This is a genomic window from Paenarthrobacter sp. NPDC089988 (assembly GCF_044748465.1).
Lineage (GTDB): Bacteria > Actinomycetota > Actinomycetes > Actinomycetales > Micrococcaceae > Arthrobacter.
This window is the reverse complement of sequence record NZ_JBIVGD010000015.1, coordinates 1-55459: the sequence shown is the minus strand read 5'-3', so window position 1 is coordinate 55459 and position 55459 is coordinate 1. Positions and strand designations below refer to the sequence as shown.

General features: G+C 64.2%; 53 protein-coding genes. 19 read left to right on the top strand and 34 right to left on the bottom strand.

The annotated features are described in order from the left end of the window. Positions 1 to 71 precede the first annotated feature (71 nt). Together ACIPV6_RS17225 and ACIPV6_RS17220 are read right to left on the bottom strand one after the other, a co-directional pair. On the bottom strand, positions 72 to 1109 hold the full coding sequence (locus ACIPV6_RS17225) for a glycosyl hydrolase family 28-related protein (protein ID WP_400272039.1): 1038 nt from the start codon (positions 1107 to 1109) through the stop codon (positions 72 to 74). 807 nt (positions 1110 to 1916) lie between these two features. After that, positions 1917 to 2729, bottom strand: coding sequence for a glycosyltransferase (locus ACIPV6_RS17220; RefSeq protein WP_397325491.1), 813 nt, complete (start codon positions 2727 to 2729; stop codon positions 1917 to 1919). Positions 2730 to 2921: 192 nt separating this feature from the next. Here ACIPV6_RS17220 and ACIPV6_RS17215 point away from each other — a divergent pair, with 192 nt between their 5' ends. After that, a complete protein-coding gene (locus ACIPV6_RS17215) occupies positions 2922 to 5141 on the top strand; it encodes a S9 family peptidase (protein WP_400272038.1) in 2220 nt (739 codons plus the stop codon). Between the two features lie 79 nt (positions 5142 to 5220). Here ACIPV6_RS17215 and ACIPV6_RS17210 read toward each other — a convergent pair whose 3' ends face one another. Both ACIPV6_RS17210 and ACIPV6_RS17205 read right to left on the bottom strand, forming a co-directional pair. Beyond that, positions 5221 to 6024, bottom strand: a complete 804-nt coding sequence (locus tag ACIPV6_RS17210; RefSeq protein WP_400272037.1) for a methyltransferase domain-containing protein — start codon at positions 6022 to 6024, stop codon at positions 5221 to 5223. 37 nt (positions 6025 to 6061) lie between these two features. After that, positions 6062 to 6445, bottom strand: a complete 384-nt coding sequence (locus ACIPV6_RS17205) for an STAS/SEC14 domain-containing protein (RefSeq protein WP_400272036.1) — start codon at positions 6443 to 6445, stop codon at positions 6062 to 6064. Positions 6446 to 6639: 194 nt separating this feature from the next. Here ACIPV6_RS17205 and ACIPV6_RS17200 point away from each other — a divergent pair, with 194 nt between their 5' ends. After that, positions 6640 to 8283, top strand: coding sequence for an ATP-binding protein (locus ACIPV6_RS17200; protein ID WP_400272035.1), 1644 nt, complete (start codon positions 6640 to 6642; stop codon positions 8281 to 8283). 145 nt (positions 8284 to 8428) lie between these two features. On the opposite strand, the gene ACIPV6_RS17195 is transcribed toward ACIPV6_RS17200, so the two are convergent. Beyond that, positions 8429 to 8596 (bottom strand): hypothetical protein, encoded by a 168-nt coding sequence (locus ACIPV6_RS17195; protein WP_021473873.1) that lies wholly within the window; start codon positions 8594 to 8596, stop codon positions 8429 to 8431. Positions 8597 to 8703: 107 nt separating this feature from the next. Here ACIPV6_RS17195 and ACIPV6_RS17190 point away from each other — a divergent pair, with 107 nt between their 5' ends. Together ACIPV6_RS17190 and ACIPV6_RS17185 are read left to right on the top strand one after the other, a co-directional pair. Beyond that, entirely contained in the window at positions 8704 to 9765 is a 1062-nt protein-coding gene (locus tag ACIPV6_RS17190) for a hypothetical protein (protein ID WP_400272034.1), read from the top strand. 2 nt (positions 9766 to 9767) lie between these two features. Next, positions 9768 to 11324, top strand: a complete 1557-nt coding sequence (locus tag ACIPV6_RS17185) for a putative bifunctional diguanylate cyclase/phosphodiesterase (RefSeq protein WP_400272033.1) — start codon at positions 9768 to 9770, stop codon at positions 11322 to 11324. 137 nt (positions 11325 to 11461) lie between these two features. Here ACIPV6_RS17185 and ACIPV6_RS17180 read toward each other — a convergent pair whose 3' ends face one another. After that, positions 11462 to 12049, bottom strand: coding sequence for a GNAT family N-acetyltransferase (locus tag ACIPV6_RS17180; protein ID WP_400272032.1), 588 nt, complete (start codon positions 12047 to 12049; stop codon positions 11462 to 11464). A 199-nt stretch (positions 12050 to 12248) separates the two neighbouring features. On the opposite strand from ACIPV6_RS17180, the gene ACIPV6_RS17175 reads away from it, so the two are divergent. The 4 genes from ACIPV6_RS17175 to ACIPV6_RS17160 all read left to right on the top strand — a co-directional run bounded on the left by ACIPV6_RS17175 (position 12249) and on the right by ACIPV6_RS17160 (position 15396). After that, positions 12249 to 12710 (top strand): hotdog fold thioesterase, encoded by a 462-nt coding sequence (locus tag ACIPV6_RS17175; protein ID WP_400272031.1) that lies wholly within the window; start codon positions 12249 to 12251, stop codon positions 12708 to 12710. Positions 12711 to 12717: 7 nt separating this feature from the next. After that, complete coding sequence (gene paaK, locus ACIPV6_RS17170; RefSeq protein ID WP_400272030.1) at positions 12718 to 14058, top strand: phenylacetate--CoA ligase PaaK; 1341 nt, start codon at positions 12718 to 12720, stop codon at positions 14056 to 14058. A gap of 83 nt (positions 14059 to 14141) precedes the next feature. Further along, positions 14142 to 14744 (top strand): TetR/AcrR family transcriptional regulator, encoded by a 603-nt coding sequence (locus ACIPV6_RS17165; RefSeq protein ID WP_397325481.1) that lies wholly within the window; start codon positions 14142 to 14144, stop codon positions 14742 to 14744. 244 nt (positions 14745 to 14988) lie between these two features. Next, positions 14989 to 15396, top strand: coding sequence for a VOC family protein (locus tag ACIPV6_RS17160; protein ID WP_400272102.1), 408 nt, complete (start codon positions 14989 to 14991; stop codon positions 15394 to 15396). 282 nt (positions 15397 to 15678) lie between these two features. Here ACIPV6_RS17160 and paaZ read toward each other — a convergent pair whose 3' ends face one another. From paaZ to ACIPV6_RS17110, 10 genes are all read right to left on the bottom strand, one after another. Beyond that, a complete protein-coding gene (gene paaZ / locus ACIPV6_RS17155; RefSeq protein ID WP_400272029.1) occupies positions 15679 to 17778 on the bottom strand; it encodes a phenylacetic acid degradation bifunctional protein PaaZ in 2100 nt (699 codons plus the stop codon). 140 nt (positions 17779 to 17918) lie between these two features. Continuing rightward, positions 17919 to 18632, bottom strand: coding sequence for a tyrosine-protein phosphatase (locus ACIPV6_RS17150; RefSeq protein ID WP_400272028.1), 714 nt, complete (start codon positions 18630 to 18632; stop codon positions 17919 to 17921). A gap of 77 nt (positions 18633 to 18709) precedes the next feature. Next, a complete protein-coding gene (locus ACIPV6_RS17145; RefSeq protein WP_400272027.1) occupies positions 18710 to 19321 on the bottom strand; it encodes a GNAT family N-acetyltransferase in 612 nt (203 codons plus the stop codon). Between the two features lie 9 nt (positions 19322 to 19330). After that, a complete protein-coding gene (locus tag ACIPV6_RS17140) occupies positions 19331 to 20194 on the bottom strand; it encodes a 3-hydroxyacyl-CoA dehydrogenase family protein (protein ID WP_400272026.1) in 864 nt (287 codons plus the stop codon). Then, positions 20191 to 20991 (bottom strand): enoyl-CoA hydratase/isomerase family protein, encoded by an 801-nt coding sequence (locus ACIPV6_RS17135; protein WP_400272025.1) that lies wholly within the window; start codon positions 20989 to 20991, stop codon positions 20191 to 20193. Before ACIPV6_RS17135 ends, ACIPV6_RS17140 begins: the two co-directional genes overlap by 4 nt. Beyond that, a complete protein-coding gene (locus ACIPV6_RS17130; RefSeq protein WP_400272024.1) occupies positions 20991 to 22217 on the bottom strand; it encodes a thiolase family protein in 1227 nt (408 codons plus the stop codon). The genes ACIPV6_RS17135 and ACIPV6_RS17130 overlap by 1 nt, the downstream gene beginning before the upstream one ends. A 133-nt stretch (positions 22218 to 22350) precedes the next feature. Further along, positions 22351 to 23007 (bottom strand): pentapeptide repeat-containing protein, encoded by a 657-nt coding sequence (locus ACIPV6_RS17125; RefSeq protein ID WP_400272023.1) that lies wholly within the window; start codon positions 23005 to 23007, stop codon positions 22351 to 22353. After that, on the bottom strand, positions 23007 to 23465 hold the full coding sequence (locus ACIPV6_RS17120; RefSeq protein WP_400272022.1) for an SRPBCC family protein: 459 nt from the start codon (positions 23463 to 23465) through the stop codon (positions 23007 to 23009). Before ACIPV6_RS17120 ends, ACIPV6_RS17125 begins: the two co-directional genes overlap by 1 nt. Before the next feature lie 50 nt (positions 23466 to 23515). Then, positions 23516 to 24979: an amino acid permease gene (locus ACIPV6_RS17115; protein ID WP_400272021.1), complete on the bottom strand. Its 1464-nt coding sequence runs from the start codon at positions 24977 to 24979 to the stop codon at positions 23516 to 23518. Positions 24980 to 25257: 278 nt separating this feature from the next. Beyond that, positions 25258 to 26892: an ABC-F family ATP-binding cassette domain-containing protein gene (locus ACIPV6_RS17110; protein ID WP_400272020.1), complete on the bottom strand. Its 1635-nt coding sequence runs from the start codon at positions 26890 to 26892 to the stop codon at positions 25258 to 25260. Between the two features lie 204 nt (positions 26893 to 27096). On the opposite strand from ACIPV6_RS17110, the gene ACIPV6_RS17105 reads away from it, so the two are divergent. Further along, on the top strand, positions 27097 to 27600 hold the full coding sequence (locus ACIPV6_RS17105) for a histidine kinase (protein WP_400272019.1): 504 nt from the start codon (positions 27097 to 27099) through the stop codon (positions 27598 to 27600). Next, on the top strand, positions 27600 to 28463 hold the full coding sequence (locus ACIPV6_RS17100; protein WP_400272018.1) for a DUF4097 family beta strand repeat-containing protein: 864 nt from the start codon (positions 27600 to 27602) through the stop codon (positions 28461 to 28463). The genes ACIPV6_RS17105 and ACIPV6_RS17100 overlap by 1 nt, the downstream gene beginning before the upstream one ends. A gap of 6 nt (positions 28464 to 28469) precedes the next feature. Here ACIPV6_RS17100 and ACIPV6_RS17095 read toward each other — a convergent pair whose 3' ends face one another. Genes ACIPV6_RS17095 through ACIPV6_RS17085 form a run of 3 tightly spaced genes read right to left on the bottom strand, consistent with a single transcriptional unit; the run spans position 28470 to position 31014 of the window. Next, positions 28470 to 29333 carry a metal ABC transporter permease gene (locus tag ACIPV6_RS17095; RefSeq protein ID WP_400272017.1) on the bottom strand — a complete coding sequence of 288 codons (864 nt, stop codon included), beginning with the start codon at positions 29331 to 29333 and terminating at the stop codon, positions 28470 to 28472. A 5-nt stretch (positions 29334 to 29338) separates the two neighbouring features. Continuing rightward, complete coding sequence (locus ACIPV6_RS17090) at positions 29339 to 30073, bottom strand: metal ABC transporter ATP-binding protein (protein WP_400272016.1); 735 nt, start codon at positions 30071 to 30073, stop codon at positions 29339 to 29341. Next, a complete protein-coding gene (locus ACIPV6_RS17085) occupies positions 30070 to 31014 on the bottom strand; it encodes a metal ABC transporter substrate-binding protein (protein ID WP_400272015.1) in 945 nt (314 codons plus the stop codon). Before ACIPV6_RS17085 ends, ACIPV6_RS17090 begins: the two co-directional genes overlap by 4 nt. A 52-nt stretch (positions 31015 to 31066) precedes the next feature. On the opposite strand from ACIPV6_RS17085, the gene ACIPV6_RS17080 reads away from it, so the two are divergent. From ACIPV6_RS17080 to ACIPV6_RS17065, 4 genes are all read left to right on the top strand, one after another. Continuing rightward, a complete protein-coding gene (locus ACIPV6_RS17080) occupies positions 31067 to 31795 on the top strand; it encodes a lysostaphin resistance A-like protein (protein ID WP_400272014.1) in 729 nt (242 codons plus the stop codon). A 112-nt stretch (positions 31796 to 31907) separates the two neighbouring features. Beyond that, positions 31908 to 32867, top strand: a complete 960-nt coding sequence (locus ACIPV6_RS17075; RefSeq protein WP_400272013.1) for a 1,4-dihydroxy-2-naphthoyl-CoA synthase — start codon at positions 31908 to 31910, stop codon at positions 32865 to 32867. Positions 32868 to 32875: 8 nt separating this feature from the next. Continuing rightward, entirely contained in the window at positions 32876 to 34006 is a 1131-nt protein-coding gene (locus ACIPV6_RS17070; RefSeq protein WP_400272012.1) for an AMP-binding protein, read from the top strand. 60 nt (positions 34007 to 34066) lie between these two features. Continuing rightward, complete coding sequence (locus ACIPV6_RS17065; protein ID WP_400272011.1) at positions 34067 to 34945, top strand: 1,4-dihydroxy-2-naphthoate polyprenyltransferase; 879 nt, start codon at positions 34067 to 34069, stop codon at positions 34943 to 34945. Between the two features lie 67 nt (positions 34946 to 35012). Here the strand turns inward: ACIPV6_RS17065 and ACIPV6_RS17060 are convergent, their stop codons facing one another. Further along, the gene (locus ACIPV6_RS17060) at positions 35013 to 35324 is read right to left on the bottom strand and encodes a DUF4229 domain-containing protein (RefSeq protein ID WP_400272010.1); all 312 of its coding nucleotides are present in this window, start codon (positions 35322 to 35324) and stop codon (positions 35013 to 35015) included. Positions 35325 to 35411: 87 nt separating this feature from the next. Between ACIPV6_RS17060 and ACIPV6_RS17055 the strand changes: the two genes are divergently transcribed. Beyond that, positions 35412 to 35783, top strand: a complete 372-nt coding sequence (locus ACIPV6_RS17055; protein WP_400272009.1) for a PLD nuclease N-terminal domain-containing protein — start codon at positions 35412 to 35414, stop codon at positions 35781 to 35783. 5 nt (positions 35784 to 35788) lie between these two features. Then, positions 35789 to 36430, top strand: a complete 642-nt coding sequence (locus ACIPV6_RS17050) for a hypothetical protein (protein WP_400272008.1) — start codon at positions 35789 to 35791, stop codon at positions 36428 to 36430. 10 nt (positions 36431 to 36440) lie between these two features. Here ACIPV6_RS17050 and ACIPV6_RS17045 read toward each other — a convergent pair whose 3' ends face one another. From ACIPV6_RS17045 to ACIPV6_RS17000, 10 genes are all read right to left on the bottom strand, one after another. After that, positions 36441 to 37916 (bottom strand): dynamin family protein, encoded by a 1476-nt coding sequence (locus tag ACIPV6_RS17045; RefSeq protein WP_400272101.1) that lies wholly within the window; start codon positions 37914 to 37916, stop codon positions 36441 to 36443. 5 nt (positions 37917 to 37921) lie between these two features. Further along, positions 37922 to 39814 (bottom strand): dynamin family protein, encoded by a 1893-nt coding sequence (locus tag ACIPV6_RS17040; RefSeq protein WP_400272007.1) that lies wholly within the window; start codon positions 39812 to 39814, stop codon positions 37922 to 37924. Positions 39815 to 39943: 129 nt separating this feature from the next. Further along, positions 39944 to 41197: an IniB N-terminal domain-containing protein gene (locus ACIPV6_RS17035; RefSeq protein WP_400272006.1), complete on the bottom strand. Its 1254-nt coding sequence runs from the start codon at positions 41195 to 41197 to the stop codon at positions 39944 to 39946. Positions 41198 to 41365: 168 nt separating this feature from the next. Next, positions 41366 to 43363, bottom strand: coding sequence for a LuxR C-terminal-related transcriptional regulator (locus tag ACIPV6_RS17030; protein WP_400272005.1), 1998 nt, complete (start codon positions 43361 to 43363; stop codon positions 41366 to 41368). A gap of 2 nt (positions 43364 to 43365) precedes the next feature. Beyond that, entirely contained in the window at positions 43366 to 45477 is a 2112-nt protein-coding gene (locus tag ACIPV6_RS17025) for an Hsp70 family protein (protein WP_400272004.1), read from the bottom strand. Between the two features lie 141 nt (positions 45478 to 45618). Further along, entirely contained in the window at positions 45619 to 46680 is a 1062-nt protein-coding gene (gene ccsB, locus ACIPV6_RS17020; RefSeq protein ID WP_400272003.1) for a c-type cytochrome biogenesis protein CcsB, read from the bottom strand. Beyond that, positions 46680 to 48386, bottom strand: coding sequence for a cytochrome c biogenesis protein ResB (locus tag ACIPV6_RS17015; RefSeq protein ID WP_400272002.1), 1707 nt, complete (start codon positions 48384 to 48386; stop codon positions 46680 to 46682). The genes ccsB and ACIPV6_RS17015 overlap by 1 nt, the downstream gene beginning before the upstream one ends. Continuing rightward, the gene (locus ACIPV6_RS17010; RefSeq protein ID WP_400272001.1) at positions 48386 to 49141 is read right to left on the bottom strand and encodes a cytochrome c biogenesis CcdA family protein; all 756 of its coding nucleotides are present in this window, start codon (positions 49139 to 49141) and stop codon (positions 48386 to 48388) included. The genes ACIPV6_RS17015 and ACIPV6_RS17010 overlap by 1 nt, the downstream gene beginning before the upstream one ends. Positions 49142 to 49146: 5 nt before the next feature. Beyond that, entirely contained in the window at positions 49147 to 49686 is a 540-nt protein-coding gene (locus tag ACIPV6_RS17005) for a TlpA family protein disulfide reductase (RefSeq protein WP_400272100.1), read from the bottom strand. A 78-nt stretch (positions 49687 to 49764) separates the two neighbouring features. Next, positions 49765 to 50430, bottom strand: a complete 666-nt coding sequence (locus ACIPV6_RS17000; RefSeq protein ID WP_400272000.1) for a histidine phosphatase family protein — start codon at positions 50428 to 50430, stop codon at positions 49765 to 49767. Between the two features lie 216 nt (positions 50431 to 50646). Here ACIPV6_RS17000 and ACIPV6_RS16995 point away from each other — a divergent pair, with 216 nt between their 5' ends. Together ACIPV6_RS16995 and ACIPV6_RS16990 are read left to right on the top strand one after the other, a co-directional pair. Further along, positions 50647 to 51195 (top strand): YceI family protein, encoded by a 549-nt coding sequence (locus tag ACIPV6_RS16995; protein ID WP_400272099.1) that lies wholly within the window; start codon positions 50647 to 50649, stop codon positions 51193 to 51195. Positions 51196 to 51367: 172 nt separating this feature from the next. Continuing rightward, positions 51368 to 52102: a hypothetical protein gene (locus ACIPV6_RS16990; RefSeq protein WP_400271999.1), complete on the top strand. Its 735-nt coding sequence runs from the start codon at positions 51368 to 51370 to the stop codon at positions 52100 to 52102. A gap of 302 nt (positions 52103 to 52404) precedes the next feature. Here ACIPV6_RS16990 and ACIPV6_RS16985 read toward each other — a convergent pair whose 3' ends face one another. From ACIPV6_RS16985 to ACIPV6_RS16970, 4 genes are all read right to left on the bottom strand, one after another. Continuing rightward, complete coding sequence (locus ACIPV6_RS16985; protein WP_400271998.1) at positions 52405 to 52602, bottom strand: hypothetical protein; 198 nt, start codon at positions 52600 to 52602, stop codon at positions 52405 to 52407. A 35-nt stretch (positions 52603 to 52637) separates the two neighbouring features. After that, a complete protein-coding gene (locus ACIPV6_RS16980; RefSeq protein WP_400271997.1) occupies positions 52638 to 52907 on the bottom strand; it encodes a hypothetical protein in 270 nt (89 codons plus the stop codon). 305 nt (positions 52908 to 53212) lie between these two features. Continuing rightward, entirely contained in the window at positions 53213 to 53920 is a 708-nt protein-coding gene (locus tag ACIPV6_RS16975; RefSeq protein ID WP_397325588.1) for a redox-sensing transcriptional repressor Rex, read from the bottom strand. A gap of 75 nt (positions 53921 to 53995) precedes the next feature. After that, the gene (locus ACIPV6_RS16970) at positions 53996 to 54250 is read right to left on the bottom strand and encodes a glutaredoxin family protein (protein WP_400271996.1); all 255 of its coding nucleotides are present in this window, start codon (positions 54248 to 54250) and stop codon (positions 53996 to 53998) included. Positions 54251 to 54344: 94 nt separating this feature from the next. Between ACIPV6_RS16970 and ACIPV6_RS16965 the strand changes: the two genes are divergently transcribed. Beyond that, on the top strand, positions 54345 to 55160 hold the full coding sequence (locus ACIPV6_RS16965; RefSeq protein ID WP_400271995.1) for an HAD family hydrolase: 816 nt from the start codon (positions 54345 to 54347) through the stop codon (positions 55158 to 55160). Positions 55161 to 55459: the final 299 nt, after the last annotated feature.

Genomic DNA, 55459 nt, shown 5'->3' with positions numbered 1-55459 from the left:
GAACTCGCTACGCTGGTCGCCGCACTTCCCGGCATTGATTGGTGGACCTCTTCAATCCACCGCATGCCGATTCAGCACGCAGCGCTCTGACTGTTGCGCAGGCCTACGTTTCCCGTACCAGCAGGAAGTCGATAGCCGCCTGAGTTGCACGCCGTGTTGTCCGTCATCGTCGCGTAGGTGACCGGGCGCTCAAAGTCCACAGCCCCGCCGGTGGTCTTGACGTCGTTGTCCTTGAAGGCGTTGCCTACCACTTTGATGTGGTGGATCTGTTTGGTCCCGTCGTAATAGGCGTCCTCCAAACCGCGTGGAGAACCCCAGACAGTGTTGCCCACCAGATCGATGTTGTAGATCGCTCCGGATCCACCAGCCAGGTCAATACCTGCGCCATGCCTGCCCCCGCGCACAGAATTGTTGGCGACCCGGATATCGTGGACGTCCTCGGCACCGTATGTGTGAATGGCGATGCCGTCGTCCCCATCGGTTCCCTTTCGCTGGTCAACGACATTTCCGACAATATCGCCGCGGCTCGTGTTCATGGCATGGATACCATCCAATTCCACGTACTTCCCGTTGGTTGCGGATTGTGTGCTGCTCGCCCTGACGCACCACTTTGAACCACCCACGAATGCGATCGAGTAGGTGAACGGGTTCTTAGTGTGCACGCCTTGGACCAGAGAATTGATCGAGTCGCGTACATCTACCACGTACTCATTCAGACGGCCCGTGACGTTGCCATTCAACGTGTCACCTGATTGGTCCGCCGTGAAGTTCGACAATGTGGTGTTGTCTGCCCCGGCTGTTGTCACTATGGGGTATCCGCCGGCCGGGCCTTTATTGCCCATGAACGAGGGACCGGCCTTCAATATGGTTGCGGGCCCCACACCTTCCAGCTTCACGTTGCTCGCCATGCGGAGCTTGCCGTTAATGACGAACGTACCTGCAGGCAGTTTTACAATCCCGCCGCCGGCACTCCCTGCGGCGTTGATTTTTCCTTGGATACCGGACGTGTCGTCGATGGCGTCGTTCGGGGTCGCCGTGACGGGGTACTGGGTGGTGGCACTGCTGCCAGTTGCACCGCTGAGATCACATCCGGCTCCAGCAGGAGTCACTGCGTACGCAACGGAAGCCGATGTTGTCGCAGAGTTAGCGCCCGGCGCCAATGTGCTCACCATCAGCAACGCTGCGCCCGAAGCGACCAGTAGCCTATACGCTCGAAGCCCGGGCCTTCTCCCGCTTGAGATCGTGGAGCCCGGGGAACCACTCATCAGAGAAAACACCTGGCATGCTTTGGCCTTACGTTGGTTGTTCACAGAAGCGTCTCCAATCGGACTTTCAAGCTTGGGGGGAATGAGACTCCTTTATTGCCTCGCGGACTTCTGATGAAATCGTCTGCGCGGCTCTGAGGCAGTCATATGATCAGTGCGTACAGCCGCGAGAACGTGACGGGACTATTTGAGGGCCCGCAGTTTACTCATCGCATCGCCGTAGTCTTCAAGAGTCACCCCGTTGCGATCGTTGAAGAGGTCGTCTTCAAAGCCGAACAGGAACATGGTCATCCCGCATTCCGCAGCGTAGACAGGAGCCCTCCGCAATTGATCCGACAGACTGTCCGACAGTGCCGAACCGCCGGTGAACGGCGAATCCGGGGGGCCAGGGTTCCCGCCTACCAGCCCGAGTCCGGCACGTCGTGCCAAAGAGCATGCGGATACCGTCGATGACGTCCTCAGCCGCTTGGCCGTCGTCGCGCCCTGTAAACCAGGTGACCCGGACCCCGCTCTGCACCCACCTGCGTGAGATCTCGTGCATGTATTGCTCGGCACCCCCGGCCTGCGAATGCCTGATGTCGCGCCAGTTGAGGACCAGGACCTGCTTTCCGGCGAGCCGCTCGGGGGAGTTGAAATCGGGTAGGGAGTTAGTCACAGCATTGCTTTCTGGAGCTGGATCACCGAGGCGAAGCTGGAAACCCCGTCGCGAATGGGGCGGAACGTGGACCCGGCACCGTCTGTCCACGACACTGGCAGTTCGATGATGCTGGAGTGGTTGTGCTGGAGCCGCAGAAGCAGTTCCACGTCGAAGGCGAACCCAGTGCTGCGGCACTGCACCATGGCTGCGGTGAGTGCTTCGCGTTCGAAGAACTTGAAGCCGCATTGGGTATCGCGGATGCCCTTGACCTTGGATCTGGTCAAGACGCGGAAGGCCGTTCCCCCTACCCTGCGCACGGGGTGTTGCGGTTGTACGAACCTGGAGCCGGGTGCGTGGCGGGATGCTATGACGGCGGCCGCGCCGTCGGAGAGGTGCGTCATGACTTCTACCAGCGTCTCCAAAGGCGTGGCCAGGTCCGCGTCAAAGAAGCCGGTGAACCGGGATGTGCCGCTGAGAAGGCCACGACGGACCGCGGCTCCTTTCCCGCGGCGGGAGCATCCCACTACGGAGATCGGCACTTCGTGCTGGGTTTCATGCGAAATCCTGCGGACAACCGCTGCAGTCTCGTCCACGCTGCCGTTGTCCACCACCACGATCCGGGACGACCATGGCTGGCCGGCCAGGAAGTCGACGGTCTGCCTCAAGGTGCCAGGAATCCGGGCGGCCTCATTGTAGGCGGGGATGACAACCTCGAGGTCTACATAGGAGCGCCGCATCGTCCCTGTCATGGGGCTCGACTCGAAGTGTCGGAACGACTGAAGACCCACGCTGCCAACGTGGGTGACGTGCTGCTGATGCAAGACCATGGGAGCCTCCGATTTATCCGGGAACGGTGCGAATCTGTGCTCGCAATATAGGTAGTGGCGGATAACGCCGGTCATGACGACACTTCGGGTCCGTACGTCCAAGTCGCAGGAATCCACCTCTGCCTGCGGGCTTCCCGGCGCTCTCAGCGAAATTGCTGGCTCGCTGTCAGAGCCCGTCGATAAAGTGACCACATGAGCCACATCTCCCCCGCACCTGCCGCTGCCACGGAACCGGCAGTTCAGCCTCCTGTCGCCAAGAAGGTCCCTGTCCACCGCGAACACCACGGCGATGTCTTCGTGGACAACTACGAGTGGTTGCGGGACAAGGAGTCACCCGAGGTAGTGGAGCACCTCAATGCTGAGAACAGCTACCAGGAGGCCGTCACCGCACACCAGGAGCCCCTCCGCGAGGCCATGTTCCAGGAGATCAAGGGCCGCACCCAGGAAACCGACCTTTCCGTGCCCAGCCGCAAGGACGGTTGGTGGTACTACAGCCGCTCGGTGGAGGGCAAGGAATACAGCATCCAGTGCCGCGTCCGGGCTGAAGACACCGGAGACCGCGTGGCCGATTGGACGCCGCCATCCGTGGAGCCGGGTGTGTCGGTCCCGGGCGAGGAGATCCTCCTGGACGGCAACGTGGAAGCCGAGGGCCAGCCGTTCTTCAGCATCGGCGGGGCCGCCGTAACCATCGACGGCAACCTCTACGCCTACGCCGTGGACAACGCCGGCGACGAACGTTTCACCCTGCGCATCAAGGACCTCCGCACCGGTGAGCTCCTGCCTGACGTCATCGAGAACATTTTCTACGGGGTTGCTTTCTCCCCCGACGGCACACGCCTCTTCTACACCGTGGTGGACGATTCCTGGCGGCCGTACCAGGTGAAGGCCCACGTCCTGGGCACGCCCGTTACCGAGGACGAGGTGCTGTACCAGGAGGACGACGTCGCCATGTGGTTGGGCTTCGAACTCGCTTCCGACCGCCGCCACCTGGTGCTCAGCATCGGCTGCTCCGAGTTCAGCGAAACGCGCCTGCTCCGCTTCGACGACTACGAAGCCGGCCTCAGCACTGTCATTTCCCGCGACGAGCACATCCTCTACGAGGCCGAGCCGTTCCTCCTGGACGGTCGCGAAACGCTCCTCCTGACCCACAACAAGGACGCCATCAATTCCATGGTGAGCCTGGTGGATCCGGAAGAACTGGCCAAGCCGCTGGCCGCGCAGCACTGGCGTACCGTCGTCGGGCATTCCGACCAGGTACGCGTCAACGGTGCCGGCGTGACCGCCACCCATCTGGTGCTGTCCATCCGCAAGGACACGATCGAGCGCGTCCAGGTGCTGCCACTCGAGGGCCTGGGGACTGCCGCGCAGGGCTCACCGGTTGAGCCCTCCTTCGACGAGGAGCTGTACACCGCGGGCGTTTCCGGCTCCGACTACAACGCCCCGGTGATCCGCATGGGCTACACGTCCTACTTCACGCCATCGCGGGTCTACGACTTCGTGCTGCCCACTGCTTCACAGCCGGCCGGCGAGTTACTGCTGCGCAAAGAGAGCCCAGTGCTGGGCGGCTACTCCCCCACCAATTACGTGGCGACGCGCGAATGGGCAACGGCCGACGACGGCACCCGGGTTCCGCTCTCGGTGTTGCGGCACGCTTCGGTACAGCAGGACGGCACGGCGGCGGGCTTGGTCTACGGATATGGCTCATACGAAATGAGCATGGACCCCGGCTTTGGCGTGGCCCGCCTGTCCCTGCTGGACCGTGGCATCGTCATGGTGATCGCGCACATCCGCGGCGGCGGCGAGCTGGGCAGGCACTGGTACGAGGACGGCAAGAAGCTCACCAAGAAGAACACCTTCACGGACTTCATCGCGGCGACGGACTGGCTGGCCTCCTCCGGGTGGGTTTCTCCGGGGCGGATTGCGGCCATGGGTGGTTCCGCTGGCGGGTTGCTCATGGGTGCCATCGCCAACCTGGCACCGGAAAAATACGCGGCCGTGGTGGCTCAGGTGCCGTTCGTGGACGCTTTGACCACCATCCTGGACCCGGACCTTCCGCTGTCCGCGCTGGAATGGGAAGAGTGGGGCAACCCGATCCTGGACCCCGAGGCCTACGCGTACATGAAGTCCTACACTCCGTACGAGAATGTGCGTTCTGTGGCCTACCCGAAGATCGCGGCCGTGACGTCCTTCAATGACACCCGCGTGTTGTACGTGGAGCCGGCCAAGTGGGTCCAGGCGCTGCGTTCGGCGTCCACGGGGTCCCAGCCGATCGTCATGAAGATCGAAATGGACGGCGGCCATGGGGGTGCTTCGGGACGCTATGTGCAGTGGCGGGAACGGGCCTGGGATTACGCATTCGTGGCTGACTCCCTCGGCGCGACCGAACTCCTCCCCGGCGCCGGCCTCAAGTAGCGCTCGGTACACCCAACTGGGGGACAGCAAACGTCGCTACGGGACCTCAGTGGGACGTTTGCTGTCCCCCAGTTGGGTGCTAGCGGGCTCGCAGGATCGCGTAGTAGCCCGGGATCACGTCCGGCTTGGACGGGTTGCTCAGGGGTCGGGTCTCGATGTTCGTCTCGCCCTCCTCGACGAGCTCCCAATCCGCCGCCGGGAAAGCCTTTCGGCGCTGCGCGGCACCAAAGCGGCCCGGCATCGGCAGGCCGCGGATGGCCCATTCGAGCGGTGCCGGAATGGAGTCCTTCGTCGCGCCCAAATGGGTCACGTAGTCCACTGGCGTGCCTGGGAAGTTGGTCTCGGCGAGGAACACCATGCCGCGTTTTCCGACGACGGGCAGCAGGTTGGCTGCCAAGGCGGCACGGCCCTTGCGGTCCAGTACGTGGAGCACGCCCCGGATGAACACGTTCGCATCGCCGGCGTACCCCGCCCGGCCCCAGGCCGTCGCCACGGTTCGCGCGGCGTCGGGTGCCGTCATATCGCAGACCCCGTAGCTCGCCGTCGTACTCCCGTCCGATTCCAGCCGTGCCCGGTCCACCGCGTTTTCCGCATAATCCAAGCCAAGGGCGTGCGGGAAATGCTTCGCCAGTGAGCGTGTGAAACTGCCATTCCCACAACCGACGTCCACGATCGGAAGCGACTGATCGAGCAGGGAGAATTTGGGAAGGTAGCCCTCGAGCTCGTGGTCGCTTCCCGAATCCCAGAGGACGTCACCCGCTGCCCCGGTGGAACGGACATTGCCCCAGTACGTGTCCCACGCCGTCAGCGGATCTTTGGGCGCACCAGAGGAAAGCCTGATCAGGCGTGGAATCAGCAGGTATTTCCGGAAAGCGGACAGCATTCTCCCAATATAGGGGCCACACCGCCCTCACCTGCACTTATTCCTCAACCAACCACTCCAGGGCTTCCGTTTGGTCCGTGAAAAAACGGGTTGGGCACGGTGGCTTCATGATTCCCAGGAAGAAGTTTGCGATGACCCGGTCCACCGGGGACGAACCCCACAGGGCGATCCGGTTGGCCTGGCACGGCTTGGCGAAAACCGAGCGGGCTCCGCGGGTCACATCGTCCGTGGTGGCCATGTCCACAATCATCGGATACCGGTCTGCTCCGCAGAGCTCGTTGACCCGGTCCATGGCGCGCTGGGCGTCCGTTTCCTTGATCCTGGCTCCGCGCGGCCACGTCAGCCGCAGGATGCCCTGCTCCTCCAGTTCCAGTTGGAAGGTGACCGGTTGAAGGTCTTCCGAAGCTTTTGGGTGCTCCACGTTGCTCCTTGGCGTTTGGTCGGGGCGGGCAGCCCCAACAGGCACTTTAAGGCCGGCGACCCCCCGGGGCAAGGATTGGGTCCGAACCCTCCGACGCATTCTGCGCCGCTGGTCCGCAGCCGGGGCATGCGCTGATAGGGTGTTGCCAAATCTGGTATTTGCCGTGAAACGAACGTTGTATCGGAGGGGGCTCAGTGGTTTCGGACAGGGCCGATGTCCAGCAGGTCTCACTCACCGCCCTGGTGGCGGACTCCGACATCGAACGGCTGACGGTGACCTCTGCTGCGCTGACTGCCGCGGGGTTCCAGGTGTTTCCTGCCTCCAACGCCGCATCCCTGGCCATCAGCCTGGAACACAACAGCCATTCAGTGGTGGTGCTGGACAACTCGCTGGCGCACGGCCTCCGCAGCCCCGGCGTCCCCGTCCTGTTGCTGCTCGACACCGGTGACCCGGTGGACCATGAAGAAGTCGAAGCGTGGCGCGTGGTGGACTATGTCCTCAATCCGGTCCGTCCCGAGGAACTGGTTTACCGCGTCAACACGCTTATCGGCCGGTCCAAGGAACGGTCCCGTGCCCGCGGCGAAGTGGAAACCCTGCGTGAGAGCCTCCGCAACGTCTCGTCCGCCATCCGGGAAACCAACGATCCCCAACTCATTGCGGACCTCGTGGTGCGTGGCTTCGGCGAAGCCCTGAATGTTGACCATGTGTGGTTCGCGACGTTCCGCGACGAACGGGTCCCCTCCATCCGTGCCCAATGGAACCGCCCCGGCGTGGCCCAACTGCCCGCGAAGCTCGGCGACATGGAGAGCGTGATCGTGGGCCTCGCCAACAAGCTGTGGACCCAGGCGGATGTCCGGGCCATTCTGGATCACCGTAAGGAACCCGGGTCGCGTATCACCGCGGCGCTGCGTGCATGGTCGCCCGAGCTCAATCCAGTGTCCTCGGCGATCCTGCCCGTAGGCGAAGGTGCTTCCGCCTTGGGCGTTATCCTCCTGGCCACAGAAAAGACCACCCACGAGTGGACGCGCCCGGAAATCAACCTCATGCAGCACGTTGCCGGGAACGTGGCACACGGCCTTATCCAGGGCCACCTGATAAGCGCCCAGCAGCGGGTTCTCCATCAACTACGGCAACTCGACAAAGCCAAGACGGACTTCCTGGCCACAGTGAACCACGAGTTGCGTACTCCCCTGACGTCCATCACCGCCTACCTGGACATGATCCGCGACGGCTCGGGCGGTCCCGTGCCGGACGGCATCAAAAAGATGCTGGAAGTCATCGCCAGGAATTCGGACAGGCTGCGCCGGCTCATCGAAGACATGCTCACGGTGTCCATGCAGGACGGCAGCAACCTGGACCTCAAACCCGTGGACATCGCCAAGCTGCTGCAGGTGGTGGTTGCCACGCTGCGTCCGCTTGCGGAGTCGCGGCACGTGGCCATCTCCTATGTGGAGGCCTCTGAAGACATCGAGGTAACTGCGGACGAGGCCAAGCTGGAACAGGTGTTCACCAACATCGTGGCCAACGCCATCAAGTTCACGCCCGAGGGTGGCCGGGTGGGCATCACGAGTGTTCTGGCGGCCACCGAGGATGGCGGCCAAGCGGCCGTCGTCCAAATCGAGGACACCGGCCTGGGCATTCCCGAGCACGATCTCCCGCACATCTTCACGCGCTTCTACCGGGCCTCCAACGCGACGGCGGCAGCCGTCCCCGGAAGCGGCCTGGGACTGGCCATCGCCCAGGACATCGTCAGCAGGCACATGGGCCGCCTGGACCTGGACTCGACGCTTGGTGCCGGGACCACAGTGTCCGTGGAACTGCCCATCGGGGGACCCTAGCTTGTGACAAGACTGTCAACCATGGCAGCCTGCCCTGACGCGGATCGTCACTAATCCGCGACACATGCCGAAACAAAACTGATGCCCCGGGTGGTAACCCGGGGCATCAATTTGCGTCATGGGGCCTTTGCAGGCGTCCCCCCAATTAGTTCGGCCACCAACCGATGCTGGTGGTGTTGGTCTTGGTGGTGACGCTGTTCGGCCACCAGCCGATTGCCGTGCTGTCCTGCGAAGGCTCGGCGTTGGCCGGAGCAGCAAAGCCTGTGACCGCCAAGACTGCTGCCATGAGCAGTGTTGCCGCAAATTTCTTCATTCGCTGTGCCCTTTCGTTCTGATGCGAATTTCTTGTCCGTGACTTGAATAAAGTCACGGGGCAAACTATACGAGCTTTTCTTCAGCAATAACATGGATAATAGCCTCATGCAGAGTCCCCAACTAACGCCAGTGGTCGTAGCCGGACTCAACGCACGTGCCAAGTGGAAGGAACGCGACTTCGACGAAGCCTTCCGGCTGGCCGGCGAAGCCGCCGAATTGGCCACATCTGCCGGTGACGATGACGCCTGGTGGAACATGCTCTACCTGCAGGCCGAGTGCCGCCGCGACCAAGGACGGATCGAGGAATACCTCAAACTTGCAACAGCCCTCAATGATCATCCCCTGACCGCGTCCTCTGCCGAACGCGGCGCCATGGCGGGAACCATGGTGGCTGTTGCCCTGCAGGGACTCGGACGCCTGGCCGAGGCGGCTGCCATGGCATCCGACGCCGCGAAACTTGCCGCCGGGGACCCGGACCTGCTGTATGTGCAGATCCTGGCCCAGCGTGCCCTGATCGCCTCCCTCGCAGAAAGCAGGATGCTGGAGGACGCGTGGCGCGAGTGCCTGGAACTGGAAAACCTGCTTGCCGACGTGGATGAAGATACCGCCGGCAAGGGCTATTGGGTGATCGGCAACGTCGCCTTCCTCGCGGACAGGGTTTCCGACGGCGGCCTCTACCACGATCTCGCGGCCGAAAGACTGTCCCCCTCCAAGGACGTTGACCTGTGGGCACGGTTCAACCGGGCATCGGCCGAAATGCGCCTCCAGGCCAAGCTGAGCGACGCCGCTACCCTGCGCTGCATCGAACGGGCCGAGCTGGCCACGGACATCGTTGGCGGCTCGGAACGGGACCACTTGGAAATGTCACTGGTCCGGGCGCGCTGGAACTATCTCAACCAAGACATGCCCGCCGCCCTGGCCATCCTGGAGCCGCTGTGCAACCGTTCCTCCGTCCTGGCCACCCAGACAGCAGCCGAGGCGCATTTCCTCCTGGGCCGGACCCTGCTGGCCCTGGGACGGCAGCAAGAGGCGCAGGCAACCTTCGACGAATCGGCCGCGTTGTTCGAGCAGGCAGCCCTCCCGGAACGCAGCTCTGCCGTTCACGAGTATCTCCGCGATAATGTTGGGCGTACCGCAGATGAGAGAGGCGGACCGCACGGGGGGTGAGCATGTCCGAGGAGAAGTCTGGCGCCGGCAACGATCCGCGTCTGGGGTTGCTCCTGGAAGGCATCATCAAACTGGCCGCCGGGGACCTCGACGCCCGGATTGAAGTCTCCGACGCCCGTGACGAGATCGATGCCGTCATCATGGGCACCAACCTCCTGGCCGAGGACCTCCAGATCATCTACGCCGAGCTTGAGGAGCGCGTAGCGGCCAGGACCAAGCAGCTGCACGAGGCACACCGCGAGATGCAGCACATGGCCATGACGGACTCCCTCACCGGGCTCAACAACCGCTCGGCCTTCACCTCCGCTTTGACCGATGCCCAGGAACGCGCCCGCAACGGCGGGCAACGGCCCGCCATCCTCCTCCTGGACATGAACGGCTTCAAGGGCATCAACGACTCCCTCGGCCACACCATCGGTGACCAGGTGCTGGAAATCGTGGCCCAGCGGATCAGCGGTGCGGTCCGGGAAGAGGACATGGTGGCCCGCATGGGTGGCGATGAGTTCGCCGTCCTGCTGCGCGACGTTACCCCGGCGATCGCCAATTCCATCGGCAACCGGGTGCTTGCCGCCGTCGACGGCACCATGGAAATCGAGGGGCACCACCTCCGCTGCGGCGCCAGCATGGGCCTCCGGATGGCGCAGCCGGAGCAGACGGCCCAGGTGCTCATGATGGAAGCCGACATCGCCATGTACGAGTCCAAGGCCGAGGGCCGGGGGCGCTTGAAGGTGTTCAAACCGGAGATGCTGCACGCCCGCCAGCTCCGCAACCAACTGGTCAGGGAACTCAAGGAAGCCATCACCGGCTCACAACTGGTGCTGTTCTACCAGCCAATCATCCGGCTGGACACGCGCGGGATCGAAGGGGTGGAGGCCCTGGTCCGGTGGAACCACCCCACCCGCGGCATGGTGATGCCGGACGAGTTCATCCCCATCGCCGAGGAAACGGGGATCATTTCCGAGCTGGGCACCTGGGTGCTGCGCACCGCCGTCGAGCAGTTGCAGCAGTGGCGCAGCGACCCCCTCACAGCCCACCACGATTTCAACATGCGCATCAACGTTTCCGCGGCGGACCTCCAGCGACTGGAGTTCGTGGAGGACGTCCGGGAGGCGTTGAACTCGGCGGGCCTGGACCCCTCCCAGTTGGTCCTGGAGTTGACCGAATCAGCCGTGATCCAGGGCAACGACCTCGACCGGTACACGCTCAAAGCCCTGGAGCGCTTGGGCGTCGGCATGGAGATCGACGATTTCGGTACCGGCTACTCCTCCATCGACTACCTCCGGCGACTGCCCGTGCATGCGGTCAAGGTGGACCGTTCCCTGCTCTCGGCCCTCGGCAGCGACCCCTCGCAACCGGCACTGCTTGCCGCGGTGTTGCAGCTCATCCGGGCGTGCGGCCTGGGTGCCGTGTGGGAAGGCATCGAAACCGAGGACCAGGCCGAGTACTTGCTCAGCATTGGCTGCACCAGCGGCCAGGGCTACTACTTCAGCCGGCCCTTGCCTGAGGCGCAGCTCACCGAACAGCTCAGACACCATAAGGCGTGGCCGGTCCGGGATTGAGCCTGCGGCCTGTTGCCGCACGACGGCGGCGGGCCGGGTTGGTGCGCTGCCGCACGACGGCGGCGGGCCAGGTTGGTGCCCTGCCGCACGACGGCGGCGGGCCGGGTTCGTGCGCTGCGGGCGTGCCTGTGGTTCGGCTAGTTCGGCGCGACGGCGTCCTGGCTGTTCGCGATCCTGCGCGCCCGCCATTCGGAGTCCAGGATCGCGTAGATGTTTTCCGAGGCCCATTGGCCCTTGTAGTGCCAGATATCCACGAGCGTCGCTTCAAGGCGCATACCGATCCGCCGGCAAATTCCCGCTGAGCCGGCGTTGAGCGAGTCAAGCTTGGCATCCACCCGGTGGAAGGCCAGGAGTCCGAAGGCCAGGTCCAGCACGGCCTCGGCCGCTTCGGTGGCAATCCCTTGGCCCCTCGCGTCCGGGTGCAGGATCCAACCGATCTCCGCCTGGCCCGGGCCTTCCAACCATTTCAGCACTACTTCGCCCAGGAGCCCCGGTTTGTCCTGCCGCTCGATGGCCAGGCACACCCAGTCCCCTTCCTGCTTGAACTCGAAGTTGGCGTAGCGCCCCAGGACTTCCATGGATTTGGTCTTGCTCAGCTCGGGGCGAAGCAGGAACCGCGCGGTCTCGGGGAGGGATTGGTAACCGTGGAAGCGCTCAAGGTCTTCGGCTTCGAAGCGCCTGAGGATGAGTCGTTCAGTGAGGATGGGAAGCTCAGTGTCGGGCATGCCTCCGAGGCTACAGTGTCCGCCCGAAGCGGTGTCCAATCGCTGGCATCCGGGCACGGACCCGCCTCGCATCCCAGTCCCATTCCTGGTCATTTTTCCGGCCTGCCTCCGCGCCCGAATCGCCGTCCAGTCTTGACAGTTCGCCCGATCTGGGATTACCTAATGAACATTCGGTAAATAAAGCTGGAGGCAATGACGCATGGTTGAAACAACCCTCTCCGGTGCTTCGCACCACATCCTGACCAACGACTACGCGTCCGAATGGATGGGCATCGAGGTCCTCAAGCTCGACGACGGCCACGCCACCATCCGCATGAAGCTCCGCCAGGAAATGCTCAACGGCTTCGGCATGGCCCACGGCGGAATGATCTTCGCCTTCGGTGACACCGCCTTCGCACTGGCCTGCAACCCAGCCAACCCAACGCCCGAGGAAGCCGCCAACATCACGGTGGCCTCCGGCGTCGACATCAACTTCATGAAGCCGGCCTTCGAAGGCCAGGTGATTACCGCCGTCGCGAACCGCCGCGCGAGTACTGGCCGCAGCGGACTGTATGACATCCAGCTCTACGCCGCTGACCCGGCGGACTCCCCCTCCACAGACGCGCCCGGCGAACTCATCGCCGAGTTCCGTGGCCGCAGCCGCACCATCTCCAAGAAGTAGGAAGCCCATGACACAGAACACCGTCGCCGCACCGACTGCGTCCACGTCCGACGCCGTCCTGGACCGCGAGGAAACCATCTCCCGCGACGAACTGGAGGCCCTGCAACTCACCCGCCTCCAGCACACCGTCGCCTATGCCTACGACCGCGTGCCACTGTACAAGCGCAAGTTCGATGAGGCCGGCGTGCACCCCACGGACCTTCGCGAACTCAGCGACCTCGGCAAATTCCCCTTCACCACGAAGGAGGACCTGCGCCTGGAGTACCCGTTCGGCATGTTCGCCGTTCCGCAGGACCAGGTAGCCCGCATCCACGCGAGCTCCGGCACCACCGGCCGGCCCACCGTGGTTGGCTACACCAAGACGGACCTCGCCAACTGGGGCACCCTGGTGGCCCGCTCCCTGCGTGCCTCCGGCGTCCGTCCCGGGATGAAGGTCCACAACGCCTACGGCTACGGTCTCTTTACCGGCGGCCTGGGCGCCCACGCCGGCGCGGAAGCACTGGGCTGCACCGTCATCCCCATGTCCGGCGGCCAGACCGAACGCCAGATCCAGCTCATCCAGGACTTCAAGCCGGACGCCATCCTGGCCACGCCCACCTACCTGCTGACCATCGCGGACGCAATGGCGCACATGGGCATCGACCCCACGTCCACCTCGCTCAAGTACGCCGTGCTGGGTGCCGAGCCGTGGACCGAGGAGATGCGGCACGAGCTGGAAACCACCATGAACATCAAAGCCTCGGATATCTACGGACTGTCCGAAGTCATGGGCCCGGGCGTCGCCGGTGAAGCCGTGGAAACCCAAGACGGCTGCCACATCTGGGAGGACCACTTCCGGCCGGAAATCATCGATCCGTTCGACCACTCCACGGTCTTGGGCGACGGCGAACCGGGGGAACTGGTCTTCACCTCCTTGACCAAGGAAGCGCTGCCCATCATCCGGTACCGCACCAAGGACCTCACCCGCCTGCTCCCCGGCACGGCCCGCCCGGCCCACCGCCGCATGGGCCGCATCACGGGCCGCAGCGATGACATGATCATCCTGCGCGGCGTGAACCTCTTCCCGTCCCAGATCGAGGAAATCGCGTTGAGGATCCCGGAGCTCAGCCCGCACTTCCAGCTGGAAATTACCCGTCCCGAGGGCAAGCGCATGGATTCGCTGACGGTCCGGATCGAGCGGCGCGAAACCGTTCCGGTCGAGGCAGGCACGACGGCGGCCCACACCTTGCGCGAGCAAATCAAGATCCACGTTGGGTCGTCTTGCGTCGTTGACGTGGTGGAACCCGGTTCGCTTGAACGGTCCAACGGGAAGCTCCGCCGGATCTACGACCTTCGCCCCAAGGGCTGACGTTGTTGTGGCGCCGCGTGTCTTCCCTGACATGCGGCGTCGCTGAACGCGGGTCCCACCAGAGATCGTGAGAAAATGCCACCATGCCTTCTGAGACAACAGCCAAGCGCGGACGGCCCGGCTACGACCAGCAGTCGGTGCTCCGCATCGCCGTCGACGTCTTCAACCGTCACGGATACGACGCAACGTCCATGGGCATCCTGGCCGAGAACCTGGGGATCTCCAAGTCAGCCATCTACCACCATGTGCCTTCCAAGGGCGACCTCCTGAAGCTTGCCCTGGACCATGCGCTCGGCGGTCTGGAAGCGATCCTGGAGCAGCCCGCCGCCTTGACTGGTCCGGCCGACTCCCGCCTGGAATTCGTGCTCCGCCAGACCATCGCAGTGCTGGTGGACCGGCTCCCCTTCGTGACCCTGCTGCTTCGCCTGCGGGGCAACACGGACATCGAGCGCGACGCCCTGGAACGCCGCCGCGCCTTCGACCACAAGGTGGCTGCGTTGATCTCCGCGGCCCGCGAAGACGGCTCGCTGCGGCAGGATATCGATCCCCGCACCGTCACGCGCCTCCTGTTCGGCACCATCAACTCGATCGTGGAGTGGTACAAGCCCGGCGGCTCGCTGTCCCCCGAGAAGCTCGCCGACGACGTCATCACCATGGCCTTCGACGGCCTCCACGCCGCCGCCTGACCCTCTCTCACCAAACCGCCCCTCCCCCCGGATCCTCTCTCACCAAACCGCCCCCTTCCCCTGACCCTCTCTCACCAAACCACCCCCTTCCGCCAACGCTCTCTCACCAAACCACCCCTTCCGCCAACGCTCTCTCACCAAACCACCCCCTTCCCGGACCCTCTCTCACCGCCGCCCGACAGCGAATCGTAAGCTCTCGATGGCCGCCCCAAGCGTAAAATTTTCAGCGTAGGAGGTGGCCAAAATGCATCTAGCCCTCAACACAGCCACAACTGTCCTGCCCGTCGATGACATGAGCCGCGCACGCATGTTCTATGCGGAGAAGCTCGGCCTGCCGCACAGAGGCAAGACCTGGGATGGAAACGATTTGTTCGGCAACGACGGCGGCGCAATGCTACAACTGTTGCCAATCACGGATGGCATGCACTCCAGCCATACGGCACTTAGTTTTGAGGTTCAGGACATCGAGCGCCTGGTCGCCGAGATGGAAGCACGGGGTGTCACCTTCCAGGACTATGACCAGCCTGACCTCAAGACCGAGAACCACATCTGCACAACCGACGCCGAAAAGTGCGCCTGGTTCATGGACTCGGAAAACAACGTGCTCTGCATTCATGAAACCTTGGGCCAACAGGCCGAATACCAGCTGTAGATCAAACGAAAACTAAGAACGCCTTCCCGTTGGGGAAGGCGTTCTTAGTGGGAGAGCATCGCGCTTAAGCGGCGATTCGGTGAGAGAGGATCCCGCCTAAGCGGCGATTCGGTGAGAGAGGGTCTCGCCAAACCGGCGATTCGGTGAGAGAGGAACCCACCAAACCGGCGATTCGGTGAGAGAGGAACCCACCAAACCGGCGATTCGGTGAGAGAGGAACCCACCAAACGGGCGATTCGGTGAGAGAGGATCCCGCCAAACCGGCGATTCCGTGAGAGAGGATTACTTCTCTACGAGGGTCAGGACGTCGTAGGTGGCCACGATTTCGTCGTTCTGGTTGGTCAGTACGGCGTCCCAGGCAACCTCGCCGTACTCGTCCGTCTCACGCGGCGTGATCTTCTTCGCGGTCAGCGTCACGCGGATGGAATCCCCGGCGGCCACGGGCGTGATGAAGCGCAGATTCTCCACGCCGTAGTTGGCCAGCACAGGACCCGGAGCAGGCTCCACGAACAACCCGGCGGCCCAGCTCAGCAGCAGGTACCCGTGCGCCACGATGCCTGGGAAGAACGGATTGGCTTCGGCGGCTTCCTGGTTGGTGTGTGCGTAGAAGGTGTCGCCGGTCGAGTTGGCGAAGGCCGTAATGTCCTCCAACGCTACCTGGCGAAGCTCCGAGCGGACAGCATCACCGATGCGCAGCGTGGCCAAGGATTTCCGGAACGGGTGCTCACCTTCGGTATCGACGGTGAAGTTCCGGTCGGCTCCTGTGTGCCACTGGCCCGTAACCGCGGTGAGCATGTTGGGTGAGCCCTGGATAGCCGTGCGCTGCATGTGGTGCAGCACGGAACGGATGCCGCCGAGCTCCTCGCCACCGCCGGCACGTCCCGGGCCACCGTGGACCAAGTGCGGCACTGGCGAACCGTGGCCGGTGGAGGAGCGTGCGTCCTCGCGGTTGAGCATGTGCACGCGGCCGTGATGGGCGGCAATCCCCAGAACCAGCTCCTGCGCCACAGCGGGGTCGTTCGTGCAGACGGAAGCCACGAGCGAACCGGATCCACGGGCAGCCAGGCGCACGGCGTCGCCGAGGTCTGTGTAGCCAAGAACCGAGGACACGGGACCAAAGGCCTCCAAGGAGTGGACTTCCTCGGTTTCGGCGTCGGCCCAGCTCAGGAGTACGGGAGCCATGAAGGCGCCGTCTTCCACCACGCCCACGGTGCCACCTACAGACGTGACCGACGGCGCATCGAGGCTTCCGTACGCAAGCTCACCGCCGGCGTCGAGCATTGATTGGACAGCAGCCCGGACGTCGGCGAGCTGTTCCAGCGAAGCGAGCGCACCCATGGTGACGCCTTCTGCGCGCGGGTCGCCGACCACAACGCGTTCGTTGATGCGGGCACCGATGGCGGCGGCGACGTCGGACGTCAGTGCGGCAGGGACAAGGACACGCCTGATCGCGGTGCACTTCTGGCCGGCCTTGACGGTCATCTCAGTGACGACGGCCTTGACGAAGGCGTCGAACTCGGGAGTGCCCGGAACAGCGTCCGGACCCAGGATCGCTGCGTTGAGGGAGTCCGTCTCCGAGGTGAAACGGACGCCGCCCTGGACCACGTTGGCGTGCGACTTGAGGGAGTTGGCAGTGGACGCCGAACCGGTGAAGGACACGAGATCGCGGTAGTCGAGTTCGTCCAGGAGGGTCCGGGCGGAGCCGGAGATCAGCTGCAGGGAGCCGGCGGGCAGGATGCCGGATTCGACGATCGCGCGAACCGCGGCGGCGGCAACGTAGCCCGTGGGTGTGGCTGGCTTGACGATGGTGGGAACGCCGGCCAGGAAGGCTGGAGCGAACTTCTCCAGCATGCCCCACACCGGGAAGTTGAAAGCATTGATCTGCACAGCAACACCGGGAATACGGGTGTAGATGTGTTCGCCGGCGAACGAGCCGTCCTTGGACAGGATTTCCATGGGACCGTCCACCACGACCCGTGAGTTGGGCAGTTCACGGCGGCCCTTGGAACCGAAAGTGAAGAGCACCCCAATGCCGCCGTCGATGTCGATCATGTTGTCGATCTTGGTGGCACCGGACTGCGAAGACTCGGCGTACAGCTCCTCACGGCGTCCGTTGAGGTACATGGCCAGCTCTTTGAGCTTGAGTGCGCGCTGGTGGAACGTCAGCTTGCCCAGTTCGGCCTGGCCTGTGGTGCGCCCGAAGTTCACGACGGCGGCGAGGTCCAGCCCGTCGGTGCTCACGTTGGCCAGGACTTCTCCCGTGCTGGCATCGCGTACGGGAACTGTCTTGGCTTCGGGCGCGGGCGTCCACCAGGCATCCTGGACGTAGCTGGGGACGGTTGCAACGGCTGTGGTTTCCGGGGCGACTGCTGTAGTGGTCATCGTCGACGGGTCCTTCCAAGGCACATGAAAGCGGCACGGTCATTGCTGGAGGGGCCAACATTACTGACCGGCCGTTCGGTAATATATACAGGGTACATGAAGGACCGGCCAAGGTCAGCAAGAAATTTGCCGCAGCCGTATCAAGCGGCGGTGAGCTTCGCCTTCAACACAGCAATCTGGGAATCCGTAATGCCGTTGGCACGCAAGTAGCCCTGCACGTCAAGCCCTGCAAGGAAGGCCTCGAGCGCCGTGCGTCGACGTTCCAGCAGCGCTTCAAGATCCGCATCCGGCAGGTAGGGATCATGGGCGTGCGGGGCTCCATGCGTCCGGTGCCGTTCATTGATTCCGCGGGCAGCCAGCTCGTAGCCCCGGACGATCTCCCGGTCATCGACACCCGCCAGGCGCTGCAGCATCAGGGCAATCACTCCGCTGCGGTCCCGTCCCGCGGAACAGTGGACCACCACTTTGCCCGGCGAGGCCGCAATCGCCTTGAAAACGAGCGCGATCTTGTCCGCGAACAGCGCGAGGTACTCCCCGTATTGGCCCGGCTCCTTGAGGTACGGACCAAAGAGCGAGGTGAACTGGCTGTGGTCCGGGTCTTCGGTTGGGCAGTGTACGACGTCGATCCGCGCCTTCACTTCGTCCGGCACCTGGGGATCGGTGTCGCGTTGCCGCCGCTCGCGCGAGGCGCGAAGATCGATCACGGTGCGGACGCCGTCGTCGTACATTTGCTGCCACCCGGCCTCGGTGACCCACTCGTGGCGGCCCATCCGGTACACGTCCCCGGCGATCCGCCAGGCATTGACGGCGCCGTCCCAAGGAACCGCCTGGGGTGCTGAAGTCATCCCATCCATAAGAGCCAGCTAACCACACAGAGGTGCACCGCGAGAGGTTGGCTTCCGGGCTTTGGGGGCATACTTAGCCCCCAAAGCTAACCCCTCGGCGCAGCGGCAGTGTACTTCGACAGCCTGTACTCCAACCCGTTCCGGACGGCGGGCCACTCGTGCTCCAGGATAGAGAACACGACGGTGTCCCGCAGGGCTCCGTCGGCGCTGCGGGTGTGGTTCCGCAGCACCCCGTCCTGCTTGGCACCGAGGCGGGCGATCGCGTCGCGGGACTGCTGGTTGAGCCAGTGCGTACGGAATTCGACGGCGGGACAGCCCAGTGTTTCGAAGGCATGGCGCAGGAGCAGCAGCTTCGAATCCGGGTTGGTTCCCGTTCCGTGTGCAGACGCGGCGTTCCACGTGGAGCCGATCTCGACGCGTGGCAGCACCGGGTCGACGTTCATGTACGTCGTCATGCCAATGAGTTTCCCCGTGCTCTTCAGCCTCGTGGCGAACGGCAGCATGGAACCGGCTTCCTGGAGGGCAAGGCGCCGCTCGATCTCCGCAGCCATCCCCTCCGGCGTTGGCACGGAGGTGTACCAGAGCGTCCACAACTCACCGTCGCGTGCCGCGTCCACCAAACCGTCGTGGTGGTCCATGCGGAGCGGCTCGAGGGTGACGAAATGGCCGGTCAGGGTGATGGGTTCGATGGCAGTCACCCGGCCAGCCTAGTCGTTCCAGTCGAAGAATCCCTTGCCGGTCTTGCGGCCCAGTTCGCCACGCGCCACTTTGTCCCGGAGGATCTGCGGCGGCGCAAAGCGATCGCCGAGCGTGGAGTGGAGGTATTCGGCGATGCCCAGTCGAACGTCCAGGCCAACAATGTCCGTGGTCTTCAGCGGTCCCGTCGGGTGCTTGTAGCCCAGCACCATGGCGGCATCGATGTCCTCCGCCGAGGCCACGCCCTCCTCCACCATGCGCATGGCCTCCAGCGCGATGGCCACGCCAAGCCTTGAGGACGCAAAGCCGGGCGCGTCATTGACGACGACGGCGGTCTTGCCGAGTGCCTCGGTCCAGCTTTTCGCCGCGGCAGCAAGTTCGGGTGAAGTTTCCTTGCCCAGAACCACCTCGATGAGGGTGGACGCAGGCACCGGGTTGAAGAAGTGCAGGCCCACGAAGCTGGCGGGGCGGTGGAGTTCATTGCCCAAGTCCGTCACGGACAGGGAGGACGTGTTCGAGGCCAGGAAGGAATCCGCTGAAAGGTGCTCTTCCACGGAACGGAGGGCCTTGACCTTGAGGTCGTAGTCCTCGGGAACAGCTTCCACCACCAGGCCGCAGTGGATGAAGGATTCGTAGTCCGTGGAGGTGCTGAAGCGGGACAAAACCTCCTCCGGTGTCTCGGACAACGTGCCGCGGGCTGCCGACTTGGCAACTGCTTCCGAGACGCGGCCATGGGCGCCCGCCGCGGCCTCGTGGTCACGCTCCACCACGATCACGGTTGCGCCCTTGGTCAGGAATGCATGGGCAATTCCTGCGCCCATGCGGCCCCCGCCGAGGACTCCGACCACGTGCGGGATGGCGGGAAGTGCTGTCATTTCTGGGTCCTGCTCTCTGGCTCGGCTTTGTTCTGCTTCTTGTCCGCACCCTTCTTGTCCAGGAAGGCCTGCATGCGGTCGAACTTGGCCTGGGATTCGAAAAGGATTCCCTGGGCAAGGGTGTCGATCAAGGGATGGGCTTCGGCCGGTGCATGGAACACGGACTTGGTGATGCGGACCGCCAAGGGATCCTGTCGTGCAATGCGATCGGCCAAAGCGTGTGCGGCATCCATGAGTTCCGGTGCCTCATAAATGCCCGTGATCAGGTTGATCCGCAGGGCTTCCTCTGCCCTCAGCACAGCTCCGGCCAGGAGGATTTCCTTGGCTTTCGGTTCCCCAACCAGTTCCTTGAGGCGCCAGCTGGCACCGGCAGCCGCCAGGATGCCCAGGCCGGTTTCCGGATTGCCGATGCGGACGCTCGGCGTTCCTATCCGGAAATCGGCTGCGTAAGCAAGCTCTGCTCCCCCACCCAGGCAGTATCCGTCGAGGGCGGCGATGACGGGCATGGGCAGCTTGGCGATGCGAACGAAGATGGTGGAGTTGATTCCCTGGAGGGCATCGTCGCGGCGCCGCTCCCTTAACTGTCCAATATCGGCACCGGAGGCGAACACACCGTCGGTCCCGGCGATGATCAGCACTTTCGGATTCTGTTCAAGCTCGGCGCACACAGCGTGGAGCTCGTCCACCATTTGCTGGTCGATGGCGTTGCGGACCTCGGGACGGTTCAGGAGAACGGTGAGGCGATCCTCGCGCTCCTCAACCAGGAGGGTGCTGAAGTCTTCGGGGTTCAGGGCCATTACACGCCTTCCAGCAGCATTGCGGTTCCTTGGCCCACGCCGATGCACATGGTGGCCAGGCCGAGTTTGGGTCCGTTCGTCGAGGCGAGTTCGCGCTCCATGCGGCCCAGCAGCGTAATGGCGATCCGTGAGCCGCTGGAACCGAGTGGGTGTCCCAAACTGATGGCACCGCCGTCGTTGTTCACGATCTCCGGGTCAAGCCCCAGGCGCCGCATGGTGGCCAGCGACTGCGTGGCGAAGGCCTCGTTGAGTTCCACGGCGCCCAACTGTCCAACATCCAAGCCGGTGCGCGCCAGGACCTTTTGCGTTGCGGGAACAGGACCAATGCCCATGATCTCCGGCTCGCAGCCCGCCGATGCGCCGTCGATGATTCGGGCACGCGGCGTCAGGCCGAATTTCTGGATGGCCGACTCCGAAGCGACGATGATGGCGGAGGCGCCATCATTGAGGCTCGAGGAGTTGCCTGCCGTGACCACCGAACCGCCCGGAACCACGGGACGAAGCCCGGCCAGGACATCCATGGTGGTTCCCTCGCGGGGACCCTCGTCCGTATCCACCACGGTTTCGGACTTGCGGGTCTTGACCGTGACGGGAACGATCTCTTCCTTGAACCTGCCGCCGGCGATCGCTGCCAAGGCGCGTTCGTGAGAGCGGACTGCGAAGGCGTCGGCATCCTCACGGGAAATGTTGTCTACCCGGCCCACTTCCTCGGCGGTCTCCGGCATGGAGTACGTCATCTTGCCGTCGCGGGACAGTTCGCCCTTGGTGAAGAGCGGGTTCGCGAAGCGCCAGCCGATGGACGTGTCGAAGATCTGGCCAGGCTTGGCGAAGGCCGTAGTGGGCTTCTCCTGCACCCATGGCGCACGGCTCATGGACTCAACGCCACCGGCAACAACAATGTCCGCCGCCCCCGACTTGATCATGTGGCTGGCCATGATGATGGCGCTGAGTCCTGAGGCACAGAGGCGGTTGACCGTGATCCCCGGGATGTGGAGGGGAAGTCCGGCGAGGAGGGTGGCCATGCGGGCGACGTTGCGGTTTTCCTCGCCCGCGCCGTTCGCGTTGCCGAGGATCACCTCGTCAATGGCGTCAGGGTCGACGCCGGCACGCGCCACTGCTTCCCGGACCACCAAAGCGGCAAGGTCGTCGGGGCGGACGGAGGACAGTGCCCCACCGTAGCGACCCACCGGCGTTCGTGCGCCGCCAACAAGAAAAGCCTCGACCATGAGAACCTCCTTCGCGAAGTGAAAGGGACCGGCACGGAATAATATACCGACCGTTCGTTCTATAAAGATTACACGGCCTGGCAAGCGGGTCAACAGATGGCTGGATCATCATCTACCGACCCGCACGCCCGGCTTAGACCACGCGGATACCCAGGTGCCCGGCGAGCAGCGGGGCCAGAAGGCTCAGCTGATAGTCGTCAATCACCACCCCAGCCAGCCCCGCAAGGCCGTTGATTCCGCGGAACTCGGAGGTTCGGAGGTCCACGTCCTTGAGCTTTGCACCCGTGACATCGATGGAGCCGATGGTGCAGTTCTTCAGGGCAACCCGGGTTCCCGTGACACCGCCAAGATCGAGTTCATTGATGATGCAATCCGAGATCTGCACATCCATCAGCTTGGAGCCGCGGAGGTTCACGTAGTCGAGCTTGCCGCCGTCGATTCGGACTGAGCGCCAAGTGCCCTCGTAAAGTTCGGCCGAACCCCAGCGCGGGTTGCTGATCTCCACGTCCTGCCAGGAAGTCCGCGCCGCCGGGAACACCGGGGCAAAGGGCTCGGACAAGATGCACTCCCGGAACGTTGCCCCACGCAGTTGGGCCTCATTGAAGGACACGCTGTTGAACTCGCATTCGATGAAGTCAGCGCCGCTGAGTTCCTCGCCGTCCGCCGAGACGCGGGTGAGCCGGACGCCGTCGTACCTTTCACCACGCTGGAAGTCCGGGGCGTCGTCGTCGCGCAGTTCCTCCAACCGCACCCGGGAAATCCTTGGCGCGGTCACCTTTGCTGCCGCCATCAGAGGGATTCCGCCTTCGCTGCGATCTCGGCAAGGTCCTTGGCCAGGGCCTTGCGCGTGACGCTCATGCCGATCTTCCCGAACAGTGCCATGGTGATCCTGCTCAGCAGCGTGGGCTTGATGACCTCCGCACCGAACGTCAGGGTGATGTCCGTGCCTCCGTCCCGCTCGCTCAACGCAAAACGGGTGGTGTAGTCGGCGCCGCTCTGGAGGGCCTTGACGGTGGTGCTGCGGGGCGGGTCCGTTTGGGACACCCACATTTCCACGGTTTCCTGGCGGCCCATCATGGTGCGGGTCTCTTTCCAACGGGTCCCTTCACTATAGGGACCGTCCGTGAGCATTTGGATGGCGTCGATTCCGGAGATGGTCCCGGCTGAACCCGGGATATCCGATATGACGGCCCAGACTTTCTCCGGGCTGGCGTTGACGTGCTGGGTCAGGGAGGTGGTGTGGTCCATACATCGAGCCTAGACCCGGGCACTGACACTCCCAACTGGCTGGCAGTTGGCTACGAGAACAGCTCGCTCTTGGGCTGGTTGTTCTTGACCTTCTGCCAGCCGAGCCAGAGGACCAGGGCGAAGAACGGGATGGTCGCGAGGGTCCACAGGCCCAGGAGGAACACGTCTCCGGTGGCCTTGTCCGTGACGGTGTCGAAGCGGATCAGCACGGTGATGGCCAGCAGGGCAATAAGGCCCAACCAACTGGTCCACGGCGAACCCGGCATCGGCAGGGAAGACACCTTCCCGCGTTTCTTCCGCAGCGCGATCTGGCTCGCGAAGATCGAACCCCACGTGAAGATGACACCGATGGAAGCCGTGTTGAGCGCGAGATCGAACGCGTGGGAACCACCCAGCCAGATGTTGAGGAGGATACCCACCAGATAGACGCCGCCGATCGCCAGGATGGCCGCGTACGGCACGTGGCGGGTGGACATCTTGGTCAGCCACTGCGGGGCGTGCCCGTTATTGGCCATGGTCCGGAAGATCCGGCCGATCGAGTACAGGCCGGAGTTACAGGAGGACAGCGCGGCGGTAATGACGATCATGTTCATCACGTCACCCATCCAGCCGAGGCCCATCTGCCCGAACACGGTTACGAACGGCGAGGTACCGGCCTTGTACTGGTCCGACGGCAGCAGCATCGCCAGCAGGGTCACGGAACCGACGTAGAACACCACAATGCGGATCACGACGGCGCGGATCGCCTTGGGCACTTCGCGTTCCGGGTTCTCCATCTCACCGGCGGTAATACCGACGAGTTCGATGGCGTTGTAGGCGAAGATCACCGCGTTCAGGACCAGGATCATCACCAGGCCGCCCTTGGGGAACATGCCCCCTTCGTCGTGGAAGAGGTTGCCCACGGAGGCATGGCCCGCACCGACCTGCGCGTTGGTTACCACCATGAAGGTACCCACTGCCAGGAAGATCACGATGGCGGCGACCTTCAAGCAGGAAGCCCAGAACTCGAACTCGCCGAACGCCTTGACGCTGAACAGGTTCACGGCCACCAACAGCACCAGCGCTGCGATGGCGGACAGTTCCACGGGCACGTTCGGGAAGAAGAACTGGAAGTACAGGCCGATCGCGATCAGCTCCGCGATACCGGTCATGGCCCAGTTGATGAAGTACATCCACCCGGACAGGTAGGCGCCCTTCTTGCCGAACATTTCACCGGCGTAGCTCACGAACGAGCCGGAGGTCTGCCGGTACATGATCAGTTCACCGAGCGCGCGCATCAGCAGGTAGGCGATGACGCCGGCAATGGCGTAGGAGAAAATCAGGGCCGGACCCGTGGAGGCCAGGCGGCCACCGGCACCCATGAAGAGGCCGACGCCGATCGCGCCGCCCATCGCGATCATGGTCACGTGACGGCGGCTGAGGGTCTTCTGGTAACCCTCGGCACTGAGGGTGGAGCTCCCGCCGGCGGATGACGCCTTGGGGCTCTGGAGATCTGTGGGAGTACTTTGCGGCACAGCTGTTCCTTGTGGGTTGGGGTGTTGCTGTTGTGGTTGCGCCGGTGCCGGAGCAGGGGCCGATCCGGCACACAAAATTCGGATTTTTTCCCGGTGAGGAATCCACTGTGTGACGCAGACCGCAGAACGCCGAACGTTCGGGCAACCCGTCCATCTTACGGCATATGACGCGGAGCTCGTGACGCAGGCAACAAACCCTTGCCCTCGGAGACCAACGCGGGGTCATTTGCGGCCCATCCGGCATGTGCCATCAGTGACCCCGCGTTGCTGGAGAGTTGCTAGAGGAGGGTTCCATCCACCATCCGCCGGCGCACCCAGCGGCCTGCGGGGCCTGAAGAAGCGCAGCGATCGAACCACTCCCCCAGCGCACGATCATGGCTCACGATCAGCACGGTGCCGTCAAAGCCGGCCAGCGCAGTTTCGAGTTGTTCCACGAGCACCGGCGCCAGATGGTTGGTGGGTTCGTCCAGGATGAGGGTGTCGAAGCCGCCCAGGAGCAGTCGGGCCAACGCGAGGCGCCTTTGCTGCCCGGCGGAGAGGCTCCCCACGGGAACGTGGAACTCTGCGGGCCGAAAGAGCCCCAGCCGCAGCAGGGCCTCCGCATGCCCGTCGATGTTCCCGCCGAGTCCTGCCGCAAATGCAGGGAGAAGCCGAAGCCCGGGTTTGGCCGGGATGTCCAGTTCCTGCCGCAGGTAGCCCACCGTGCCCACGCGTCGCACCTCGCCGGCAAAGTGTTCGGTATCCCCGGCGAGGACGGAGAGCAATGTTGACTTTCCTGCTCCATTTGGCCCGGTCAGGAGCACTTTGTCGCCGGCGGATACCCGAAGGGAGGTCGGCTCCAGGCGTCCGGGAACGGCAATACCGGAAGCCTCAATCGCACCGTCGAGCCCATCAAGCGAAACCGCCAACGTCAGTGGCTCGGGTGGCCGTTCAACCGGGTTCTCCTCGAGTCGCCGGAGCCGCTCGTTGGCATTGCGGACCTTGCTGGCCGCGGCCCTTTCCCACGTGCCGGTCTTGACGCCGAACGCCATCTTGTCATTGTCGCGCCTGCGGCCGTACCCCATGCCTTCCGCCACCGTCGCGGCCTGTTGCCTCTCGGCGGCCATGGCGTCAATCCACGCGTCGTACTGCTGCACCCACCGGGCACGCTCAGCCGCCTTCTCGCCCAGATATCCCTCGTAGCCATTGCCGTAACGCGTCACTGAGCGACGTTCAGCATCCACTTCGATCACGGTGGTGGCCAGCTTCCGCAGCAGGACCCGGTCATGCGAAATCACGACGACGGTGCCCCGGTGGGCGGTCAATCTCGATTCCAGCCACTCGGTTCCTGCGGCGTCCAGATGGTTGGTGGGCTCGTCGAGGAGCAGAGCATCAGCCGGATCGGCCAACAAACAGGCCAGCGCCACCCGTTCCTGCTCGCCTCCGGACAAGGAAGAAAGCGTCCGACGCCGGTCCAAGCCTCCCAGCCCCAGCTTGTCCAGCGCTGCTTCCACGCGGGATTCGGCCGCGTATCCCTCCCGGAGCTGGTACTCGGTGCTGAGCTGCCCGTAGAGGTCCAAGGACTGGCGGTCCGCCGCCGCCAGGTTCTCCTCCAATTCCGCCATCCGGGCTTCCAGGGAGCGCAGCGAGGAAAGGGAGGTGTCGATGGCATCTGCCACCGTCAAATCGGAGGGAAGTCCGTGCGTCTGCGCGAGGTAACCCACGCGGTAGCCACCGGCGCCCAGCGGGCCGGCCGTGCCGCCGTCGGGCGTTTCCTCACCGGCGAGCAGGCGCAGCAACGTGGATTTGCCCGCGCCGTTTTCGCCAACGACGGCAAGGTGTTCACCGTGGTGGACCACCACATCGACGGACGAGAAGAGTTCGCGGTCCCCGTAGCCGTGGGAAACGCGGGAAAGGTGAAGGTGATGGGTCAAGAGATGTCCTTGCAGGTCCGCAGTTAGTGGCACAACGCCATGTGGGCACTGGGAAGGCAGCCGGAAGAAGGGGCTGCTGTTAGGACTCCATCGCTCCAGCCTGCCCGGCAACGCACACGAGAGTCAAGCCCGGACGCCATCGACGGCAGTTAAACCGACGACCGCGGCCTTGATATGACACCACATTGGCGTCAAAATGGTGTCATGCAACTCAAGCAGTATGTCAGCGCGGTCCAACACCAGCTTGATACCGCCGCAGAGGCCGGAGGCCCGGAAGCGCGCGCACTGAGCGAGCGGCTCACGGCGGGACTCGAATCGACGGTCAGGCTGGTACTCCTTGAAGCTCTCTCGGATGCCGCCAGCGAAATCACACTGGAGCTCGCTCCCGGCTCAGTGGAAGTGAGGCTCCGCGGCCGCGACCCCGAATTCGTGGTAGCCAATCCTCACAGCGGAGACTTCGAGGCAGCCAACGAGTGGACGGGACCCGTGGCGCCGGAGGATGTAGACGGGGCCGGCACCTCACGGACCACGCTCAGGCTTCCCGACCACCTCAAGCAGCATGTCGAAGAAGCAGCCGTCCAGGAGGGCCTCTCCGTCAATGCCTGGCTTGTTCGGGCGGTCGCGGAGGCGCTTAACGCCGGGCCCTCGGGCAAACGCACTTGGCGCCGCGAGCCCGGCGAGCAGAATTTCACAGGATGGGCACGCTGATGGCAACCTTCCAGACTCCCCAGCCAATCGCCGTCGTGGTTGACGTCTCCGTTCGCGGCGACGTCTGGATCGTCGCGCGGGACCAGCCCGAGACCGAGGTAACGGTCCGCCCCCGCAAGCCGAAGCGGAGCCTGGACGTCAAAATGGCTGAGCAAACCACCGTGGACTACTCGGACGGCCGTCTGCAGGTCCGGCTTCACCCGCCATTCAGGCACACCTGGTTCAGCGATGGCGGCGCAGTCGAGATCTCCATTGAAGTTCCCGTCGGCAGCAGCCTGGAGCTGAAGTCCGGCATGGGAGACCTCCTTTGTGACGGAGAATTCGGCACTGCGGACCTGAAGACCGATTTGGGCCACATCCGCATCGATCACTGTGGTGAGCTTCGGGCCCACACGGACTTGGGCGATGTCACCGTGGAGCGAGCCTCTGGCAGGTCCAGGATCAAGACAGGCTCAGGGAAAATCCGCATCCGGGAAATCGACGGGGTTTCCACCATCAAGAACGGCAACGGCAGTACCTATATCTCTCACGCTTCCGGCGAACTCACCGTGAGTGCGGCCAACGGCGACGTCTCCTTGGAACGGGCCGGGCTGTCCACTACCGTCAAAGCCTCCAGCGGCGACATCACGGTGGGCGACGTCGCCGCCGGCAGCCTTACCGTCCAGACCGCGGCAGGCACGCTCTCCGTCGGAGTGCGCCGGGGCTCCGCCGCCTGGCTGGACCTCAGCACCAAATACGGACGGGTACGCAATGGCCTCGAAGCCACCAACGGACCGGCACCGAGCACGGACAAGGTGGAGATCCGCGCCCGCAACGCATATGGCGACATCACCGTGACGCGCTCGACTGTTGGCGCAAGCTAGGGGCCGCTACGCTGCCGCCACAGCCCGTTTCCGCCGGGCCTTCGCCAGACGCGTACCGATCAGTCCCTGCCGCGGGCTGAAGAGATAGACGACGGCGAACACGGCACCTTGGGTGACCACCACCATCGCACCCGATGCGGTGTCGAGGTAGTAGCTGAGGTAGATCCCGGCAATCGAGCAGGCCACGGAAATGACCGGTGCAATGACCAGCATCCGGGAGAAACGGTCCGTCAAGAGGTAGGCCGTGGCACCGGGGATGATGAGCATCGCGACCACCAACACCACGCCGACGGTCTGCAGTGCCACGACTGACGTCAAGGCCAGCAGGCCGAGCAGCAACGCTCCGAGCCTGCGTGGAGACAAGCCGATGGCGTGCGCGTGGGTGGGGTCGAAGGCGTAGAGCGTGAGGTCGCGCCGCTTCAGTATGAGGACCGCGAAAGCCACCACGCCCAGCACCACCACTTGGAGGAGGTCCGGGACACTGACGCCCAGGAGGTTGCCGAAAATGATGTGGTTCAAGTCGGTTTGGCTCGGGGTCACTGAGATCAGCACCAGTCCGAGGGCAAAAAGGGACGTGAACACAATGCCGATCGCGGCGTCCTCCTTCACCCGGCTGGTATTCCGCACCACGCCGATCAGCGTGACCGCAATGAGGGCGAAAACCAACGCGCCCAGCGCGAACGGCGCACCGACAATGTAGGCAAGGACGACGCCGGGAAGCACCGCATGCGAGACGGCGTCGCCCATGAGGGACCAGCCAATGAGGACGAGCCAGCAGCTGAGGACGGCGCACACGACGGCAGCAATGGCGGTGGTCGCGAGGGCGCGGACCATGAAGTCGTAACTGAGGGGTTCGAGGAGGAATTCCATGGCGGTCAGCCCCTGTTCATGACGTCGAGGCCGAAGGCCATGGCAAGGTTCTCCGGCTGCAACACGACGTCCGGGCTCCCATGCATGAGGACTTTGCGCATCAGCAGCACGGCTTCGTCGCAGAGCTGCGGGAGCGCATGGAGATCGTGGGTGGAGACCAGGATCGTGGCCCCGTCTGCGGCGAGCTCACGAAGGAGCCGGGTGATGGTGGCCTCGGACCGCTTGTCCACTCCGGCGAAGGGTTCGTCGAGGAGCATCATGGTGGCGCCCTGCGCGATGCCCCGGGCCACGAACGCCCGTTTCTTTTGCCCGCCGGACAGTTGGCCGATCTGGCGGTCGGCGAAGTCGCCCAGTTCCACCCGTTCCAAGGCATGCTCGACGGCGTCGCGGTCGGCTTTGCGGGGCCGGCGCGTGAAACCCATGTGTCCGTAGCGGCCCATCATCACCACGTCCCGGACCGAAAGCGGAAAAGCCCAGTCCACGTCCTCGCTCTGGGGGACGTAGCCGATTCCGGCCGCCTTGCGAATCTTCATGGGCGGTTCTCCGTTGATAAGGACCCGCCCGGAGTCCGGCTTGACCATGCCCATGATGGCTTTGAACAGCGTGGACTTTCCTGAACCGTTCATGCCCACGAGGCCGCAGATACGTGACCGTTCCAGGCTTAGGGAGGCCGAGTCGAGGGCGAGGACCTCACCGTAGTGGACAGTGACATTGTCGACGAGGATCGCTGGACTGCTCATGTTGTGCCCCCAGTCAGTGCGGTGGTGATGGTTTTCGCGTCGTGGCGGATCAGGTCAAGGTACGTGGGCACGGGGCCGTCGGCTTCGGACAGGGAATCGACGTAGAGCACTCCACCAAACGTGGCGCCGGTAGCCCCGACCACTTGCTGCATGGGTGCGTCGGACACCGTGGATTCGCAGAATACTGCCGGTACCTTGTTGTCCTTGACGAATCCGATTGCGCGGGCAATCTGCTGCGGAGTGGCCTGTTGCTCGGCATTCACTGCCCAGATGTAGACCTCCTTCAGCCCGGCATCGCTGGCAAGGTAGGAGAAGGCGCCTTCGCACGTAACCAGGGCACGGTGGGCTTCGGGGAGGACGGAAAGCCTGGACACCATCTCGTCCTGCACTGTTTGGAGCTGGGCGTTGTAGGCCTTGGCGTTGGCTTCGAACTCCGAGGCATGGGCCGGCGACAGCTTGGCGAACGCCTTGGCCATGTTGTTGGCGTAGATCTGCACGTTCGCGGGGGACATCCACGCGTGCGGGTTTGGCTTGCCCTTGTAGGAGTCCTCGCCGATTTCAATGATGTCCACGCCTTCGCTGACTACGGCATGAGGGACGTCGAGGCCTTCGACGAACTGGGAAAACCATGCTTCGAGGTTGAGCCCGTTATCAAGAATGAGGTCCGCTTGGGCGGCTTTGCGGATGTCACCCGGAGTGGGTTCGTAGCCATGGATTTCGGCGCCGGCCTTGGTGATGGATTCCACGCGCAGTTTGTCCCCGGCAACGTTCTTGGCGACGTCGGCCAGCACCGTGAAGGTCGTGAGGACCATCGGCTTGTCATCGCTGCTTGCAGACGTGTTGCCGCCACAGGCGGAGAGTCCAAGGGCAAGGGCGAGTGCGAGCAGGATAGCGGCGAAGCGGCGGACATCTTTGGCACACCGAAACACAAAGTTAGGCATACCGAAAAGTATAGCCAACCCAGGGCTGGCGCGGCAAAGCTAGGCTGGTCACATGGGCTCCCTTTCGACGCAAACCAGGCTGTACCGGTTCAACATCCTCGATGCCGCCGCCGTCGTGGCCTATGTGGGCTTCATGGCCTACTTCACGTTTGCCGGCGCGTCGGTGGAACGGCTCATGCTGCAGTTTTTCCCGGAGCCGGCCACGGCGTCCTATGCCGTGAACGCGATCTTCTATGCCGCCGTCGGAATCTTCGCGCTGGCTTCAGCCTGGCGGGTGGTGGGGCGGGACTTCCGGATCCTGGGTACCCGGCCGTGGTTCACGCTGGGCATGGTCCCCCTGTCCGTGGTGGTCATGCTCATCATTACGGCAATTCTGGTCGCAGCCCTGGGTGGCGCGCAGAGTTCAGAGAACCAAATGGGCATCCAGGGCCTGCTGCAACACGTACCCGCATGGCTCATGGTTCCCCTGTTGGTGCTCCTCGGCCCGTTCGTTGAGGAGTACCTGTTCCGGCACCTGCTGATCGGGAAGTTGTCCCAGTACGTCAACATCTGGATTTGCTGCATTGTGTCAACTGTGGTGTTCGCTGCGATCCATACCATTGGCAGGGAAGGCCTAGAGCTGTCCGCCCTGGCGCCCTACCTGGGCATGGCCGTGGTCCTGGTGGGTGTGTACGTGTGGACGGGTAGGAACCTGATGTTCTCCTATCTGGTCCACGCCGCCAAGAACCTGCTCGCCGTGGTCCTGATCTACGCGGTCCCCGCCGAGCTTCTCCCCAGTTAGCCATCAGCCCCGCCCCCAACTGGGTCGCAGTTCGCGTCGTTCCCAGCGCTGGTAACGACCCCAACTGCGACGCAGTTGGGTGGGCGGCCGGGGCCATTACTAGACTCGGACTGTGAACAACCAACTCCCTGCCAAGGTTTCCGACGTCTTTGACCCCACGCGCTGGCGCACCGTTTCCGGCTTCGACGATTTCAAGGACATGACCTACCACCGGCAGGTTGAGCGCACGGCGGACGGAGTCAAAGACCTCCCCACGGTCCGCATCGCCTTCAACAGGCCCGAGGTCCGCAACGCCTTCCGTCCGGGCACCGTGGATGAGCTTTACCGCGCCATGGACCACGCGCGCATGACCCCGGATGTGGCCACCGTGCTGCTCACAGGCAACGGTCCCTCCGACAAGGACGGCGGGCACTCCTTCTGCTCCGGTGGTGACCAGCGCATCCGCGGCCGGGATGGCTACCGTTACCCCGTAGAAGACGCCGCGGGGGATTCCGCAGAATTTATCGATCCTGCCCGCGCCGGACGCCTCCACATCCTTGAAGTGCAGCGGCTCATGCGGACCATGCCCAAGGTGGTCATCGCCGTCGTCAACGGTTGGGCGGCCGGCGGCGGACACTCGTTGCACGTGGTCAGCGACCTCACCATCGCTTCCCGGGAGCACGGCAAGTTCAAGCAGACGGACGCCACTGTAGGAAGTTTCGACGCCGGATACGGCTCCGCGCTGCTGGCCCGCCAGATCGGGCAGAAAGCCGCGCGGGAGATCTTTTTCCTGGCCCGCGAATACTCTGCCGAGGACATGGTCCGGATGGGAGCCGTCAACGAGGCCGTGGACCACGATCGCCTGGAGGAGGTGGCACTGGAGTACGCCGCGGACATTGCCCGCCAATCCCCCCAGGCCATCCGCATGCTCAAGTTCGCGTTCAACCTCGCGGACGACGGACTGGCCGGCCAGCAGGTCTTCGCCGGCGAAGCAACGCGCTTGGCCTACATGACGGACGAAGCCGTGGAGGGCAAGGAAGCGTTCCTCCAGAAACGCGACCCCGACTGGTCCAACTTCCCCTACTACTTCTAGGACCCGCCGTGGACATCGATCCCATCCTCAAGGCCCTGGCTGCCGCCCTGCAAGGCGAAGGTCCCGCCGTCGAAATCGTCACTGACGCAGACGGCCGGCCAAGCGCTGTTCCCGTGGAAACCGGCGTCGAGGACGCCGCAATGGTGGTGCGCACCTCCGGTTCCACCGGGACTCCCAAGGCAACCGTCCTCACCATTGATGCTTTGGCGGCGTCGTCGGTTGGTACGGCCGTGGCCCTGCGCGGCGAGGGGCAGTGGCTGCTGGCCCTCCCCCTGCAATACGTTGCGGGTGTCCAAGTACTGGTCCGGTCCCTGTACGCCGGAACCCGGCCGTGGGTGATGGACCAGTCGAAGGGTTTCACCCCGGAAGCGTTCACTGCCGCCGCCGAGGAACTCACGGACAAGATCCGCTTCACCTCCCTGGTGCCCACCCAGTTGCAGCGCCTTCTGGACTCCCCCGCCCCTGAAACCCTCGCGGTCCTGCGCCGGTTCAACGCGATCCTGTTGGGTGGCGCGCCGGCGTCGCCCGCACTTCTGGCCGCGGCACACGCGGAAGGTCTCAACGTCGTCACCACCTACGGCTCAGCCGAGACGTGCGGCGGGTGCGTGTACGACGGCGAGCCGCTGGACGGCGTCGATATCCGCCTTGGCGAGGGCGAACTGGAGGGCCGCATCCTGCTGGGCGGCGCGACCGTCGCGGCCGGCTACCTGGAGGACGGCCCCGAGGCCTTCTTCGAAGACGACGACAACCGTTGGTACGTCACCGGTGACCTGGGCGAAATTTCGCCGGAGGGCAAGCTCACCGTCCTGGGCCGCGCCGACGACGTCATCATCACCGGCGGGGTCAAGGCTTCCGCCGCGTACATCCAGGAAAAGCTGGAAGGGCTCGACGGCGTCACGGCGGCTTTCGTGGCAGGCGTCCCGTCGCGCGAGTGGGGCCAGGCCGTGGCCGCCTATGTGGCAATGACCGACCCGACGCCGGAAGGCATCCGCGGTTTCACGGCCAGGCGGGAAGCCGCATTGGGGGTTTTGGCCCCGAAAACCGTGCTCGCGGCCGGCGAATTGCTGATGCTCCCCAACGGAAAGCCGGACAGGCTGGCCATGATCGAACTGCTCGAAGCCCTGCATCAGGGACAATAGACAGGTTCTGCCTTAACGAACCTGACTGAAGATCAACCCCAAACACACGAGGTACTGCACGTGGCGACAGCTGCACAATGGATTCAAGGAGCCCGGCTCCGCACACTGCCCGCAGCGATTGCGCCGGTCCTGATCGGCTCGGCTGCGGCCTTCGAACTCCATGCTTTCCGGCTGCCCAACGCGATCCTGGCGGCACTCGTGGCCCTGTTGCTCCAGATCGGCGTCAACTACGCCAACGACTACTCCGATGGCATCCGCGGCACCGACGAGGACCGCGTGGGGCCGCTGCGCTTGGTGGGCTCCGGCGTGGCCAAACCGGAACACGTGAAGTGGGCTGCGTTCGGCCTGTTCGGCCTGGCCATGGTGTGCGGCCTCATCCTGGTGATCATCACCCAGACGTGGTGGCTCATCCTGGTAGGCATCGGCTGCGTCCTGGCGGCGTGGGGCTACACCGGGGGCAAGAACCCGTACGGCTACCTCGGGCTGGGCGACGTGTTCGTCTTCGTGTTCTTCGGGCTCGTGGCAACGCTGGGAACCACGTACACGCAGGCAGGGCAGGTCAGCCTCGCGGCGGTGATCGGAGCGATCGGCACCGGACTCATCGCCTGCGCGCTGCTCATGGCCAACAATGTCCGGGACATCCCCACGGACACAGCTGCCGGGAAACGGACCCTGGCCGTGCGTTTGGGCGACAGGCACGCCCGGGAAAGCTACGTGCTGATGCTCGGCGTCGCCATCCTGCTGGTGGTGGTGCTGGCACCCACCAAGCCGTGGATGCTGATCGTGCTGCTGCTGATCCCGGCCTGCCTGATGCCGGCCTGGCTCATGGTCAACGGGAAGAAGCGCAAGAGCCTCATCCCGGTCCTGAAGCAGACGGGCCTGATCAACCTCGGCTACAGCCTGCTGTTCTCGCTCGGACTGATCCTGACGCGGATCTAGAACCAGTCTTTGTACAGCTAACGCCCCCAAGAAGCTTCCTTGGGGGCGTTAGCTGTACAAAAACGCTCTAGGCGGTGTCCGGGCGCTTGTCGTTGTTGATGCCAACGTCCGGGTTTCGTTCCACCAGGGAATCCTCGGCAGCGGCGTCGTCCACTTCGCCGGCGGAACGGAGGGGCTTGGCCCGGCCGGAGAAACGCTCACGCATGGCCCCTGTGGCAGCATCGCGCTGCTTCTGGAAAAACAGGTAGCTGACAGCAAAGGCGATAACGCCTGCACAGACCACGGCCAGGATCGCACCAGTCCCGAGGAACAGGAAAAGCACGAACAACGGCACGAAAAGCGCCAAACGGATCAGGGAATACTTGAGGAAAGCCACCATACAAGTTTAGCCGCCTCGATGGTTGCACTCTGATCACACCCACTGCGGGGCGTCCAGCGAAGGCCTTTCGGCGACTAGACTTGGTGCATGCTCCGCGTTGTTGGCGTCGTCCTGGTTCTGGCTCTCTTTGTGTACGCCCTCGTCGATGTCATTCGCACTGACAGCAGCAGCACCCGCGGCATCTCCAAGCCGGCCTGGATCGTTGTCATGATTGTCCTTCCCGTGCTGGGTGCCGTCCTCTGGTTCATCTTTGGCCGCCCGTACGGCAAGCCTTCCGCGCAGTCAGTGCGCCGCTACCCCACTGCCCCGGATGACGACCCCGACTTCCTCCGCAACCTGGAAGCCCGACGCCGGAACCAGGCCGAAGAAGAGCGGCTCAGGAAGCTCAAAGCCGAACTCGAGGCCAAGGAGCGCAAGCTCAAGGATTCACAAAGCCCTGACACAGACGAACTGAAGTAGGGAACATGGCCCAACAAGCTGATGAACCACGGTCGATCCAAGCGAACACCGGAACGCCTGTCAGCGGGCCACCAATCACCACCCAAGTACCACCGCCACGCCCAGGAGTGTCCGTATCCGCACCCCCACCGATCGTGGCCGCAGTACGCCCGCCCGGCCCTGCCCGTTGGGCCCGGACCGTGTGGCTGGCCAGCTTCCTGGCGGGTCTCGGCGTCATCCTGACGGATTTCCTGGGCCGCAACGCGCATTTCGAACGCCTCAAAGGCGTCATCGGTGGCATGGTCCCGGACAGTGACGCGACGGCACTCGACGGCGCCACCGCCGTCGTTTTCCTCGGCAGCCTGGGCATGCTCGCGCTGGTGACAGCCATGGAAGCCGTCCTGCTGGCCGTAGTCTTCCGGCACCGCGGGTGGGCGCGGTGGGCTCTGGCTCCCGTGGTCCTGCTGCACGCTGTGGTGACGGTGGTGATTGCCGACTTCGTCATCGCGCCCGGCGCTGACGGAGTGCTGGCGACTGTCCTGCTCGCCGCGCAGTACATCCTCGCCGCGGCTGGCCTCATCCTGCTGTTCCTGCCGTCGGTATCGGCATGGCTACGGCGTGGACGGACGGCTCCGCCGCTGGCTCCCCGTGCAGCAGGGCGCGGCTAGGCGAGCGTCCTCAGCGTCCAGCCGGAATCGCCGCGAGCATCCCTTCGCAACTGCGGATCACCACGCGGCATGCGCCCAAGGCAGCCGGTTCAGTCAGCGGGTTCTCCGCGATCGCACGCCAGCGGTCCAGACAGGAGCGGGCAGCATCGCTGACGCTGTCTTCGCCTGAATCGCCAGGGAGGCCCAACCTCAGCGCGGCTGCCGTCCCGGATCCACCCACCAGGCGCTCGGCCTCGGCCGCGGCAGCCGGGGTGAGCCCCACGCCGCTGGTCCGGAGGGCAGCCAGCAGCCTGAGTTCCCTGAACTCGTGGGCTCCGGCCTGGAGCCGCTCCAACGCCGTCACCAGGGAAGTTGCGTCTTCGGTTGCCGTGCTCCGCAGCAACGCTTCCAGACCCACGACGGCGGCGCGCGCCTTGAGGGCCTCGGCGCGGGTTTGGAATAACGAGGCGATGCTTTGAAGCAGCTGGCCCAAACCGCTCCGCCGGGCAAGTTCGTGAGCCAGTTCCGTGGGATCATCAAGGCCACCACGGATCAGGGCAACGCCCAGCCGGATGCCGAACAGTCCGAAGCGACCAACGAGCGAAACCCTGGTTTCTGCTGCGATTCCACGGGGTTCGGTAGCCCGGACAAAGCGGTCCGCGGACAGCATGATCCGTTCCCACTCGGACTTCCCAAGGCCCGCCAAGCAAACCAGTGCCTCATAGTCGGTTTGCCGCATGGTCCGGGAACTCTGCGCCAGCAGCCCCGCTACCGGTACTACACCGAGGGCCAGTGGTTTCAGGTTCTCGTCGCGGCTGTAGCGGTCGGCAATCACTGCGGCGGAAATCAGGGAGTCGATCCTTCCAGCGCCGATCTCATCCGCCCTGGACAGCACGGCGAGCGCGTTGACGGTCCCGGATTGCCCCACGGCATTGTCCCTGAACGATTCCAGGAACCGCACATCCGAGGCATGCATGTGGCGCATGAGGTAGATGACGGCGTCGGCGGTTGAGGGCGCGTTTTCGGGTAACAGGAAAGCCGTTGAGCGGCCTGAAACATCCTGGGAGAGGGACGCTATTCCGGGGGTGTCGATCAGGGTCAGGTCCTTCAGGCTCGCTGCCGGCCAGTCCACCACCAGGCGCTCCACGTCTTGGGCCTCGATGCCGCCGGGAGGGAACACCAGGCGGCCATTTTCCCGGGTAACCGGTAGCGAACGCGGTTCACCGCGCACCGGGAAAAGGGTGACGCGGGGTGTGGGTCCGTGCCGGTACCACGTGACAATCCTGGTGCACTCCCCTGCATCCGTTGGGGCGATTTCCTCGCCGATGATCGCATTGAGTAGGGTGGACTTTCCGGCTTTGACCATCCCTGCCACGGCGATGCGCAACGGTCCGGAGAGCCTTTCATCGAGCTCGTCCAGCGCGGCCGTGGCGCCGGGATCGCCGTGGAAGACCTCCCGGGCTTGTGCCAGGAGACCGGCAGCTTCGGCGATGCCGGAGTCCTCCATGGCGTTCATCCCGCCCGCGAACCGGCTGGCTGGGGCTTGGGCGAAACCCCGTCGTGGAGCGCAGCCGCGGCCAGGGCCAGGGCGTCCACTTTCTTGAGTTGGACCCTGATGTCCTTGATGCGCAGGTCCCTCTCGACGGCGTACGTCGCGGCGGCTTTCTGGGCGGCCGCCACGGAATCCGTCAGGGAACGGTGGTGCTCGTCAGCGATCTCGGTGAAGTGGTCCCTGGTGGCCCGCTGAACAAGGCGCAGCCTGTCCTTGAGCTGCTTTCCCACTTGGAACACGACGTCGTCAACCTGCTTGCGGACCAGCGCTTTTGCCTCCGCCTGGCGGCGCTTGAGCCGTGCTTCCTTCTCCTCTCGGTACGCCTTGCGGCCCAGCAGGAGTCCGGCACCGACGGACAGGGGATTGATCAGGGCCATGCCGAAGATGCCTGTCAGCAAGCCGAACATCAGCACGCCGCCGTAGGAACCGCGCATCCCGATCAGTACCTTCTGGAGCGGCGCCATCTTTCCGTCCTCCATGGTGGGCATCTCGTCCACGGGGTCAAGGACACCCCCGGTATCTGCCACTTGCATTAACGGCAGGGCCACATCGTCTTCGGAGAAATGCTCTGCAACCTGCCGGGCCAGCCACTGGGCGCGTTCGCTGGTCCACACGAACGTATCCGAAACCGCTGCTGCCGCGCTTTGCTCCAGCCAGAGGGAGAACTGTTCCCAGGCCGGTCCCGGATCGCCTTGGTCGATGGCGTTTTCCGCCTCCCGTTGGATACGCCGCAACCGGTCCCGGAGGTCGTATTCCATGTCCGCGATGAGATCCCCGATGCCGTCGTTGAGGGTGGTCTGCCAGCGGGCGGAGCGTTTGCGCAACGCGTCGGCTTCCTGTTTGGCCGATTGCAGGTCGGCGATCATCTGCGGCGTGCCATCCGGGTTCTCCAGGGCGGCGAGCTCAGAGTGAAGCGAGAGCCTTAGGTGTTCGGTGACGGACAGGACATCATGCTGCACAGCCCGCCATCGAATGGCCGCCGCACGGCCCTCGATGTCGTTCCGGAGATACGCGATCAGTGCCGGGAACCCGGATTCCTCATTCAGCTCCTTGTCCTGCAGGCGGGCTGCTTGAAGTCGCAGCTCAGAGGACACCGGGAGCAGCCGGATGTCCGGCCCGACGTCGGCCAGATGCTTCCGGTCAAGGTCGGCAATCTGCCTCCACCCCGGGTACAGGTCGGTCTTTGAGAGAACACAACAAACGTTCGGACTGACCCGCATGGCTTGGCGAAGGAAACGGATCTCCGGGTCCGTGTACTCCTGTGAGGCGTCCGAGACGAACAGCATGGCATGGGCGGATGGCAGGGCAGTCAAAGTGGTCAGTGTGTGGGAGGACCCGAGTCCGCCCACTCCGGGGGAATCCACGATCGTCAGTCCACCGGCAAGGAGGTGCCTGGGCAACGCCACCTCCGCCGCAACCAGGTTCTTGGCGTTTCCGGGGTTTCCGGCCTCAGAGACGTAGGCCGCGAGTTCATTGATGTTGACCGGGCGGCGCTCAAGGTGCGGATCACCCGCAGATGTCCCGGCACCCGGGGGTTGGCCATTTTCCAGATCGCCAGGCGCGGTGTCACCCGGCATCAGGACAGCCGCGGAGGCAGGATCGCCGTGCTTAACCACAGTGGGCACCGACGTGGCGATGTCGTCGTCAACCGGGCAGACCGGTGCATTGACCAAGGCGTTGATGAGCTGGCTCTTGCCTTGCTTGAACTCGCCCACCACGATCACGCGGACACTGGGATCGAGCAAACGACGACGGGTCTGTTCCAGTCGCCGTCGAAGGTCGTTCCTTTCTCCTGCCCCCAGCAGTTCAATGCCTTGCTCCACCAACGTGGCAATGCGTTCCGTTTCCGTCACGGCTGTTCCTTTCCTCCCGAACCCGAATGCCATGTGAACCGGCGAAATGCCCGGCAGGTGGTTTTCCGCCTGCCGGGCACTGCTGGGGCTTTACTTTCGTTTGCAGTACGCCGGAATCAACTCCCGTTGTCAGTCAATGTCCACGTCGTTCTTGGCCACGACAAGCGAATCGTCAATGTCGTTGTATTCGACATCGAGTTCGTTGTCGGCAATAACAGTGTTGTCTTCGACGTTGGTGTAATCGACATCCAGCTCGTTGTCCTGGACGACCGTGGAGTCGTAGTTGACCTGCACATCCTCCAGTTCCACTTCCGTGGAGTTGTCCACCTCCAGCTCGTTGTCCTGGACAACGATGGAATCGTTGATGACTTCGACATCCCCTACTTCCAAGTCCGTGGAGTTGTCGTTGAACGAATCTGCGACGTTGACCGAATTGTCCGAATTGTCCGAATTGTCGGAGTTGTCGTTGAACGAGTCGGCGATGGCTATGTTCGTCGAGTTGTCCGAATTGTCGGTGTGCGTGGAGTTGTCCACCGAGTTGTCCTCGTTGAACGAATCCTCGATGTCCACGTCAACATCAACATCGGTGTTGTACGAATCGTCGGTGTTGTAAGAGTCCTTGGTGACCGAGTGGTCCGAGTTGTCGTTGAACGAATCCTTGACTTCGATGTCCGTATTGCCAACCTCCACGTCGCCCTCGCCCTGCGAAACGATATTCAGCGAGTGGTCATCCGAATTGTCGGTGTTGGTGGTGGTGTTGCCGGAATCCCGGACGTCGTCGCCGGCCGCGATGGCGCCGTCGCCGGAGGCGATCACGGCCTCTTGCTCGAAGACCTGGCTCACGTCGCCGTTGGCCCAGATGTTCTGGTTGACGGACTGGTCGTTGATGGTGTCGCGGTCATCGATGGTGGTGGTGTAAGAGTAGTTGTTCACCACGTGGACCAGTTGCTGCACTGCGTGGGCGTGGTCGTCCCAGCCACCACCGCCGCCGCCACCACCGTGGCCATGATCGTCGTCGTCATCCCAGTCACGGCCACCACCGCCGCCGCCACCACCGTGGCCATGATCGTCGTCGTGATCGTCCCGGCCGCCGGTGTTTCCGTTGCCACCGTTGTGGGGAGCAGGTTGGCCGGCCGCACCGCCACCACCAGTGGAGGCATGGTTGCCACCGGTGTTGTATTCACGGTCGAACGAAGACCGGGCATTGATCGGTGCGTAGTCCAGGACCACGGGCCGGACGGCGTCTACGTCAGCGGAGGAAACGTCCCGGAGTCCCGCGGCTGCAAGGGCGGCTTCCGGATCACGGACAAAGTCCTCGGCGGCTTCGGGGTTGTTGAACAGGCTCATCAGGAACTGTACGAGCTGTTGTGCGAGTGTTGGCATTGGAACGCTCCCTCAAATTCTGTGTTGGTGGGAAAACGCCCGGCGCCGTTGCCGGGCTTGGGTCCAAACTATGGCCGTGCGGATGGGCGGGGCATCGGGTGCGGTCCCCCTATCGTCGGGCCACCCGTTAGGGGATGCTGCCGGTTTCCGTTAGGGGGTGCAGGGGTGTCATTCGTAGGGCGGGTGCCCATCCCCCAACGCCAAACGGAGGCGAACCAGCAGTTCGGAGCGGTTCTCCGCACCTAAACGGCGCCGCATCCGGGCCACGTGGTGTTCGGCGGTTCGGGGCGAAATGTAGATCGCATCGCCGATCTCACGGTAGGTCTTGCCTTCCAGAACCAGCCGCGCCACTTCCTTTTCGCGCGGACTCAGTCCGGATGGTTCCCCCGCCTGGCCGGCCCCTATCCCCGGAGGCTCTTCCCCCACGTCCGATTGCCCACCGGTTCCCTGGGGGTGGATATCCCGCGCGCACGCCAAGAGTTTCACCATGTCCCGGCGCTCGTCGGCGCGGGCTGCGGCGTGGCCCGCCAGCCGCGCACCTTCCCAAGGCATTCCGACGGCGGCCAGCCCACGGGCCGCTGTTTCGACGTCGGAAGCCTGGAACCGTCCGGCGAGGACGGAAACCCAGGCTTTACCACTGGAAGCCAGCACCCCTGCGTAGTGGCTGTGCTCTGCGGCCCGCACCAGCGCGGCCGCGTGTGGAGCCAGTTCCTGCGGGCTTTCACTCAGAAGGGCGGCCTGGACGGCCGACCAATGCAACGAAACGGACCACAATCCCGGGTTCCCGAGCCGGTCCAGGAGCTCCCAGGCCCCTTGCACGTAGTGCGAGATGCGGCTTGTTTCGCGCAACCGGGCAGCTGTGATGAGCAGTTCTCCCCACGGCAGGAGGCTGAAGAGATCCACGGAGACATGCATCATCGCCTCCCGTGCGCGGTCCCATGCGAGGACCAGTTCGTGGACTTCACCACCACGCCTGGCAAGCCCGACTTCGAGGGCCGCATGGAGGAACTGGTCCCTGGGCGTGAAGTTCCAGGGATTGGCTTTGACGGCCTCATTGATGGCCAGTCTGGCGTCGTCCGGGTTGTCTTGCTGCATGGAGCACCACGCCTGCATCAGGAAAAGTCGTGGCCGTGCGGAGTCGCCGCCCTGTTGTGCCGCCAACGCCGCTTGAACCACGGTACCGGCAACTGCGGGCTCCCCCGTATGCAGGGCCACAAGGGCAGCCAGGACCGCGGGAATTTCGGGGGTTGGGACACCGGCGCCCGCCGCATTCATCATGTCCGAGGCCCTGATCAAGTCAGGAAGGCCAAGCTCCGGCAGGGGCCCCAACGTTCGGCGCAGACCTTCACCCATGAGGGAAAGCGCGACGGCCAGGAGGGTGGGCGAACCGGATGCTGCGGACCCCGCCAGCAGTTCCCCGGCCGCGTCGGCGTCGCCAGATCCGATCATGGCCAAGGCTCCCAAAGACGCCGAGGAGCCTGTCCGTTCAGGTCCCAGCCACTTGTAGGTATCGGCACTGCGGGCCAGCATTCCCCGCTGGGCCCACACGGCTGCGGCCACATCGACGCCCAGCCGGATGTCCGGAGGCTCGGGCAACGCCAGTAGCCGGTCCACCATCCGGCCCGCGGCATCGAGGTCTCCAACGGCCGCCGCCGCCTGCGCGCGCCGCGCGGCCTTGGACATCTCGTTGGCACCGGCCAGGATCGATTCGGCGTACAAGGTGGCGGCCAGCAGCGGGTCCGAGTCCAACACCAGGTCCGCTGCGCGTTCGAGTTCTTCTGCAACGCGCGCATCCCGAAGACCGCCGCGGGCGAGTTCCCGGGCCAGCTCTCCCAAGGGCCGCCCGTGCGCCGCATACTTATCCACAAGTTCGCGCTGCAGTGCGTGGATGGCGGTGTCCGGGGTGCTGTTCAGCAGCGCGTACTGTACGGTCCCGAGCAACGAGCCGTCCGGAAACAGCAATCCGGCTTCCGTCGCCGTGTCGATGAGCTGTGGAAGGTCGCCGCGTCCCTCAAGCGAGTCCGGCAGGGGCGAGGGCAACGTGAACCCCACGGCCAAGGCCAGCAGCAGCTCACGAACCAACTCGGTAGTGCCCTTCAGATCAGGTTCGCGGCCGGCAGGTGCTGCCTCGCCCTGTCCCTCGGCTGTACGGCCTTCCCCGCTCATCCCTAGGCCTCCGCGGTCAGGGCGGGATCTTGGCTCGGGCTGGTCTCGGGTGGTGTTGGAGCAGGTACCTGTTCCGTCGGCGGATCCGACGGCAGGGGGTCCTGGGTTACAGGCGGCTCGGTGACCGGGGGCGCCTGGGTTGTGGGCTCGGGTGCAGGCGTCACAGGATCCGGGACAGTAGTGGGCGGCGGATCGGCCGGTGTCGTGGGGACTACAACCGGAGGCGTGGTCGGCTGCGTTGGCGGAGTGGTGGGATCGGGAGCCGGACCGCTTGCCGCGCCACCGGGGGTCGTTGGAGACGGAGTGGACGTGCCCGGAGCCGAGGGACCCGGAGCAGAAGGGCCGGACGTCGGTGTACCGGCACCCGGAATGGCCGCGCCGGCCCCGCCAGCAGGCGCTCCAGCGACGGCGCCTGTGCCGCTCCCGGCCATACCGGCTCCAGTGCCACCTGCCGGGCCCGACCCCTTCTGCCCCGTCCCCGTCTGTCCGGTACCAGCGGGCGTACGCGCCGTCCTGGCAGAGGCATCAAGGCCCTTGCCCGTCTGGCCACTTGCCGGCGTCGATCCTGGTTCGGCTGCAGCGCCACCGGCCGATGCGCTCTGGGGCTGCTTGCCGCCGTCGCGCATCACATCAGTTGCTTGCGACGCGAACAGGGAGATCAGGCCACCGCCCTCCGGGGTTTGCGCAGCCGTCGCGGTAATGACCGTGAGCACCGTGGCTGCGGCCGCCGCGGCGGCCGTCATCCGGACCCGCGATCCGGGGGCGTGCCGCCCTGCCTTCGACGTACCCGCTGCCGCCTGCTTGAGCGCGGACAGTGCCGTTCGTCCATGCACGACGCCGGGACGCGCCACCGGGTTCGCGCCCCGGGTGCGGTGACCAGACATGGCAGGAAAACCTGCCGCGACGGTCGCAGCCTCACGGTCCGCTGGCCCACCCTCCGCCGTCGGCGCTGCGGAGCCACCGGAAACGGCGGGGTTCGCCGAAAGAGCCGGGCTCGCTGAGAGGGCCGGGCTCGCTGAGAGGGCCGCGCCCAGGCAAATGGACGACTTCGGATCGGCATCCACCGCCACGGGCCGCTCAAGGTCCGCCGAGACCAGCTCGGCCACCAAGGGAATACGCGACGATCCACCGATCAACAGAACGGCTGTCAGGTCCTCAGGTTCCACCTGGACGGCCTGCAGGCTCCTGCGAAGGGCATCCAGGGTGTCCTGGACCTGCGGCTCGATCATCGCCTCGAACTCGGAACGGACAAGCCGGATGGCCTGCTGCCTGCCCGGAAGCGCGACGGAAATGCTGGCCTCGCTGTCCAGGGAGAGCGCTTCCTTCGCTTCGCGGCATTCCCTCTTGAGCCGGGACAACGACGAAAGGGTTGCAGGATCGTCCGCGGCCAGGGCATGGACGGCGTCTCCCAGATGGGCCACCACGTGACGCAAAACAGCGGCGTCGAAATCGGCGCCGCCCAAGGTTTCAATGCCGTCCGGATGGCCGATCAGTTCAAACCGATTGGCTCCAGCCTTGCGGAGGACCGCGGTATCGAAGGTGCCGCCACCGAGGTCGTAGACCGCAATGGTGCTGCCATCCTCAACCCGGGTTTGTGAAGCGTAGTGCAGGGCCGCAGCCTCGGGTTCACTGATCAGGCTGACATCGTGCAGTCCCGCGACGTTGAGTGCCGCGAGGACCGTCGAGATGCGGTGTTGGCCCCAGGACGCCGGGTGCGTCATGACAATGGAGGAAGCTGGACCGCCCTCGCGCTCTTCGGCTTTGGCCACCACCCACCGGGCCATGGCGGCGAAGACGTCCTCAGGCGCCATCCACCCTTCCCCCACCGCCAGGGGAACCGGGTCGCCGATGCGCCGCTTGAATTCCCGGACCATGCGCCGGGGATCGTCCAGGCCGCGGCGCTCGGCAGCTTCGCCTACCAGGACCCGGCCGTCCTCCGCGTAGTAAAGGACGGAGGGCACGGCGCTTCCGTGGAGTCCAAGGGGGAGCACTTCCGGCGCACCGGTGGAACCCTGGGCGGGCCGGAGCACGGCTGCCGCGGTGAAACTTGTCCCGACGTCAATGGCGAGAACATAGCTCATGGTTACCTCGAAAAAGAACATGGCATGGCGCATGCGGTCTTCATCACAAGCGGGGTCCAAACAAGGTAACACTTGCCCTTGGCGGGCGACAGCTTAATTTTTGGGCCGCAACCGGGCTCTCTCCAAGTGATAGTCGACTCGATGGAGAAGGCCCAGTTCAGGCCACTGGAAGGCCTACAGCCCTGAGTAGGAGTGCAATCCGTTGAAGACCGTGTTCACCAGCGTGAAGTTGATGATCACGCAGGCGTAGCCCACAATCGACAACCAGGCCGCACGGGTTCCGGTCCACCCGCGGGTGGCGCGGGCGTGCAGGTAGCCGGCGTAGACAACCCAGATCACGAAGGTCCAGACCTCCTTGGGGTCCCAGCCCCAGAAGCGTCCCCACGCTTTTTCGGCCCAGATCGCGCCAAACATGAGCGTGAACGTCCAGCCCACGAAAGCCACCGTGTTGATGCGGTAGGAGAGGTTCTCAAGGCTCAGCGCATTGGGGACCACCCGCATGAAGGCCAGGTTGTCCCGACGGCCCGCGGCGAGGTTCTTCTGCCGGTACGACTGCAGCAGTTGCAGCGCCGACATGGCGAACGTCAGGGTGAAGAGTGCTGAGGACAACACGGCGATGGAAACGTGGATGATCAGCCAGTAGCTTTGCAATGCCGGCACGAGGTGGCCGACGGGAGTCCAGAAAGCCACCGAAGCGGCCACCAGCATGATGATGGCCAGGCCGATCACGAACGTGCCAAGGAAGCGCAGGTCGCGTCGGACCAGTGCGATCAGGAACACGGCCACGGCCACGAATGCACCGGTAGTGAGGAACTCGTACATGTTGCCCCACGGCACGCGGCCCGCGCCGAGCGCACGCGTCACCACGCCTGCGGCGTGGATCAGCACGCCAAGGATGGTCAGAGCCACGGCGACGCGCGCGGGTGCACGGCGTTCGCCGCCGTACTTCATGTCACCTGCCGCAGTGGCTTCCGAAACGGTAGTGCCCGACGTCGGACGCTCGCCACGGTCTGCGGGGCCGGCGGTGTCCGAGGCACCCAGGCCGACCCGCCCGGCGGCGACGGCCACCTTCCCGGCGGTAGCGCTGGCGGCCGCCTTCAGGTCGACGGCCCGGAGCGTTTTGCTGCTCTTCGCCAGGTCCCACGCAAACGCGATGAACGCCACGGTGTACGTGCCGGCGGCCAGCAGCATGAACAGCTCGCTGTACTGGCCCAGGGTTTCGTTGATAGCGGGCATTACTGGTCCTTCAGGGTTGGGGAAGAGACGGAGTGGGAAGATTCGGTGGTGTCGGCCACCCGCCATTCCCGGGCGAAGAGTTCGCGCAACGCGGCGGCCTCCCCGGCAAGGCGGTGGTCCTCGCCGCGTGCCAGCAGGCCGTATTCAACCATGGTCCGGCCGTCCTGGTGGGTTCCGGTGCGGACCCAGACGCGGCGGCGTCCCACGTACAGGGACAGGACCAGGCCGCCTACGGCCAGCAGGCCGAAGATCAGGGCGTACAACTGGCCGGGGTTGTGGTGGATGTCCACGCCCACGTACTTCTTGACGGTGTCGAAGGTTATGCTGCCTTTGCCCTCCGGGAGAGTGGCGGTATCACCCAAGGCCAGCGAGATACCACCGGTATCGAGTTTCCGGCCGTTCAGCTGGGTCAGATCCTTCACGTCCAGTTCAAACACGTTCTGAGGTACGCCCTTGTCCAAGCCCAGGTCGCCGTAGTAGGAGTCCAGGGTCAGCGTCGGGTTGATGAGTTGGGGATCCCCGCTGTAAGAGATTCCGTCTTCGGACTTGAATTCGGTGGGCAGGAAGAAGCCATTGAAACCGAGCTGGTCCGGCTTGCCGTCGGGAACCTTGATGACCACCGATGAGTAGTAGTTGGCGCCCTGGACCTTCGCGGTTACCGGGCCTTGGAAGGCGATGTTGCCGGCGCCGTCGCGCACGGTGACCACGGGAGCATAGCCGTTGCCCGTGAGGTACAGGCTGGTCCCGCCCAGGGAAATGGGGTCGTTGACCTTCAGCACTTCCTTCTGCTCGGGGGCATCAGGGTTCTCCTTGGTGGTCACCTCGGCCGTGTAGTCGATCGGCTGGCCGGTCTTGTTGGGCGATTCCCTGTCGAAGGTCGCCTGGAACTTGTCCAAGCGGACTGAGTACGGCTGCAGCCAGGCGCTTTGGAAGTTGGTTCCCGGCGAGAACTGGTCATAGCCCACCAAGGTGTTGACGAACGTCTCGCCCTCCACCAGGATCCGCTGGCCGCTGTAGCCGAACAGACCGCCGATGGCCACGGAGACCAGCACGCCGATGAGCGAGGTGTGGAACACCAGGTTTCCGACTTCCTTCGTGAAGCCGCGCTCGGCACCGAGGCTCGGCAGCGCGCCGTCGGCGTCCCGCACCTCCACGCGGTAGCCGCGCTTCTTGAGCAGCCCGGCGGCATCGGTGATGGCCTTCGACGCCGGGATCCCGGCGTCGGCGGGCAGCGCCAAGGTGCCGTACTCCGGCAGCCGGGACAAACGCTTGGGCGTGCGCGGCGGCTGGGACTTCATCGCCTTGTAATGCGCAATGGCACGCGGAGTGACGCAGCCGATCAGCGAGATGAAAAGCAGGAGGTAGATGGCCGAAAACCACGCCGACGAGTACACGTCGAACATCTGGAGGGCATCAAGGAAGGGCCCGAACGTGGGGTTGTTCTTGATCCAGTCCGTGACGGTGACCGGGTTGGCCGGGCGCTGCGGAAACAGCGAACCCGGCACTGCCGCAATGGCCAGCAGGAGCAGCAGGAACAGCGCGGTCCGCATGCTGGTGAGCTGGGTCCAGGCCCACCGGAGCATGCCCAGGATGCCCAGGGTGGGCAGCGCGGCATCGGACTTCGCCTTTTTCAGCTTGTCCTCGCCGGGGTTGCCTGTGTCAGTGCCCTCGGCAGCGTTGTTCTTGGATTTCACGGACTCGCTCATCAGATCGGCAACTTCACATCGGTTTGGAACCAGTACTGCAACTCGGTCACCCAGTGGCCCCACACGCCGGTGGCCATCAGGATGCCGAGCAGAATCAAAATGCCGCCGCCTACGCGCTGGATCGCCAGGCGGTGCGTACGGAAGAAGGACATGACGCCCATGCCGCGGCGGACGGCCAGGGCGATCAGCAGGAAGGGCACCCCCAGTCCCAGGCTGTACACGAAGGCCAACAGCGCCCCCTTCGCAGCCGAGGATCCCCCGGACATGCTCAGCAACTGCACAGCGGAGTACGTCGGCCCAATGCACGGCGCCCAGCCCAGCCCGAACGTCAACCCCAGCAGTGGAGCGCCCCACAGGCCGGCGGGCGGTTTGGCGTGGATCTTGGCGTCGCGTTGGAACCACGCGAACCCGCCCATGAAGACGACGCCCATGATGATCACCAGGACGCCCAGCAACTGCGTGATCCAGGCGTTCTGCGGTCCGGTGAGCAACGTGCCCAACTGGCCGAAGGCGCCGCCCAGCAAAACGAAAATCACCGAGAAACCCAGGACGAACAGGCCAATGCCCACCAGCATGCGGCCCCGCCGCTGCTTCTGGAGGTCAACCCCGCTCAACCCCGTGACGTAGCCAAGATAACCGGGCACCAGCGGGAGGACGCACGGAGAGAGGAAGGAAACGAGCCCCGCCAACAAGGCCACTGGCACGGCCAGGAGCAATGATCCATTGAGGATGGTCTCGGCAAAGGGACTGTTCATGGGTACTACTCGGCCACTGCGGACGTGATGAGGGCCTTGAGGGTGCTCTTTTCAATCTCGCCGAGCACGCGGGAGGCAACCTTGCCTTCCTTGTCGAGGACAAGGGTGGTGGGAACGGCGTTCGGAGGAACAATGCCGGACACTGACAGGAGGACCGCCCCATCCTTGTCATTGAAGCTCGGGTACGTCAGGTTGAAGGTCTTGTCGAAAGCTTCGGCGGTTGCCTTCTCATCACGAAGGTTGACGCCGAAGAACTGCACGCCCTGGTCCTTGAATTCCTGGTGGAGGGCTTCCAGTTGCGGAGCTTCCACACGGCACGGGGCACAGGCAGCGAACCAGAAGTTCAACACGGTGACTTTGCCCTTGAGGACATCCGGGGTCACTGCGGTTCCGTTGAAAAGGGTGCCCTTGAGGTCCACGGGGGCGCTGCGGTCCGCCTTTGCGAACTCGGTGACCGATCCGTCGCCTGCAACGTAGTTCTTGTTGTCGCCCTTGCGGGCCTGGTCTGCCAGGGAGTCCGGCTGGGCACAGGCCGAGAGTCCCATGGTGAGCCCGGCAAGCAGGACCCCACCGGCTGAGAGCGCGCCGCGGCGCGAGATGTTCTTCTTATCCACGGTTCCCTTTCACGCTCCCGGGGTGCTGGCGGCACCGGGCAGGAGAACAGCGGCTGGCTCGCTGTACTCCACGCGGGCTACCGTGCCGTCGTCGTCGAAAACCAGGGAGGTAAGCGAGGCCAGGGTGCACTCCCGCTTTCGCGGATCGTGGGCCAACCGGCGGCCTTCGGCTGAGAGCCGGGTGGCCCAAATGGGCAATTGGTGGCTGACCATGATGGCTTCGGCTCCGTCGCCGCCGAGTTCGATGGCCTTGAGCCGGGCATCCTGCACAGCGGCGATGACGCGCGCTGCCTGCTCCTTGTAAGGCTCGCCCCAAGAGGGCCGCATTGGGTTGCGGAAGTAGTACCAGTGCTTGGGCTTCAGGAACTCGCTCCGCGTGGGGTGCAGGCCTTCAAAGTGGTTTTCCGCTTCGATGATCCGCGGATCCGTGGTGATGGGCAGGCCCAAAGCCTCGGACGTGGGCATGGCGGTTTCCTGGGCACGCGTCAGCGGCGAGGCCACCAAATGGACAATCCTGGCGCCCTGGTCTGCGCGCACCACAAAGTGCTCGGCCAGCATGCGGGCCATCTCCCGGCCGCGCTCGGAGAGGTGGAATTCAGGCAGCCGACCATACAGGACGCCATCGGGGTTATGGACCTCGCCATGGCGAAGCAGATGGACAGTTGCTTGGGGCATGTTTACCAGTTTCTCAAAGATGCGGGGCGATCTGAAATCTTCTACCGCTAGTAGAACTCAAAGTTTTCCGAAAATGTTCCGGGAAGTTGGAATAAAAGATGCATATGCATGTTTATACTGGACACGAAGCTCGGTTGACTCTTCAAGTAAACAGCTCGATCAGGTCAGCCGGGCAAGCCCAACGATCCATCCCTAACACCTAGGAGCAACACCATGATGACCCTTCCCGCCAACGTCTCCACCGGCACCTGGACCCTGGACAACTCCCACAGCGAGATCGCCTTCACTGTGCGCCACGCAGGCATCAGCAAGGTCCGCGGCCATTTCAAGGAAGCCGAAGCCACGCTGGAAGTTGGCGAGGCACTGACCGATTCCAAGGTGACCGCCTCCATCCAGACCGCCAGCTTCGACTCGGGCGACGTCAACCGCGACGGCCACGTCAAGGGCGAGGACTTCTTCGATGTGGAGAAGTTCCCTGAGATCACGTTCGTCTCCCGCCACGTCAAGGCCAACGGCGACGGCTTCGACCTGGTGGGCGATCTCACCATCAAGGGCGTCACCAAGGAAGTTGCCATCGAGACCGAGTTCAACGGCGTGGCCGTGGACCCGTTCGGCAACACCCGCGCAGGCGTCTCCGGTGAAACCACCATCAGCCGCAAGGAGTTCGGCCTTACCTGGAACGCCGTCCTGGAAGCCGGAGGCGTCCTGGTCAGCGACAAGGTTGTCATCAACCTTGAACTCGCCTTCATTGCACCGGCTGCCTAGCCTTATCGCTGGAACCGGCCCGACGGCGCCCCCGCCCATCTTCGGTGTGCGGGGGCGCCGTTTCGCATGCTCGGAAATCACCCGTCCATTGTTCGGCAAATACCCGGTATTTGGCTGCGGGTTGGCCCCGAATTTCCTATGCAACCCTCAACCCGCGGTCTACAGTGATGCCATGAGTAACCCAGACGAAGCACCACAGCCTCAGCAGCCCGGCTCCGAGCCACAGCAGCCCGGCAATGTTCCTCCTGCGGGTTACCAGCCTCCGCAGGGCTACCAACCATCCCAGGGCTACCAGCCGCCGTCGCAACCGGGCCAATACCAGCAGCCCGGCCAAAACCAGCAGCCCCCGTACCAGCAGCCCCAGTACCAGCAGCCGGGTCCCGGCCAGCCGGGACAGGGCCAGCAGGGTGGTTTCCACTTCGAAATGCCCACCGACGGACCGCGCAATTTCAACGATGTCCTCCCCCAAGGCGGCTTCTCAGGCATCTTCAAAGTCCAGGGGCTGCCAACGGAGCTGAAGGTGTCCTACTTCATCTGGGTGATTTCGGGACTGCTCGGCCTGCTGTTCGGGCTGATCGGACTCTTCGCCATCATCGCGGCCTTCGCCTTCATACCGGGGCTGGCAGCTGTCGCGCTGATCCTGCTGATCATCAGCCTTGCCGTCGCAGCAGCGCAGGTTGTCCTGGCCATGAAGATGAAGGAAGGCAAAGAGTGGGCACGGCTGGCCCTGACGGTTCTTGCAGCAGTCTCTTTGCTTCTGGCCATTTTTGGTTCCATCAACATGGGCGGTCCCAGCGCGGGCCTGGGCAGCAACTGGTTCGGCTTCCTGGTCAGCGCCGTTGCCGTCGTCCTCATGTGGCTCCCGAACTCGCAGCTCTGGTTCAAGGCAGTCAAGGGCACCGCCTGACGCGGAACCCGGGTACCGCCGTCGTGCACTAAGACATCGTGCACTAAGACCAGCGGTGAAGAAGGCCGCGGACCTCCCAACGGAGGCGGCGGCCTTCATCATGCAGGAGTACGGCTATGTACGCCTGCGTGATGATTTCTCCACGCGCGGGAAATTCCTGCGTGTGATCCTCCGTACCACCGGGAGGCTGGGGGTACGGTGGATTCAGAACCATGGTGGGGGCATTTTGTTCTTGTTGACCCCAGCAGTATCAGCCGTCGACCAAGCAAAGGAATGCCATGAGCAACCCTCCCTACCCGCCGTCAAACCCGGGCGACTCCACTCCGGAGCAGCAGGGGTCCCAGCCTTCGGCGCCGCAGTACGGACAGCAGTCCGAACCCAATGCTCCGCAGTACGGCCAGCCGTCCGCGCCGCAATACGGCCAGCAGGCTCCGAACGCTCCCCAGTACGGGCAGCAGTCCGCGCCGCAGTACGGTCAGCAGGCTCCCCAGTACGGCCAACAGCCCTCTCCCTACGGCCAGCAGCCCGGATCGCCCTATGGCCAGGCCGCCCCGCAGTACGGCCAGGACACCAACTGGCCCAGCCAGCAGCCGGGACCCAGCACGGTCCCCCAGATGGTCAACATCGCTTTCTGGATGATCGTGGCCGCCGGTATCCTCTCGGCTATCAGTTCGCTGCTCCTGGCAACCACGGGTTCGGACGCCTTCATCAATTCCATGGTCCAGCAGGCAGCAGCCCAGGGCACTGAGTTCCCCGAAGGTTCCCTTGAAGGAATGAAGGGAGCCATCACCGTTGGTGCCATCATCGGCGCCATCGTGTCCCTCGGCCTTTATGCGCTGGTGGCATTCCCTGTCCGCAAGGGCAAGAACTGGGCCCGTATCCTCGGAACCGTCTTCGCCGCCATCTCGGTCCTTGGCCTGACCGGCCTGTTCCAGTTCGGCGCAACGTACGGCATCCTGCAGCTGCTGGTGATCCTGCTGGGAGTCGCGGCAATCGTCATGCTGTACCTGCCGGCGTCGGCACCGTACTTCCGCAAGCAGCAGGCGTTCGGCAACCCGTACGGCCGCTAACCCAAGCAGAACTGATCAGCGGGCGCGGACCCGGCGAAGGCTAAACGGCCTGGCCCGGTGTCTGCGCCCGTTGTGCGTGGTAGGCAAGGATCTGAAGTTCCGTGGCCATGTCCACCTTGCGAAGGTTGACGTGCGGCGGTACCTGGAGGAGCACGGGGGCGAAGCTGAGGATGCTGCGGATTCCGGCCCCGATCACGCGATCACATACTTCCTGGGCCACCGTCGCCGGCAGCGCGAGCACCACCATGTTGGTGTGCGTGCGCTCCAGGACCCGTTCAAGTTCTGCCGAGTCGCTGACCCTGAGCCAGCCCACCTCGTTGCCGATCACCATGGGGTCGGCATCGAAGATGGCCACTACGTCGAACCCCCGGGATTCGAAGCCGCCGTACCGGGCCAGCGCCTTGCCGAGGTTACCGGCACCGACGATTGCCACTTTCCAGTCGTGTGTCAGCCCGAGGGCAGCGGCGATGTGCCGGCTCAAGTACTGGACCTCGTAGCCCACTCCGCGGGTTCCGTACGAGCCGACGTAGGACAGGTCCTTCCGGAGCGTCGATGAACTGACGCCCGAGGCCTCAGCCAGCGCATCCGAGGAAACGCGTTCCACGCCTTCGGCAAGGAGGGAGTTGAGCGCACGCAAATAGAGGGTCATCCGGGCCACAGCCGCGGGCGGGATCTGCTTGGCGGCAGGTTCGTTGTCCCCGGTTGTTGCTTCCGGTGACGGTTCCAGCGCAGTCACGGTATTCTCCATTGCGTCGCTTGTTGTTCCACTCTAGGGCTCTTGACCGGGCTCAACAAAAAGCCATTTCCTTGCGTGAGCGCGCCCTTAGCCCTCCAGCGCTTTCTTCAAAAGACGGGTGAGGCGCTGCTCGTCGATGGTCCAGAAGTCGCGCTGTACGCCGTCCACCAACAGCACGGGAATCTCCTCGGCGTACCGCTCGCGGAGCGCGACGTCGCCATCGATCGATGTTTCGCTCCACTGCACGCCCAGGCCTGAGGTGACGCGTTCGACGGCGGCACGCGCCGCGGTACACAGGTGGCAGTCAGCTTTGGTGAGCAGGACGACGTCGGGAATAGGCATGACACAACGTTACCGGCTGCGGCGGCAGCGCCAACGCGGCGGCCGCCCATGACGCGCGAAGCGCGAGGCACCCGCAATTGACTAGACTCAAGGCATGCCCGACGAGAAGGACGCCGCTGCGCTCGCAGACGCCAAAGTGCCGCAGCACACCGGCGAGGCTGCTTTCTTCGACGTCGACAACACCCTGATGAAGGGCGCCAGCCTCTTCCATGTGGCCCGCAAAATGTACGAGCGCAAGGCCTTCACACTCTCTCAGGCCGCGGGCTTCGCGTGGAAGCAGTTCAAGTTCGTGATTCGTGGCGAAAACATGGAAGACGTCCATGCCGTCCGAGACTCCGCGCTGACCTTGGCTGCAGGCATTTCGGTCGACGACATCAAGGCCCTGGGCGAAGAGGTCTATGACGAGATGATCGAGTCGCGGATCTGGCCGGGTACCAAGGCCTTGGCCGAACAGCACCTTCGGGTTGGCCGCAAAGTCTGGCTCGTCACAGCCACTCCGATCGAGGTGGCTACCGTCATCTCCTCGCGACTTGGTTTGACTGGCGCGCTGGGAACCGTCGGCGAGATCGAGAACGGCACCTACACGGGCAGGCTCGTGGGCGACATCCTGCACGGTCCGGCGAAGGCTGTGGCCGTCCAGCTCGTTGCGGACCGCGAGGGCCTGGACCTGGACCATTGCTGGGCTTACAGCGACTCCGCCAACGACATCCCTTTGCTCACTTTGGTTGGCCACCCCGTGGTCATCAACCCGGATGCCCGCCTGCGCCGGCACGCCCGCGAGAACAACTGGCCGGTGTACGACTTCCGTTCGGGCCGCCGCGCAGCCACCCTCGGACTGAAGGCAGCAACCGTGGGCGGCGCCATCTACGGCCTGTGGCGCGGATTCAGCCGCTTCCGCAGCCCCCGCTGACCTCCCCCCACCGACCCTCTCTCACCAAACCACCCCTCCCCACCGACGCTCTCTCACCAAACCACCCCTCCCCACCGACGCTCTCTCACCAAACCACCCCTCCCCACCGACGCTCTCTCACCAAACCGCCCCTTCCCACCGACCCTCTCTCACCAAACCACCCCTCCAGCCGCACCCTCTCTCACCAAACCACCCCTCCCCACCGACGCTCGTTACCTTTTTCGTAGCCTGTTTCCTGGTGCAGGATATGGGTGTGCTGGCCTGCCGGCTCCGGCATGATTTTGACGCTCTGTCGCTTG

What these genes read in the sequence shown, in the direction of transcription:
- ACIPV6_RS17220 (WP_397325491.1), bottom strand. Translation starts at nt 2,729, where the DNA reads ATGGTCTTGCATCAGCAGCACGTCACCCACGTTGGCAGCGTGGGTCTT.
- ACIPV6_RS17215 (WP_400272038.1), top strand. Translation starts at nt 2,922, where the DNA reads ATGAGCCACATCTCCCCCGCACCTGCCGCTGCCACGGAACCGGCAGTT.
- ACIPV6_RS17210 (WP_400272037.1), bottom strand. Translation starts at nt 6,024, where the DNA reads ATGCTGTCCGCTTTCCGGAAATACCTGCTGATTCCACGCCTGATCAGG.
- ACIPV6_RS17195 (WP_021473873.1), bottom strand. Translation starts at nt 8,596, where the DNA reads ATGAAGAAATTTGCGGCAACACTGCTCATGGCAGCAGTCTTGGCGGTC.
- ACIPV6_RS17190 (WP_400272034.1), top strand. Translation starts at nt 8,704, where the DNA reads ATGCAGAGTCCCCAACTAACGCCAGTGGTCGTAGCCGGACTCAACGCA.
- ACIPV6_RS17185 (WP_400272033.1), top strand. Translation starts at nt 9,768, where the DNA reads ATGTCCGAGGAGAAGTCTGGCGCCGGCAACGATCCGCGTCTGGGGTTG.
- ACIPV6_RS17180 (WP_400272032.1), bottom strand. Translation starts at nt 12,049, where the DNA reads ATGCCCGACACTGAGCTTCCCATCCTCACTGAACGACTCATCCTCAGG.
- ACIPV6_RS17175 (WP_400272031.1), top strand. Translation starts at nt 12,249, where the DNA reads ATGGTTGAAACAACCCTCTCCGGTGCTTCGCACCACATCCTGACCAAC.
- paaK (WP_400272030.1), top strand. Translation starts at nt 12,718, where the DNA reads ATGACACAGAACACCGTCGCCGCACCGACTGCGTCCACGTCCGACGCC.
- ACIPV6_RS17165 (WP_397325481.1), top strand. Translation starts at nt 14,142, where the DNA reads ATGCCTTCTGAGACAACAGCCAAGCGCGGACGGCCCGGCTACGACCAG.
- ACIPV6_RS17160 (WP_400272102.1), top strand. Translation starts at nt 14,989, where the DNA reads ATGCATCTAGCCCTCAACACAGCCACAACTGTCCTGCCCGTCGATGAC.
- paaZ (WP_400272029.1), bottom strand. Translation starts at nt 17,778, where the DNA reads ATGACCACTACAGCAGTCGCCCCGGAAACCACAGCCGTTGCAACCGTC.
- ACIPV6_RS17150 (WP_400272028.1), bottom strand. Translation starts at nt 18,632, where the DNA reads ATGGATGGGATGACTTCAGCACCCCAGGCGGTTCCTTGGGACGGCGCC.
- ACIPV6_RS17140 (WP_400272026.1), bottom strand. Translation starts at nt 20,194, where the DNA reads ATGACAGCACTTCCCGCCATCCCGCACGTGGTCGGAGTCCTCGGCGGG.
- ACIPV6_RS17135 (WP_400272025.1), bottom strand. Translation starts at nt 20,991, where the DNA reads ATGGCCCTGAACCCCGAAGACTTCAGCACCCTCCTGGTTGAGGAGCGC.
- ACIPV6_RS17130 (WP_400272024.1), bottom strand. Translation starts at nt 22,217, where the DNA reads ATGGTCGAGGCTTTTCTTGTTGGCGGCGCACGAACGCCGGTGGGTCGC.
- ACIPV6_RS17125 (WP_400272023.1), bottom strand. Translation starts at nt 23,007, where the DNA reads ATGGCGGCAGCAAAGGTGACCGCGCCAAGGATTTCCCGGGTGCGGTTG.
- ACIPV6_RS17120 (WP_400272022.1), bottom strand. Translation starts at nt 23,465, where the DNA reads ATGGACCACACCACCTCCCTGACCCAGCACGTCAACGCCAGCCCGGAG.
- ACIPV6_RS17105 (WP_400272019.1), top strand. Translation starts at nt 27,097, where the DNA reads ATGCAACTCAAGCAGTATGTCAGCGCGGTCCAACACCAGCTTGATACC.
- ACIPV6_RS17100 (WP_400272018.1), top strand. Translation starts at nt 27,600, where the DNA reads ATGGCAACCTTCCAGACTCCCCAGCCAATCGCCGTCGTGGTTGACGTC.
- ACIPV6_RS17095 (WP_400272017.1), bottom strand. Translation starts at nt 29,333, where the DNA reads ATGGAATTCCTCCTCGAACCCCTCAGTTACGACTTCATGGTCCGCGCC.
- ACIPV6_RS17090 (WP_400272016.1), bottom strand. Translation starts at nt 30,073, where the DNA reads ATGAGCAGTCCAGCGATCCTCGTCGACAATGTCACTGTCCACTACGGT.
- ACIPV6_RS17085 (WP_400272015.1), bottom strand. Translation starts at nt 31,014, where the DNA reads ATGCCTAACTTTGTGTTTCGGTGTGCCAAAGATGTCCGCCGCTTCGCC.
- ACIPV6_RS17080 (WP_400272014.1), top strand. Translation starts at nt 31,067, where the DNA reads ATGGGCTCCCTTTCGACGCAAACCAGGCTGTACCGGTTCAACATCCTC.
- ACIPV6_RS17060 (WP_400272010.1), bottom strand. Translation starts at nt 35,324, where the DNA reads ATGGTGGCTTTCCTCAAGTATTCCCTGATCCGTTTGGCGCTTTTCGTG.
- ACIPV6_RS17055 (WP_400272009.1), top strand. Translation starts at nt 35,412, where the DNA reads ATGCTCCGCGTTGTTGGCGTCGTCCTGGTTCTGGCTCTCTTTGTGTAC.
- ACIPV6_RS17050 (WP_400272008.1), top strand. Translation starts at nt 35,789, where the DNA reads ATGGCCCAACAAGCTGATGAACCACGGTCGATCCAAGCGAACACCGGA.
- ACIPV6_RS17045 (WP_400272101.1), bottom strand. Translation starts at nt 37,916, where the DNA reads ATGGAGGACTCCGGCATCGCCGAAGCTGCCGGTCTCCTGGCACAAGCC.
- ACIPV6_RS17035 (WP_400272006.1), bottom strand. Translation starts at nt 41,197, where the DNA reads ATGCCAACACTCGCACAACAGCTCGTACAGTTCCTGATGAGCCTGTTC.
- ACIPV6_RS17030 (WP_400272005.1), bottom strand. Translation starts at nt 43,363, where the DNA reads ATGAGCGGGGAAGGCCGTACAGCCGAGGGACAGGGCGAGGCAGCACCT.
- ACIPV6_RS17025 (WP_400272004.1), bottom strand. Translation starts at nt 45,477, where the DNA reads ATGCGCCATGCCATGTTCTTTTTCGAGGTAACCATGAGCTATGTTCTC.
- ccsB (WP_400272003.1), bottom strand. Translation starts at nt 46,680, where the DNA reads ATGCCCGCTATCAACGAAACCCTGGGCCAGTACAGCGAGCTGTTCATG.
- ACIPV6_RS17015 (WP_400272002.1), bottom strand. Translation starts at nt 48,386, where the DNA reads ATGAGCGAGTCCGTGAAATCCAAGAACAACGCTGCCGAGGGCACTGAC.
- ACIPV6_RS17010 (WP_400272001.1), bottom strand. Translation starts at nt 49,141, where the DNA reads ATGAACAGTCCCTTTGCCGAGACCATCCTCAATGGATCATTGCTCCTG.
- ACIPV6_RS17005 (WP_400272100.1), bottom strand. Translation starts at nt 49,686, where the DNA reads ATGGGACTCTCGGCCTGTGCCCAGCCGGACTCCCTGGCAGACCAGGCC.
- ACIPV6_RS17000 (WP_400272000.1), bottom strand. Translation starts at nt 50,430, where the DNA reads ATGCCCCAAGCAACTGTCCATCTGCTTCGCCATGGCGAGGTCCATAAC.
- ACIPV6_RS16995 (WP_400272099.1), top strand. Translation starts at nt 50,647, where the DNA reads ATGACCCTTCCCGCCAACGTCTCCACCGGCACCTGGACCCTGGACAAC.
- ACIPV6_RS16990 (WP_400271999.1), top strand. Translation starts at nt 51,368, where the DNA reads ATGAGTAACCCAGACGAAGCACCACAGCCTCAGCAGCCCGGCTCCGAG.
- ACIPV6_RS16980 (WP_400271997.1), bottom strand. Translation starts at nt 52,907, where the DNA reads ATGATGGCACCAACGGTGATGGCTCCCTTCATTCCTTCAAGGGAACCT.
- ACIPV6_RS16975 (WP_397325588.1), bottom strand. Translation starts at nt 53,920, where the DNA reads ATGGAGAATACCGTGACTGCGCTGGAACCGTCACCGGAAGCAACAACC.
- ACIPV6_RS16970 (WP_400271996.1), bottom strand. Translation starts at nt 54,250, where the DNA reads ATGCCTATTCCCGACGTCGTCCTGCTCACCAAAGCTGACTGCCACCTG.
- ACIPV6_RS16965 (WP_400271995.1), top strand. Translation starts at nt 54,345, where the DNA reads ATGCCCGACGAGAAGGACGCCGCTGCGCTCGCAGACGCCAAAGTGCCG.